This window comes from Streptomyces sp. NPDC059010 (genome assembly GCF_042740355.1).
In the GTDB taxonomy this organism is placed as follows: domain Bacteria; phylum Actinomycetota; class Actinomycetes; order Streptomycetales; family Streptomycetaceae; genus Streptomyces.
Genome location: NZ_JBHYJA010000054.1, coordinates 1 through 56,550, shown reverse-complemented (window position 1 = coordinate 56,550; position 56,550 = coordinate 1). Strand labels below are relative to the sequence as shown.

The window sequence follows — 56,550 nt, the reverse complement described above, 5'->3', positions numbered from 1 at the left end:
CACCGCGCAGGTGCACGTTCATGACCATGTCCCAGTCGGCGACGCTCATCTTGAACAGCAGGTTGTCGCGGAGCACACCCGCGTTGTTGACCAGGATCGTCGGGGCGCCGAGCTCGCCCGCGATCCGTGCGACGGCCGCCTCGACCTGGGCCTCGTCGGAGACGTCGCAGCCGACCGCGAGGGCCTTCCCGCCGGCCGTGGTGATCTTCTCCACGGTGTCCTTGCAGGCGGCCTCGTCGAGGTCGATCACGGCGACCGCGTGACCCTCGGCGGCCAGCCGTACGGCGGTGGCGGCGCCGATGCCGCGCGCTCCGCCGGTGACCACGGCAACCCGCTGCTCAGTGGTGGACATCAGTGACTCTCCTCAGGTGAGCGACCGCTTAGTACCTTCGATGGACGTGACGCTAGAAGTCCTGGCACGCGGTGTCAACGGCCACCGCGCTCATGTGATCCATTACCTGATCCGATACCTGTGTGTTCCTTCGGTCCGCTACTTCACCAACCGGTCGAGCAGCCGCTCCGTCTCGGCCGCCGGATCGGTCGTGAGCCCGGTGTGCACGGGCCCGGGCTGGACGATCGTGGAGCGGGGCGCGATCAGCCAGCGGAAGCGCCGTCCGGCGTCGTCCCCGGCGGCCTGTCCCGCCGCCTCGCTGCCGCCGCAGACGCGCTCCACGGCGCCGAGGGCGGCCCGGACCCCGGCCACGTCCGCGTCCGGGTCGAGGGCGAGCAGCCGCGCCTCGTCGAGGTGGGTGCGGGCACCGACGTAGCCCTGGGCCCGGCAGTACACCAGCACGCCCGCGTTGATGCACTCACCGCGTTCGACGCGGGGCACGACGCGCAGGACGGCGTACTCGAAGACGTCCCGGTCGTTCGACTCGCCGCCCCGGATGATGTGGCGTTCGACCACATGGCCGGCCATGTGGATATGGCGCTCGCTCACTTGCCCTCCTCGATTCCGGTGACGCGCTCATGGACGTCGGCGGCCCGTGACAGCAGCGGTCCCGCATAGGCCCGCCGGAGGTCGTCCGGGTCGTCGAAGCCGGGCTCGTCGGCCAGCCAGGCGTCCGGGATCTCGGCGGTCACCTCGGCGAGCAGGTCCTCGGTGATCTGCGGTGCCAACTCGGCGGCGGCGCCCCGTACATCGGGCGCGAAGGGGGCGAGGGCGTGGTCGGAGGCGTCGTAGGGGCGGGCCGCCGAGGCCTGTGCGCCGGGCCAGTTGTGGTGCCAGATCATGGTCGCGCCGTGGTCGATGAGCCACGGCTCGCCCTGCCACATCAGCAGGTTGGGGTTGCGCCAGGACCGGTCGACGTTGTTCACCAGCGCGTCGAACCAGACGATCCGGCCGGCCTCCTCGGCGCTCACCCGGAAGGCGAGGGGGTCGAAACCGAGGGCGCCGGAGAGGAAGTCCATGCCGAGGTTGGTACCGCCGCTGGACCTGAGCAGCTCCTGCACCTGCTGGTCGGGTTCGCCGAGGCCCAGCACGGGGTCGAGTTCCACGGTCACCAGCCGGGGCACCCTGAGGCCCAGCCTGCGGGCGAGTTCACCGCAGACGACCTCGGCGACGAGCGTCTTGCGGCCCTGTCCCGCGCCGGTGAACTTCAGGACGTACGTCCCGAAGTCGTCGGCCTCGACGAGCCCCGGCAGCGAGCCGCCCTCACGCAGGGGCGTGATGTAGCGGGTCGCGATGACTTCCTTGAGCATCGCCCCAGGTTACTGGCGCGGGGGCGGCGGCCCGGGTCGGCCGGGGCGGGCGGCGGCCGGTTTGCGCCGACAGCGGACCGACAGCCGCGGACAGTGAACCGACAGCTCCGCTTTACCCATCCGCGCGCCGGACGGGGCCAGGATTCCCCCATCGTCTGAACAGCCGGTCCGCACGGACCGTATCCCTCGGCAGATCACGAATGACCGGAAGGAACGTCAGCATGACCAGCGAATCAGTGCAGCCGGCGTCGAAACCCAGCCGCCGTTCCGTCGTGGCGGCGGTCGGCGCGGCGGGGCTCGCCGTCGCGCTGACGGCGTGCGGGTCGGAGGAGGACGCGTCCGGCTCGTCCACCGAACAGGGCGCTGCCGGCGGCGGTGCGACCAGTGCGTCGGGTGGCGGCGCGGGGGGCGCGGCGCTCGCGAAGACCGCCGACATCCCGGAGGGCTCGGGCAAGGTCTTCAGCGACCAGAAGGTGGTGGTCTCGCAGCCGGCGGCGGGCGACTTCAAGGCCTTCTCGACCATCTGCACCCACCGGGACTGCCCGATGATCGACCTCAAGGAGGACACCCTGTCCTGTTCCTGCCACGGCAGCCAGTTCTCCGTGCTGGACGGCAGCGTGAAGAAGGGGCCCGCGACCGAGCCGCTGGCGGCCAAGCAGATCACCGTGTCCGGCGACTCGATCACGCTGGCCTAGGCGGACCTAAGCCCGGCCCGGACGCTTGAAGCAGCCGAGCACCTCGTCCGTGGTCGCGACCGTGGCGACCAATGCGAGGGTGTTGCGGATCATCGCGGGGGTGTAGTCGGAGGGCACCCCCGCGATGGCGTCCGTGGGCACGACGGCCGTGTAGCCGCGGTTGACGGCGTCGAACACGGCGTTGGGGACGGCCACATTGGCCGAGACACCGGTGATCACCAGCGTGCGGCAGCCCAGGTTGCGAAGCAGCGCGTCGACATCGGTGCCCTGGACGGGCGACAGCCCGTGCAGCCGTCGTACGACCAGGTCCTCCTCGGCGACCTCGATCGGCGCCGCCACGCGGACCGCCTCGGTACCGGACAGCTGCTGGACGGGGAGCCGTTCCGCGGCGCGGAAGAGGCGGGCGTTGCGGCTCGCGCCGCGGCCGTCGGGACGGCGTTCGGCGATCGCGTGGATCACCTGGACGCCGCTCTCGTGGGCCGCGTCCACCAGCCGGGCCACGTTGGCCAGGGCTCCCGACACCCTTGCCGCCTCGGCGAGTTGGGGCAGTGCGCTGTCCGGTCCGACGACGCCCTGCTGGCACTCGACGGTGAGCAGGACGGTGGTCGCGGGGTCGAGGAGTTCGCTCAGTTCGGCGTACGACGGCATGGATCCCCCCTGGGACGGCGGCGTGGGCCGGTGAGCGTAGCCAGCATCGTGTGTGGACGGAACCACCATTGCGTGTGGACGGAAGACGACCCATCCTTTTCTGACGTGATGTCAGAGGATCTCTCCTCTGGCACGACGTGAGAGAAGAGGGGGCCGCATGACTGTCACTCAGCGCCGGGGCCGCAAGATCATGATGACGCCCGGCGAGCTGGACGAGTTCCTCACCGAGCAGCGCACCTGTCGGGTCGCCACTGTGTCCGCCGACGGCTTCCCGCATGTCAGCGCCCTGTGGTTCGCCTGGGACGGCAACTCGCTGTGGCTGTACTCGGTCGTCCGCAGCAAGCGGTGGACCGATCTGCGCCGCGATCGACGGGTCGCGATCGTGATCGACACGGGCGAGGAGTACGAGAAGCTGCGCGGCGTCGAGCTGTCCGGCACCGTCGAGTTCGTGGGCGAGATCCCGCGCGTGGGCGAGCTGCGGGCCGAACTCGACGTGGCCGAGACGCTGTTCGCCCGCAAGAACTTCGCCATCGACGAGATGCCGCACGACGGGCGGCACGCGTGGATACGGCTCACGCCCGAGAAGATCGTCTCCTGGGACTTCCGGAAGCTGGGATAGGTGACCGGCCGCCGGAGCGCGCCGTAGGGACGGCCGCCCTTCAGTCGATCTTCCCGGCCGCCGTCTGCAGGGCCTCCACCGCCGCCCGGATCGACGGGCGGCGGTCGGCGTCCGCACGCCACACCGCGTAGATGTACCGGTGCACCCGGTGCCGCACGGGCACGGCCCGCACGCCGGGCGGCATCGGGTCGCGGCCCAGCCGGGGCGCGACACAGACCCCCAACCCGGCGGCCACCAGCGCGAGTTGGGTGTGATGCTCCTCCGCGCGGTGGGCGATCAGGGGCTCGATGCCCTTGGTGCGCAGGGTGTAGAGGAGCCACTCGTGGCAGAACTCGCCCTCGGGCCAGGCGACCCACTCGTCACCCGCGAAGTCCTCCAGATCGACCTCGCTCCGGTCGGCGAGCGGATGCCCCTCGGGCATGGCGATCTCCACGCGGTCGTCGAGGATCTGCGCCTTGGCGAGCCCTTCCGGCATGGGCAGGGGCTTGTTGTACCAGTCGAGGACGACGGCCACGTCGGCGTCCCCGCGGATCACCGCGTCGACTCCGCGCTCGGGTTCCAGCTCGCGCGACCGCAGGCGCAGCGCCGGGTGGTCGGCCCGCAGCGCGGCGAGCGCGGCCGGGAACAGTCCGCGCAGGGCCGTGGGGAACGCGACCAGCCGTAGCTCGCCGACCACCTGCCCGCGCTGTGCCTCCAGATCGGACTGGGCGAGCTCGACCTGCGACAGGATGCGGGCCGCGTGCTCGGCGAGCAGCCGCCCGGCGTCGGTGAGCCGCACGCCCCGGCCGTTCTTGGCGAGGAGCTGCTGGCCGATCTCGCGCTCCAGCTTGGACATCTGCTGCGACACGGCGGAGGTCGTGATGTGCAGGCCCTCGGCGGCGCCGCTGACCGAGCCGTGGCGGGCGAGGGCGTCGAGGGTGCGCAGGCGCTCCAGATTCAACATGTAAGCAATGCTACGAGATACCGGGTGAAAAATCTCGGTTGTGCTACGAGGTAGTGTGTATCAGGCTTGCTGCCATGACCACCGCGTCCACGGACTCCACGGCCTCCGCGGCTTCCACCGCCACCACCTCCTCACGCTCCTCGCACTCCGCACGCTCCTCACTCGACGCGGCCGCGACCGCAGCCGTCGCCCGCTCGCGTCCCCGAGGCCGCCTCGACTGGCGGTTGCGTTTCGCCGCGCTCTCCCTGATCTGGGGTTTCAGCTTCCTGCTCATCAAGGTGGGCACCGACGGATACGCCCCGTTCCAGATCACCCTGGGGCGGCTGGTGTTCGGTACGGCGGTGCTGGCGGCCGCGATGCTGGTGAAGCGTGAGCGGCTGCCGCGCGGGCTGCGGACATGGGGGCATCTGGCGGTCGCCGCGTTTCTGCTGAACGCGCTGCCGTTCTCGCTGTTCGCGTACTCCGAGCTGACGATTCCGTCCACGCTCGCGGGGATCTGCAACGCGACCTCGCCGCTCTGGGGCATGGCCCTGTCGCTGGTCGCACTGGCGGAGGACCGGCCCACACGGGTGCGGGTGGCCGGGCTCGGCATCGGGTTCCTCGGGGTGCTGACGGTGCTCGGGGCGTGGCAGGGCTTCCACGGGCTGGATGTGACGGGTACGGCGATGGCGTTGCTGGCGTCGCTGAGCTACCCGATCGGCTGGATATACGTCCGCCGGACGCTCGCCGGGTCCAGTGCGTCGCATCTGTCGCTGACCGGGGCGCAGTTGTTGTTGGCGACGGTTCAACTGGCCGTTGTCACCCCGCTGTTCACCTCACTGCCGACTCGGCTGCCGGTCGTGCCGCTGCTGGCGATCGTGGCGCTGGGAGCGCTCGGGACGGGGCTCGCGGTGTTGCTTCAGTACGGGTTGGTCGCCGAGGTGGGGCCGACCACGGCTCAGATGGTCACCTACTTCATTCCTGTCATCGCCACGGCTGCGGGGGTGGCCGTGCTCGGGGAGTCCCTTGCCTGGTCGACGCCCGTGGGGGCCGTGATCGTGCTGGCGGGCGCGGCGCTCACCCAGGTGAAACGGCGCGCCTAGACATAGCTCCTCGTCGGCCCCGGGCCCACCGCCGTTGCCACGGCCTCCGCCAGTGGGGCCGCCTCCTCCTCCGTGAGGGTCGAGGTGGTGATCCTGATTCCGGGCCGTGAGCCCGTGCGGAAGCGGGCGCCCGGCGCGACCGCCCAGCCCGCGTGGAGCAGGCGGGACACGGCGCCGGTCTCGTCGGGGACCGGGATCCAGACGTTGAGGCCGCTGCGCCCATGGGCCTCGACGCCACGGTCGGTCAGGGCGTCGATCAGCAGGGCCCGGCGTCTGCCGTACGTCGCCGCCACCTCCGCCGGGTCGACGACACCGTCGGTCCAGAGCCGCACCACGGCTCGCTGGACCAGGCGGCTCACCCAGCCCGCGCCGAGCCGCTGACGGCCGCGCACCCGGTCCACCGTGGTCTCGTCGCCGGTGAGTACGGCGAGCCGCAGGTCGGGGCCGTAGGCCTTGGCGACCGAGCGGACGAAGGCCCAGTGCCGGGTGATGCCGGCGAGGGGGTGTACGGGGAGGTCGACGATGCCGTGGCCGTGGTCGTCCTCGATCAGCAGGATGTCGGGGTGGTCCCGGAGCACGGTGCGCAGGGCACGCGCGCGTGCGGCGCCGACCACGGCGCCGGTGGGGTTCTGGACGCGGTCGGTCACGATCAGGGCGCGTGCCCCGGAGTCGAGGGCTCGCCGCACGTCCTCGGGCAGTGGGCCCTCGTCGTCGACTCCGACCGGGGCCATGCGCAGGCCGAGCGCCGGGACCAGGTCGAGGAGGCTGCCCCAGCCGGGGTCCTCGACGGCGACGGTGTCGCCGGGCTTGAGGTGGGCCACGAGGACGCGCTCGATGGCGTCCAGCGATCCGGAGGCGACCGCCAGCGGTCCTTCCGGCACTCCGTCGGCACACAGTTGGGCTCGCGCGATGCGCGCCAGGTCCGGCTCCACGGGGTCGTCGCCGTAGAGCACCGGATCCCGGTCGGACTGCTCGGCCGCGGCCGCGAAGGCGTTCGCCAGCGACGGCAGCAGCGCCGGGTCGGGGTTGCCGCTCGCCACGTCGCGCACACCGTCGGGCACATCCACCCGGACGTACTCGCGCCCGGTCGTGGCGGGCCTGGGCCGCACCCGGCTCCCCCGGCGGCCCGCGGTCTCGATCACCCCGCGCTCCCGCAGGACGCGATAGGCGGCGGCGACGGTGTTGGGATTCACTCCCAGCTCCGTCGCCAACTCCCGCATGGGCGGCAGCAGTTGACCCGGCTCCAGCTCTCCGGAACCCACCGCACGCTCGACGCTCGCCGCAATCTCGGCTGCGCGTCGCCCTTCGATCCGATATTCTTCTAGCACAAAGACGATTATGCACTAGTGCAATGGAGAGCGCAATGCAGGGGACCCCGCAGCCGATGTCGCCGCCCGCCGCCTACACGCCGACCGACCGCACCGTCCCCACCCGCTCGGCGGACCGGGCGGCGTACGACAAGGAACTGGTGCACGCGATACTCGACGAGGCCTACGTCTGCCATCTCGGCTTCGTGCGCGACGGGGCGCCGGTCGTGCTGCCCACACTGTTCGGGCGGGTCGGCGAGACGCTCTATGTGCACGGCTCGACGGGCTCACGCCCGCTGCGGATGACCGGCCAGGCGGACCCGGGGATGCCGGTGTGTCTGACGGTCACGCATGTCGACGCGCTGATCCTGGCCCGCTCGGCCTTCCACCACTCGATCAACTACCGGTCCGTGGTGGTGCACGGCACGGCGTACGACGTGACGGACCCGGAGGAGAAGCGGGTCGCCCTCGATGCCCTGGTCGACCATGTGGTGCCCGGCCGGGCGGCCGACTCCCGCCCCGCCAACAAGAAGGAGCTGGCCGCCACCGCCGTGATCCGCCTCGACCTCGCCGAGGTCTCCGCCAAGCTCCGCACCGGCGGTGTGAACGACGAGCCCGAGGACCTCGCCCTCCCCCACTGGGCCGGCGTGGTCCCGCTGCGCAAGGGCTACGAGGCGCCGGTCGGCGACCCGGACCTGGCCCCCGGCACCCTGCTCCCCGGCTACCTCGGAGACCTGTGATGCTGGTCCACCCCTGGGACGCGCCCCGTGACGACGCGGAGTGGCAGCAGTGGCTGGCCGTCCACGACTTCGGGCAGCTCGTCGTCAACGGCCTCGACGGCGAGCCGCCGTATGTCCAGCCGCTGCACTTCGTGTACGACGCCGAGCACGGTGAGGTCGTGACGCACCTGGCCCGGCCCAACCCGATGTGGCCGGCGCTGCTGGCCGACCCCGAGGTGGTCCTGAGCGTGGTCGACGACTACGTGTACGTGCCCGGCCCCTGGCAGGCGGCACCGGAGGACCCGCCCGAGCACGGCACCCCGACCAGCTTCTACGCCGCGGTCCAGCTCCGGTGCCGGGCCCATGTCGTGGACGACCCCGCCGAGAAGGCCGAGCTGCTCAATCGCCAGGTCGGCCACTTCCAGCCGGAGGGCGGTTCGGCAGTCGTCGCGGTGGGTGAGGTGCCGTACGGCCGCATGCTGTCCGGGCTGCGCGGAGTGCGGCTCGAAGGACCGGCGTACGGGCCAAGTTCAAGTACGCCAATCACCGGACCGAGGAGGTCAAGGACAGGATCGCGGAACGTCTGGCGCAGCGGAGCGGTCCGCGGGACGCTGCGGCCCGCGACCACCTGATCCGCCGGCGCACGGGCTGAGCGAGGGGCCCGTCACCGGCGCGGTGCGGGCCCCTCCCGGGCGTCACGCCGGCAGCGGCTCGCGCCTCGCCCCGCGTGTCTCCGCCACCGCGAGACCGGCGACCGAGCCCAGCATCAGCAGGGTTCCCGCGATGGTCGGCGCCGTCAGGTGTTCCCCGAGCAGGACGACGGCGAGCACCGCCGCGCTGACCGGCTCAAGGAGCATGATCACGGAGACGGTGGCGGACCGTACGGCGGCGGCGCCCGCGAAGTAGAGGGCGTACGCGAGGGCCGTGGGTACGGCCGCGATGTACGCCAGCAGCCAGCCGAGCCGGACCGGATCGGCGGTGTGCGGCACGAGCCCCTCGGCCCAGGCGAACGGCAGCAGGCACACACTGGTGACCGCGAAGGCCCACAGGGACGTACCGGCGGCGTCTGCCCCGCCGTCGCGGCCCCACTTGCGGGTCAGCAGCGTCATCACGCAGTACGCGGCCGCGGACACCAGAGCGATCAGCACGCCCAACGGCCGTACGGTCGTGCCCCCACCGCCGAGCGCGAGCACCGCGAGCCCGGTGAGCGCACCGGCCACGGCAGCGACGCCCCCGCGGCCGAGCCGCTCCCCCAGGGTGAGGCGGGCGCCGAGCGCGATGAACACAGGACCGGCGCCCAGGGTGACGACCGTGCCCACGGCGAGGCCGGTGATCTCCACGGCCGCGAAGTAGGCCGTCTGGAACACCGCGAGCCCGACGCCCGTGGCCCCGGCCCGCAGTGCCTTGCGGCCGAGAGGTCCGGCTGCCGCGGTCCGCGTGCGCGGACGCAGGAGGTGGACGGCGAGCAGCAGCACGAAGCCGACGGCGCAGCGCCAGAAGGAGAGGGCGATCGGCCCCATGTCACTGGTCAGACAGACCAGCGACGCGGCCGCGCCCGCGGTGCCCCAGGCGGCACCGGCGATGATCAGGTAGAGAAGGCCTCGCCCGATGGGCAGGCCGGAGACAGTGTTCGACACGAGTTGTTCTCCGCAGATGCGCGAGTGCGCGGAAGTTCTGGAGGATCCCCGGTCAGCGGGGTCCGTGGACTTCTTCTGCGGGCAGCACCGTTGCGCCCGGCGGTGCGCGGGATTCTGATCCCGTCAGGCACCGGGGCCTGGCTTCCGGAGGGCCCGCCTCAGGCGGCCGGAGGCGGAAGAACGAGTGTCGAAGGCATGATGGCGCAGCCTAGGCGACGTTTCCGCGGGCGGACAACTTGCGCTCCGGGCCACCGCTCGCCACCGGATCCGGCGAGCCCTTCGCGGGCGCCGACGACTGGGCGATGAAGGCGCCCGCCAGGACGACCGCGCCGCCGATGATCTGCGGCGCCGAGAGGTGCTCGCCGAGCAGGAACCAGGCGAGGACGGTCGCGATGACCGCTTCGAGGCAGGCCACGACGCCGGCGACCTGCGGCGAGAGCCGTCGTACCGAGACCACGCCGGTGACGTACGCGATCACCGTGGCGACCAGCACGATCCAGGCCAGCAGCAGGGCGGCCGCGACCGGGGTGCCGTCCATGTGGGCGGTGTCCGAGAGGACCGCCCAGTCCATGTTCCAGGGGCGGGCCACGACGGTCAGGACGGCGGCTCCGACGAGCAGGCCGTAGGCGATGACACCGAGCGGGTCGGGTGCCTGATCGCCCGAGTCGCTGCCCTGGTCGGACAGGACGAAGTAGCCGACCTGGCAGCAGGCCGCGCCGAGGGCGAGGAGCAGTCCGAGGGCGTCGAAGCTCAGGCCCGACCAGACCTCCACGACGCAGGCGAGGCCGCCGACCGCGAGGACCACGCCGAGCGCCGCGGCTCGTGTCACCGGCCGCCGCTGCACGAACCGCACCCAGCCGAGGACGAGGGCGGGCGCCAGGTACTCGACGAGCAGCGCGACGCCGACCGGGATGCGGGAGATCGAGGCGAAGTAGAACGCCTGCACCCCGGCCACACCGAGCAGGCCGAAGCCCGCGAGCAGGGCGGGGCGGCAGCGCAGCAGGGCACGGTGGCGCACTGCCAGCGGCAGCATCACGAGGGCGGCGCCTGCCACGCGCAGCCACACCACGTGCAACGGGTCGAGCCCCGCCTCGATCAGCGGCTTGGCCGCGACACCGGATCCCCCGAAGGCGACCGCGGAACCGATCGCCAGACCGAGCCCGACACCCTTGCCGTGGCCGGCCTGACTGCTCTCAGATATGCGCACGGGCACATGATGACAGGGGACGACAGGAGCGTCACCCCCGTTGACACCTGTCTCACCGAGTGGACGGGGCGTGGGTTGTGGGGGCGGTGCGGCTAGGCGGTGTGGGTGGGGGCTGTGCGAGTGGGGGCGGTCGCGGGGCAGGACGGGAGGCGGGGCAGGACGGGAGGCGGTGCGGGCCGGGGGGACCGGGTGACGGTCTAGCGGGTGTTGTCGCCGCCGACGTACTCGTCCCGTGGCTCGTCGATCCGTGTGCGCAGCGCGTTCGCGTCGATGCCGGCGCGGGCCAGGACCTCGACGGCGCGCGCCTCCGGGTCGGTCACGATGGCCGCGAGCAGGTCGATGCCGCGGGCCTGGGTGTCACCGCGCAGGGCGGCACGTCGGCGGGTGTGCTCCATGGCGGTCGCGGCCAGCGGGGAGAAGCCCTCGCCGTCCAGCACCACGGGGACGGCGCCGGAGTCCTCGACGGTGCCCTGCCAGCGCAGGCCGTAGCCGATGGTGCGCTGCACGAGGTAGCCGAGGAGGCGGGCGATCTGGGGTCCGTCGCCGAAGACGGCGTACACGTCGGGGTCGTGCTCCAGGAGCGAGTGCAGCAGATGGGCGGTGTCGATCTGCCGGTCCCCGTCCCTGACCGCCCGGCGGCGGGCACCGGCGATCACCGCTGCCAGCTCGTCACTGAGCCTGGCATCGGCCGCCGCGGCGTCCGGGCGCCGGCAGTGCGGCTCCTGGGCCGACTGCCGGGGAATACGGGGGTGCACATCCCCTACCCCATCAGCCACTTCGAGCCGGGTCATCCCCGACAGGAAGCATTTTGGCGTCCCACACAGAGTGGACTCGGCCGCCCGGCATCTCCTCCTTACGGATGAGATCACGCCGTACGACCCGGAGGGGCGCGCGCCTGTTTGCCGTGCGCCGTTACGCAACCATGGCGCTCCGTCGCACGTCCCACAGGGACATGGAGAGCGGGTTCAGGTGCTGGCTGGTGGCGTTACCGGCCATCGACGGCAGACAGTACGTCTACCGGGTGTACGCCCCGGAGGACGCCCTGCTCGCCGACCTGTTCTGGGACGCATGGCACTGCCATGAGGAGAGCGCGTTCCCGCGCGCGTGGGATCTGTTCGACGCGGCGGTGATACGGCTGACGGGCTGAGCGCGGTGGCCGGTCCGGCATCTCCACACTTCCTGACGGTTCATCAGTATTGAATGTTCCAGGCCCCCCGGCTACGTTCCGCGACACCGTAGCCCGAGTCGAAGGGGTGGTCGCATGGCCGAAGTCAGCGCGGAGTCACGTATCGAGGCACCGGCCGAAAAGGTCTGGGCACAGCTGACGGACTGGTCGGCGTACGGACAGTGGAACGCCACCCACACCAGCTTCCCGGACGGCGGCCCCGCGGCCCTCGAAGTGGGCGGGACCTTCCAGGAGAACATGAAGCTCATGGGGTTCCCGGCCGAGGTCGAGTGGACCATCGAGGAACTGGAACCGGCGCGGGTGCTGGCCATTCGCGGCAAGGGCCCGATGGCGGTGACGGTGGCCACGCGCTACACGCTGACGCCGGCCGGCGACGGGGCCACGGATGTGCGCATCGACGGCGAGTTCACGGGCGCGGCGGTGTCGCTGATGGCGGGCAAGCTCAAGGACTCGGCGACGGCGGCGCTGAACGAGTCGCTGCGCAAGCTGGCCGGGCTGGTGACCTGACCCGACCACAGCCACGGCGGCCTGAACGGCACCACGGCAGACGGACGCGAAGGCGCCCCGTGGAACACTTACTCCACGGGGCGCCTTCGGTTACGACGGGGAGGCCGCCGGTCCTGCTCAGCCTCCGCTCAGCCCTCGTTCCGTCCTCACTCAGTCCTCGTCGGCGAGGATCAGGTACAGCTTCTTGCGGGCGTCGTTGATGACGGTCAGCGCCTTGTCGCGCTGGTCCTTGCTGCCCGTCTTCCAGACCTGCCCGAACGCCTCCATCAGACCGAAGCCGGCCTGACGGATCTCACCGAGCGCCTCCCAGTCGACGCCACGGGTGGCCTCCTCCCAGGGCGCCTCGGGGCCGGCCTCGGCCGTCTCGCGGCCCGCCTCGGTGAGTGAGAACAGCTTCTTGCCGCCCTCGCTCTCGCTGGCGATCAGGCCCTCGTCCTCCAGCAGCTGGAGGGTGGGGTACACCGAGCCGGGGCTGGGCTTCCACGCCCCGCCACTGCGCTCGGCGATCTCCTGGATCATCTCGTAGCCGTGCATGGGGCGGTCCTTCAGCAGGGCGAGGATCGACGCGCGCACATCCCCGCGCCGCGCCCTCCCTCGGGGCCCTCCCCGTCCCCGTGGCCCCCAGGGGCCGGGCCCGAATCCGGGCCCTCCGAAGCCAGGTCCGCCACCCGGGCCGAACGGCCCGAAAGCGCCGCGACGCCCTTCGAAGTCGCCCCGGCCGTGGTGACCGTGCCCACCGTGTCCACGCTCGAATCCATGGGAACGCATCGCAATCACTCCATTCCATCGTTGATCTGTCGCGATGCCTCAACGATATATCGGAATAGTTCGCATAACAAGGGCCGGCGACAGATCGGGCTACCAACCGGGCTGCCGGCCGGGGTGGATCAGGCGCGGCCGTGCGGCCGCCCTGGAGCTACCGCCGTGACCCAGAAGAGTGCAAAGGCACTGGTCACGAGCCTGATTCGGGGAACCGTTCGGGGCGGAAGTCCGCGAGCATCTCGTCCCTCTGCCCGCTGAGGATCTCCGAAGCAAGCAGTCGGCCGATCACCGGCCCGAGCGTTATGCCGCTGTGGGAAACAGCCTCGTAGTAGCCCGGCACAGCGGGCACCGCCCCCACCGAGGGGAATCCGTCGGCCGGGATGGGCCGGTGAGCCACCCGTGTCCGTGCGATGCGGGCGTGGCCGAGTTCCGGAACGACGCGCTTCGCCGATTCATGGAGCAGCCGTGCGAGCTCACCCGGATCCTCAACCGTGTCGATGAGCGCGTCGATCTCTCGGCTGTGGAGTACCACCGACGCATCTCCGTCAGGGCGGATCTCGACGTGGGGCGCGTGCATGGCCCGGTGCACCGGGACTCGAGCACAGCCGATCCTGGTGACGACGCCGGGTTCCCGGCGCATCGGCAGGTGCCGGGCGATGAGCCCGGCGACCCGGGAAGCGCCGGGCCCCGCCGCGTTCACAACGGAGTCGGCGTCGAGGCGGCTCCCGTCCGACAGAGTCACGGACCGGACGCTCCCGTCGGTGCCGACGCCGATGTCGCAGACCGCGGTGCCGGACCTGAGTTCGGCGCCGGACTCGACGGCTCGGCCGACCAGACGGCCGACGAGGTGCCGTCCGTGCACCCATGCTTCGTCGGGGTAGAACAGGATCGGAGTCCTGTCGGGCACCCTGAGAGCAGGTTCGAGGCGACGACGCACCTCGGCCCCCGTGCACACCTCGACCCTGTAGTCCCAACCAGCCAGTAGCTCGGCTGTTTCCAGGAACCTCGCCTCCGCCGCGGGGTCGTCGGCCCAGCGCAGGTGGCCGCCGGGATACCACCATGAGTCCGGCCCGATGGCCCGGGCGAGCTCACGGTACGCCGCCATGCCCGCGACGTTCAGGTCGAAGTAGGACCTGCGCCGGGTCTTGTTGCTGGCGTTGACCCACGAGAAGGACCAGTTGGTCACCCCTTCGCCTGGCCGGCCCTCGTCGATGAAGACCACCTCGGCCCCCTGCCGCGACAGGTTCCAGCCCACGCCGGCTCCGAGAATGCCGACGCCGATGACCACAACACGTCCGGACCGCCGCACCGACCCGACGCTCACGAGCGCCCCCTTCCGAGGTCGCAGCCCAACTCCCGCTTCCAGCATGCAGTCCGTCTCGGCGAACCGAGCCCACGTGTCTCACTCATTCACTGGGGCAGGACCCGAGCACTCACCCGAAATCGGTCCAGCATCCCCGGATTGGCCTTGGCCGCCCCCTCCTCACGCCCCCTAGCGTCGGCGCCATGCGGATTCGAATCGTCGATGCCTTCACCGATCGTCCCTTCGCCGGCAACCCCGCCGGGGTCCTGTTGCTGGACGGCTTCCCGGAGGACGACTGGCTTCAGAACGTGGCGATGGAGGTCAACCACGCCGAGACGGCGTTCGCGCACCGGCTGCCCGAGGGCGGGGAGGCGGACTGGGCGCTGCGGTGGTTCACTCCCGTCGCCGAGGTGGCGATGTGCGGGCACGCCACGCTCGCCACAGCCCATGTGCTGCACAGCACCGGCGCCCACGAGGGACCCGTACGGTTCGCCACCCGCAGCGGTGTGCTCGTCGCCACGCCCCGTGAGGACGGCTCCATCACCCTCGACTTCCCGACCGCCCCGCTCACCCGGGCCGAGATCCCGGACGGGGTCGCGCAGGCCCTGGGCGCCGAGCCGCTCGTCGCCTTCGACACCGGCGCGAACGTCGGCGACCTGCTCCTCGAACTCGCCGACGAGAAGACGGTCCGTGCCCTGACCCCGGACCTGAGGTCGCTCGGCGCCTACTCGGAGCGCGGCATCATCGCCACCGCCCGCGCCGAGGACCCGGCCCGGGACTACGACTTCGTCTCCCGCTGCTTCTTCCCGAACGTCGGCATCGACGAGGACCCGGTCACCGGCAGCGCCCACACCGCCCTCGCCCCCTTCTGGTCCGAGCGCCTGGGCCGGGCCGTACTCACCGGCCTGCAGGCCTCCCGTCGCTCCGGCCGCGTCCGCACGGAACTCCGCGACGACCGCACACTGCTGAGCGGTCGTGCGGTGACTGTCATCGAGGGCGAGTTGATCGCCTAGGCGGACGGGCGCGCAGGCTGGCGGGCGGGCAGGCGAGCGGGCCGGCAGGCGAGCGGGCCGGCACGGTCGGGCGCGACGAAGGGGGCGTACGAGACAGTCGTACGCCCCCCTTGTGCGCCCCCCGTGTGCGTCCCCGTGTGCGCCGCCCCTTTCGGCACGGCTCACGCCGTCGGTAGCCAGTCCACCCTCCCGGCCAGCAGCGCGTAGCCCACGAATGCTCCGATGTCGAGCAGGGAATGCGCCACGACCAGCGGGCCCACCCGGCCCCAGCGCCGGTACAGGTAGACGAACACCACGCCCATCGCCATGTTGCCCAGGAAGCCGCCGATGCCCTGGTAGAGGTGGTAGGAGCCGCGCAGTACGGAGCTGGCCACCAGTGCGTTGCCGGGTGTCCAGCCCAACTGGCCCAGGCGGCGCAGCAGATAGCCGACGACGATGACCTCTTCGAGGATCGCGTTCTGCAGGGCGGACAGGATCAGCACCGGGTACTTCCACCACACGGCGGGCAGTGCCTCGGGCACGACGGTGAGGTTGAAGCCGAGCCCGCGAACGGCCAGGTAGAAGGCGATTCCGGTGCTGCCGATCACCGCTGCGATCGCCGCTCCGCGACCGAGGTCCGGCCAGGGGCGGGTGCGGTCGAAGCCGAGGGTGCGCAGGCTCTGGCCCTCGCGCATCAGGAAGTGCGCGACGAGGGCGACGGGGATCAGGGCGGTGGTGATCCCGAAGAGCTGCCAGAGGAGATCCAGCCAGGGGCGGCCCGGTGCGGCCGAGGCGTTGAGCGTGGCCGCCTGGTCCTTGAGGCCGCCGGGTTTGGTGACCGAACCGACAAAGCTGATCAGGGCGGACACACCGCTCGCACCGAGCGAAAGCCCCAGAACGAGCAGCGTCTCATCACGGTAGATCCGTCGCGAGGGCCGCTCACGCGGAAAAGATTCGGCCACGGGGCCTGCCTCGCCCTGCACACCTGCCTCCAGTTGAGTAATCCCGTCTCATCCCCCTCGCTGCCCCGCTAGGGTCTCGAAAGCAGTTACGAAGACCGTGCGCGACAGGCCGTTGGGGGGACGGGCGCCGTACGGGGCGTACCGCCCCTTTGCCTGCCATACGGCCGGATCCCGGCACGGGGTTCAGCAGGGCAACAGGGAGGGGCACCACCGTCATGGGACGTCACAGCTTGCCCGATCAGTATGGGGCGGGCGGCAGCGGCCCCCGTCGAAACGACTCCCGTCGAAGCGGCCCCCGCAGCAGCACCCGCCGCCGTACGGTGGCCATCGCGACGGCCCTCGTCCTGGCGGTCGCCGGCGGTACGGCCGCCGCGGTGCAGGGCGGACTGCTCTCCTTCGGCTCCTCCTGCGAGGACGATCCGGTACGGCTGACGCTGGCCGCCTCGCCCGATCTGGCCCCCGTCCTCGAAACCGCGGCGCGGCGGGCCCGGGACGCGGATCTCCGCTCCGACGGGCGGTGCGTCGCGGTGTCGGTGAGCGCCCGGGAGTCGTACCGGGTCGCGGACACACTGCTGGCCGGCAAGGATCCCGACGCCCAGGTGTGGGTGCCCGACTCCGACCTGTGGGTCCAGCGGCTCGCGGAGGACGGCGGCACGGCCGAGGTCTCCACGCTGGGGCATGTCGCCTCCTCACCGGTCGGGGTGGCGATGGTGCCCGTGGCCGCGAAGTCGCTGGGGTGGCCGAAGAAGACGTACGGCTGGCTGGAGCTGGCCGGTGCCGGGCTGCGTGACGACTCCCTGCGGCTCGGCGCGGCCGACCCGGCGCGCAGCGCGACGGGGCTGCTCGCGCTGGCCCGGGTGAGCGGGGCCGCCGCCGCGGCCGAGGGCGGGCGGACCGAGGCCGCGGCGATGATGAAGGCGCTGTCGCAGCGCGTCTCCGACAGTGACGGCCAGGTCCTGAACACGCTGCCTCGCGACGCCTCCGGCACCGAGCAGGGCAACCCGAAGCGCAACCGGGCGCTGATCGTCAGCGAGCAGACGGCGTACACGTACAACACCGCACACACGGACAGCTCCGGGGCTGACGGCGGCGGCCTGGACTTCTTCTACCCGAAGGACGGCTCGCCCCGGCTGGACTACCCGTACGCCCTGCTCGACCAGACCGGCCTGAGCACGGACGAGAGCCGGGCGGCGATCCGGTTCATGAGCTATCTCGGTGACCCCCGGCAGCAGGCGCTGCTGGAGCGGCACGGCTTCCGGACCTCCGACGAGGACGCGCCGGACGCGCTGGTCAGCCGGGCCGGCGGCAGCAGTCCGCAGCCGTACGCGGAACCGGCGGACCGGCCGGCCTCGGCGACCGCGCTCCAGGAGACGCTCGGCGTGTGGACGATCACCGTGCAGAACGCGCGGATCACCACCGTGGTGGACGCCTCCGCGTCCATGGCGGATCCGGTGCCGGGGGCCGGCCGATCGCGGATGGACGTCACCAAGGCGTCCCTGCTGCAGGCCCTCGCCACGTTCACTCCCGAGGACGAGATCGGTCTGTGGGACTTTTCCACCAAGCTGGACGGCGACAGGGACTACCGCGTCCTGGTGCCGACCGAGCGGCTCGACGCGCGGGCGGGCAAGGGCACGCAGCGCGACCGGCTGTCGGCGGCCTTCAACGACCTGGCGCCGGTGCCGGAGGGGGCGACCGGCCTGTACGACACCACGCTCGCCGCGTACCGGTCGGCGACCGGCTCCTACGCCGAGGGCAGGTTCAACGCCCTGGTCGTCCTCACCGACGGCGTCAACGAGGACCCGGACAGCATCTCCCGCGCCGACCTCGTCGCCCGCCTCCAGCGCCTCACCGACCCCGCCCGCCCGGTTCCCCTCATCATGATCGCCGTCGGCCCGGACGCCGACCGCGAGGAGGCCGACCGGATCGCCAGGGCGACGGGAGGATCGGGCCACGAGGTGACCGACCCGTCGCAGATCCAGTCGGTGATCCTCAAGGCGATCGTGTCGGCGGCATCACCGGACGGGCAGGGCTGACGGGGCCCCCCGGGCGGTCGCCCTGCCCTCACCCGCGGCCGACGACCGTCCTGCTCCCACCCCGGCCGTCACCCCAGCGGCACCGGCTCCAGCAGCCCCACCGGCCAGGTGTGCACCGGCTCCCCGCCGTGCATCAGCTCGCGGTAGCGCCGGGTCGTCGCCGCCAGGGCCGTGTCCCGGGACATGCCCGACTCCAGTGCCCGGTGGAAGGTCGCCGCCTGCCAGGACGCGCCGTTCATGCGGCGACGGCAGCGCTCCTCGATGACGCCCAGGTAGAGGTCCCGGTCGGCCGGTTCCACTCCCCACGCGTCCAGGCCGACCTCGGCCAGCGGCAGCAGTTCGTCGCGTACGAGGCTCACCGCGTCGACCTCGGTGGTGCCGCCGTACCGCCCGCGCCGGGGCCAGCGCAGCCGGGCGTCGATGCCGTGCCTGCACGCCTCGTCGAAGTTGGCGGCCGCCGCTTCGAAGGGCAGCCGGGTCCACACCGGGCGGGACTCCTCGGCGAGGGCGCGGACGACGCCGTAGTAGAAGGCCGCGTTGGCGATGACGTCGATGACGGTCGGTCCGGCGGGCAGCACACGGTTCTCCACGCGCAGGTGCGGGACGCCGTCGGCGATGCCGTAGACCGGGCGGTTCCAGCGGTACACGGTGCCGTTGTGCAGGACGAGTTCGGCGAGTGTGGGGGTGCCCCCGGCGTCGATGACCTCCAGCGGGTCCTCGTCGTCGCAGATCGGCAGCAGGGCCGGGTAGTAGCGCAGGTTCTCCTCGAAGAGGTCGTACGCCGAGGTGACCCAGCGCTCCCCGAACCAGGTGCGCGGCCGCACGCCCTGGGCCTGGAGCTCGGGCGGGCGGGTGTCGGTGGACTGCTGGAACAGCGGTGGGCGGGACTCGCACCACAGCTCGCGGCCGAAGAGGAACGGCGAGTTGGCGCCCACGGCGACCTGGGCCGCGGCGATCGCCTGGGCCGCGTTCCAGACGTCGGCGAAGCGGCCAGGGGTGACCTGGAGGTGCAGCTGCACGGAGGTGCAGGCGGCCTCGGGGGCGATGGACTTCGACGTGCAGGTCAGGCGCTCCACGCCGTCGATGTCCAGGGTGAAGTCCTCGCCGCGGGCCGCCACGATCTGGTCGTTGAGGAGGGTGTAGCGGTCGACGGCGGAAAGGTTCGAGGAGACCAGGTCGTCCCGGTCGAGGGTCGGCAGAATGCCGATCATCACGATGCCCGCATCGACCTCCCCCGCTTTCCGGTCGGCATATGCCAGGGAGGTACGGAGTTCCTCGGAGAGGCGGTCGAATACCCGCCCCTGCAGTCGGTGTGGAGCTATGTTGACTTCCAGATTGAACATGGCGAGTTCTGTTTGGAAATCCCGGCTCGCGATCCGTTCCAGCACCTGTGCATTCAACATTTTCGGCATGCCGTCGGCGCCGGTGAGGTTCAGTTCGATCTCCAGCCCCATGAGGTTCTTGGGGCGGTCGAACCGCTTCTCCTCCAGCAGCCGCTCCAGGCCCGTCAGGCACTGCCGCAGCTTGTCGCGGTAGTGCTGGCGATCGGACAGATCGAACCGACCCGCCACGACCTTCTCCCCCATCGAAGCGTCCCTCCTCGGATGGGCGGACCACAGGACCCGCCCGGGATCCGTCCGCCGGGTCTCCCGGGCCAGGTGGGATGATGCCCAGCCGAAGCGATCGATAACGTCCCGCGCGACTCCGGCGGCCGTTAGAGTGTCGGACGTGACCGGAGGCACATTCACCAGGCATGCGGCACAGTGCAGTTTCGGACGGCTGACGAACTCGTGAAAAATGCCGACGACAATTGGCCGACCGCACTCGGGGCATTTTTCGAGGTCATCGCCGTAGGGGCGACCGGGAACCGGGATGATTCCCGCATATCAGCGGCCGAATGAACCCTTGCCGGGTGCACCGAAAGCGGTTAGATGAAACACCGCCTGAACACTCCTCGTATAAACTCCGCAATCAAGGAAGAGAGTTGGCGCCCGCGGTCCCAGGACCTGCCGTCCACATGACGTACGACAGGCTCCACCCACCCCCTCGCGCCCTTGACCCGGCCCCCGTCTCTCTGTCCTCCGTGAGCAGACAGCGCCGTCCGCCCCCGCCCCGCCCTCGCGCCACCGTGCCTGTCGAATGAGAGGCGACCCACCATGCCGCTGCATGTGCCCCCGGCTCCCGCGCCCGCCCTTCGCTCCGTCCTCACCGCGCTGGGCTCACCCACCGCGGTCCTGGAGGCCCGAACACCCTCCCTGCGCGCCGCCCAGGGACCCGCCACCCCCGAACTCCCGCTGCCCGTCCATGTCGTGGACGAGATCACCCCGGCGGGCGTGTCCGCGACCCGGCTGGCCGGCTGGCGGTTTCTGATCCGATGCGGCGAGCGCGCGGTGGCCGCGGCCGAGACCCGGCTGACCCCCGACGGCTGGGCGTTCTCACACTTCTTCGAGGGCCCGTACATCGCCTCCACGGAGCGTGCGCTGCGCCAGGCCGAAGCGCTGAAACAGCCCTACCAGCCGCGCCTGCTGTCGTTCCCCGGCCTGTACATGCTGACTCTCTGGCTGCACGGCGACTGCACGGCGGACGGCGCCGGCGGCCACCCCGACGCCGCCGATCTCCTGATCCCGCTGGCCCCGGCACCACCCGGCATCGCCTCCCACCTGCCGCACCGGGTCGCCGACCTGCTCCCGGTGCTCACCCATCGGGCGACCCCGGCTCCGCTGCCCCCACTGCCGCCCCTTCCGCCTCTGCTCGGCTCACCCGCCTGACAGCGCACCGCGCGAACGCCTCTGCACCCCTCCGCCCTCCGCCGGGCGGCGGGGTGCGCGATTGTCCGGCGGCGGGACTACGCTCGTATCGGACAACCGGAAACGCGCACGCACGAACCGTAAAGCGAGCCATTCGCGGTACTCGTACGAGCAGGAATGCACTCGCCTGAGCGTGAAAAAAAACGTTCACGAGGAAGGTATCGCTCGCGCGAGCGAGAATGCGCTCGAACGAGCTGCTCAAGGCCGCCGGCCCGCCCGGACTAGCCCCATCCGACCACGTCGAACCACCCGAAATGACAGTGGAGTTGGGATGAACCGTCCGCGCTCGGGATGCGTCATCAACCTGTAAGAAAGCGGTGCTGCGAAATCCCTGCGGATTGACGCCCGTAGGGCAACACTGGGTTCCGACCGACCAATCCAACGGGGGGCGGCCATGAACGAGGCTTCACGCCGCGAAACAGGCACCACAGCCATCTCACACATCACGACAGAGCGAAAGATCCCATCCATGTGCCAGCACCAGCCACCGTGTCCGACAGCCGACTCCGCCGACCGGGAATCCGCCCGCCTTGCGGCGCACCACCCGGAACAGGGTTGGAGCCTGCTGTGCAACGGTGTCCTGCTCTTCGAGGACACCGGTGAGCTCCTGCCGGACGGCCAGATCATCGCCCCGCATCGTCCGCTGGGCTCCGCCAAGGTGGTGACCGCCGCATAACGCCTGCCGGCGGACTCCGCCGGAGAGGCCCTGCACCACCGGGCGGATGACCCACGCCCGGCGTACTTCCAGGGGCCGGTCGCAGACCCTGACTGCGAGCCGGCCCCCACGTGCATCCGGGGACAATCACTCAGCGTAGCCGCCTGGTTTCTGTTTCTACTTCAGCGCCTCCCGTAGCGCGAAGTACGCGGGCTTCGGCCGCAGTTCCTCGTCCCACGGCAGTGCCGCACCCTCGCCCGGGAAGAACGCCGGGATCCAGGAGTACTTGTCCGTGTAGTCCCACACCGTGATCCCCACACACCGGCGCACCGCCAGACACGCCTCGGTCAGGTCCCGGTACCAGTCGGCCTGCTGGGCCAGCTTCTCCTCGGTCGCGGGCAGCAGCATCCGTATGTCGACCTCGGTGAGCGCCGTGTCGAGGCCGAGCCGGGAGAACCGGCGGAGGTTGTCCTCCAACGTGGCCGGATAGCCGTACTGGAGCGCCAGATGGGCCTGGAGACCGAAGCCGTGCAGCGGAACGCCCTGGGCCTTCAGCTCCTTGGCCAGCCGGTAGTAGGCGTCGCTCTTCGGGCCGATCTCCTCGACGTTGTAGTCGTTGAGGTAGAGCCTGGCCTTCGGGTCGGCCTGGTGGGCCCAGCGCAGCGCGTCGGCGATGTAGCCGGGGCCGAGCGTCTTGTAGAAGACCGTCTCGCGGTAGGTGCCGTCCTCGTTGAACGCCTCGTTGACGACGTCCCAGGCGTAGATCTTGCCCCGGTAGTGCCGCACCTCGGTCTGGATGTGCTTCTTCAGTACGGCCCGCAGCTCGTCCGCCGTCCACTCGCGGCTCGTGAGCCAGTCGGGCAGCTGGCTGTGCCAGACCAGGGTGTGGCCGCGCACCTTCTGGTGGCCCGCGCGGGCGAGGTTCACGATCTCGTCACCCTTGGCGAAGTCGAAGACGCCCTGCCGGGGTTCGGTGGCGTACCACTTCATGCCGTTGCCGGGGGTGATCTGGTCGAACTCGCTGCCGAGGAGCGCCTTGTAGGGCTCGTCGACGAGCTCGGGGTTGTCGGTCGCGCTGCCGAAGTAGCGGCCGTGGCGCTGGGCGAGGTCGGCGAGGGTGGGCTGCTTGTCGTGGGCCTGGGCGATCGGGACCGCTGCCGCGACCAGGACGGCCGCGAGGGCGCCGACGAGTCTGAGACGGTTCCTGCGCATGGTGCGACTCCTCACGTGACGGGATGGGGGTCCCCCCGCTCGACCGAAGCCGAGAGTGGGAGAGGGTGAGCCGTACGTCCGCCTGTGCGCGTCACCCCTTGGTGGCGCCGGCGGTGAGGCCGCCGACGAGCTGGCGCTCGGCGACCGAGTAGAAGGCGAGGGCGGGGACCATGGCCAGCACCAGGTAGGCGAAGACGCGGGCGTAGTCCGCGGAGTACTGGCCCTGGAACTGCTGGACGCCGATGGGGATGGTCCACCAGGTGGAGTCGGTGAACACCAGCAGCGGCAGGAAGAAGTTGTTCCAGCTGGTGACGACGGCGAGGACGGAGACGGTGCCCAGCGCGGGCCGCGCCATCGGCAGCAGCACCCGCCAGAAGAACCCGAAGGAGCCGCACCCGTCGAGCGTGGCCGCCTCCTCCAACTCGCCGGGGATCTCCCGGAAGAAGCCGCGCAGGATGATGATGGTCATCGGCAGCCCGAAGGCGGCCTGCGGGAGGATCACACCGAGCGGGTTGTCCAGCAGGTCCATCGAGCGCAGCAGCAGGAACAAGGGCAGGGCCGCCACCGCGAAGGGGAACATCAGCCCCATCGTGAACAGGGTGAACAGCGTCTCGCGGCCCCGGAAGGCGAAGCGCGCGAAGGAGAACGCCGAGAGCGCGGAGACCGCCACGACCAGGACGGTCGTACCGATCGCGATCAGGGTGCTGTTGCCGATCAGCCGCCAGAAGTCCCCTGAGCCGAGGATGTCCGTGTAGTTGCCGGCCACCCAGGACTCCGGCAGTCCGACCGGGTTGCGGGAGAGCTCGTCGGTGGACTTGAAGCCGGACAGCACGGCGTACAGCAGCGGCACCACCATCACGGCGCCGACCACGACGAGGATCACATGCAGTGGCAGGTTCCTCCTGCCGGACCTGGCCGTCACTTGACGCCTCCCCGCATCGTCGTGGTGGCTCCTTCGAGGTCGCGGCGGAGCACGAACCGCTGGTAGGCGAGGGCGAAGACGAGGCTGATGCCGAACATGGCCACGCTGATCGCGCTGGCGTAGCCGACCTGGTAGCGCTTGAAGCCGTACTGGAACAGGGTCACGGCCATGGTCTCGGAGTGATGGTCGGGGCCGCCCGCCGTGGTCACCCAGACCAGGTCGAACAGCTGGATCGCCCCGATGACGGACAGGAACACGCTGATCCTGAGGGTGGGCGCGAGCAGCGGCAGGGTGACGCTGCGGAAGCGCTGCCAGGCGTTCGCGCCGTCGATCAGCGCGGCCTCGGTCAACTCGCGGGGGATGGACTGGAGTCCGGCCAGGTAGAGCATCATGTGGAAGCCGAAGTACTTCCAGGTCATGACCAGGAAGAGGGTGGCCATCACGGTGGACGGATCGGCGAACCACTCCCCGCCCAGCCCGTCGAGGCCGATCCCGCCCAGGATCTGGTCGGCGAGGCCGTCGTCGGGGGCGAAGATCATGCCGAACAGCACACCGGTGATGGCCTCGGACAGCACGTACGGCGCGAAGAACAGCATCCGGTACACCGCCCGGCCACGCAGCCGCTGGTTGAGCAGTACGGCCATGGCGAGCGCGAACGGCAGCTGGACCGCGAGCGACAGCACGACCAGGAGCAGACAGCGCCACAGGTCGCCGAGGAAGACGGGGTCCTCGAAGAGGCGGGTGAAGTTGTCGGCGCCGATGTAGTCGGACGGCATCCCGAAGCCGCCCCAGCGGAAGAAGGCCGCGTACAGGGCGAACAGCATCGGGAGCAGGACCAGGACGAGGAAGAGCACCAGTGCGGGTACCTGGAAGCCGACCGCGGTGAGCCAGTGCAGTACCCGGCGCCGGGCCCGCCCGCGGCCCGCGTCGGCGGACGGGGCCGGGCGGTCGACGCCGGGGCCGGGCTGCTTGTCGGCGGACGGCAGGAACGTGGAGGTCATCGCCGGCTACTGCTCTTCCTTCGCGGTCTTCGTGATCGACTCGGCGACCTGCCGCGGGGACTTGGACCCGGCGATGAGCGCGCCGACGCTGTCGTTGACCTCCTGGCCGACGGCGGGCGCGTACGCCTGGTCGAGATAGAGCTGGAAGCCGGTGGCGGCCTTCAACTGGGCCTGTACGGCCTTGATGTTGGGGTCCGTGATGGCGCTCTCGGCGCCCGGGACGACCGGGAGGACGCCGGTCTTCCTGACCAGCTCCAGGTCGGTGGCCTCGGAGGCGAAGAACTTCAGGAAGTCGACGGCCTCCTGCGGAGCCCCACTGCGCAGGGCGTGCCCGCCGCCCCCGCCGAACACCTCGGTGATCGCGCCCTTGCCGCCGTCGACGGCGGGGAACGGGAAGAAGCCGAGGCCGTCACCGAGGCCCTTGCCGGCGTCGGCCTGGACGACCGGGGCCCACTGGCCCATGAGTTCCATCGCGGCCTTGCCGTTGCCGACGGCCGCGGCCTGGCCGGTGGGGGTGGAGTAGGCGGCGCCGAGGAAGCCCTTCTGGAACGGCTGGAGGTCGACGAGCTCCTGGAGGTGCTGTCCGGCCTGGACGAAGGCGTCGCCGGTGAAGTCCTTGTCGTCGTACGCCTTCTGGAGGGCGGAGGCGCCGGCGGTGCGCATCGAGAGGTAGGCCCAGTAGTACATGCCGGGCCACTTCTCCTTGCCCGCGAGGGCCAGCGGGGTGGTGCCCTTGGCCTTCAACTTCTGTACGGCGTCGAGGAAACCGCTCCAGGTGGTGGGCGGCTCGGTGATGCCGGCGGCCTTGAAGAGCGCCTTGTTGTACCAGAAGCCGATCATGCCCATGTCGAACGGGATGCCGTACACCTTCTCGTCCAGGAGATACGGCTCCTTCGCGACCGACAGCAAGCCGTCGGCGAAATCTTTCGTACGGTCTGTGAGGTCCTCGACGAGACCGGCGTCGACCTGCTGTTTGAGGACGCCGCCGCCCCAGGTGTGGAAGATGTCGGGCAGCTTCCCGGAGGCGGTCAGCGCCGTCATCTTCGACTTGTAGGCGTCGTTCTCCAGCTGAACGATCTTTATCTTCACCTTGGGGTTCTGGGCCTCGAACTTCTTGGCCAGCGCCGCCCAGACGCTCTTGGCCGGCTCGGTGGTGGAGATGTTCCACCACTCGATGGTGGTCGTGCCGTCCGACGACCCTCCGTCCGAGTCCCCGCCGCAACCGCTCAGTGCCGTCATGCCCACACCGGCTGCGGCGGAGGCCGCCAGGAAGCCTCTGCGGGACAGTCCAGGGTCGCCCATCATGCACTCCTCGGTGGTTCGAAAGTTTCGGAGCTGTTCCAGAAAGCTGCGTTGCTGCCGCACCCTAGAGACAGCTGCCGAACGGTGGCAACCCCTCGTACTCGAACCAGTCGAACCCCGCGCCGCCCCCGGTGACGTACATGCCGACGATCCGCCCGGTGAAGCCGCCCGCGACCTGCGTGGACAGACAGCGGGCCGTCGAGTTCGGCGCGGCGCACGCCGTCGGCCAAGAGGGCGATCGTGTCGGGCACTTCCGGCACCGACTCCCGCGCGAGACACTGCCGTGCCGGACCGATACGGGCGATCACGCTCGGTCAGCGACCACGAGCCGACCGGCCGACGGCGCGTGAGATCCAGTACGGCGCCGGGCTCGCGGCGTCGAAGTCGTCCCGTGGGGAGGGGAGTTCGACGGGGTGCAGCACCATCCACCAGATGCCGTCGGGCGCCTGGACCAGGTCGGCGTGGCCAGTGCACTGGATCGGGCGGCGCCTCGGGGTGCTGTCTGCTGGACCCGGACCACACCGGTAGGGGCCCTTCGAGCACCTTCCCGGTGGCCGGACGGGTTGTCGTACGTCCGCATGCGTGTCGGCCCCTCCCTCGGGCCGATCGAAACATTCGGCACGGTTGGCGAACATTACGGAGCGGACTGTAAGGGGGCGCGTGCGGCGCGGCAAGGGGGCGACAACCGGGGTGAGGGGGCGCGGACGAGGGGTGAGGGGTCGCGGATGAGGCACCTCCGGACGAGTGCCGGGCCGTGGCTCGTCCGGAGGCGGATCGGGGATGCTGCGTCGGCGAGGGCCTGTTGACGAAGGTCTGTCGGACAGGCCCTGGAGGCCGACGTCATGTCTCCCTAGAGGCCGACGTCGCGGCTGCGGATGTCGTCCAGGGATTCGCGGCGGATCAGCAGCCGGGCCTGGCCGTCGTCCACGGCGACCACCGGTGGGCGGCCGACCAGGTTGTAGCCGGAGGCCATGGACAGGTGGTAGGCGCCGGCGACCGGGACGGCGAGCAGGTCTCCGGGGCGGATGTCCTCGGGGAGTTCGACGTCGGCGGCGACGATGTCACCGGCCTCGCAGTGGCGGCCCACCACGGTCACCGGGACCGGGGCGGCGGTGCTGTGCCGGCCGACGAGACGCGGTGCGTACCGGACGCCGTACAGGGCGGGCCGGGGGTTGTCGCTCATGCCGCCGTCGACGGCGACGTACGTATGGGTGCCGGTGCGTTTGACGGCGAGGACGTGGTAAAGCGCGATCCCCGCCGGGCCGGCGATCGCGCGCCCCGGCTCGATGAGGAGGCGGGGTACGGCGATCCCGGCCGCCGCGCAGGCCTCGGCCAGTTCCGCGCGCACCTTGCGGGCCAGCGTGGTGAGGTCCAGGGCGGGTTCGCCCGGGCGGTAGGCGATGCCGTGGCCGCCGCCGAGGTCGAGTTCGGGCAGGGCCAGGCCGTGCTGTTCGTGGAGCCGGGCCATCAGGCCGACCATGCGGCGTACGGCGGCCAGGTACGGCTTGATGCCGGTGATCTGGGAGCCCAAGTGGCAGTGCAGGCCGGTGAGTTCGAGCTGCGGCTGGTCCAGTATCCGGGCGATGGCGTACTGGGCGTAGCCGTCGGAGATGGACAGGCCGAACTTCTGGTCCTCGGTGCCGGTGCGGATCTTCTCGTGGCCGCCGGCGCTGATGCCGGGCACGACGCGGACCATCACCTTCTGGTGGCCGTCGGGCCCGACGGCCGCGGCCAGCCGCGCGATCTCCGACGGGCTGTCGATGACGACACGGCCGACGCCGAGGCGAAGTGCGGTCTCCAGGTCGCGCGGGGACTTGGCGTTGCCGTGCAGCACGATCCTCTCCGGCGGGAAGCCGGTGGTGACCGCGAGCTCCAGCTCACCGGCCGAGCAGACGTCCAGGCCCAGGCCCTCCTCGGCCACCCAGTGGACCATCGCCCGGCACAGGAACGCCTTGGCCGCATAGAGGACTTCGGCGTCGGGGAAGACGTGGCGGTAGGTGCGGCAGCGCTCGCGCACCTCGTCCTCGTCGATGACGTAGACGGGGGTGCCGAAGCGGTCGGCGACCTCGGCGAGCGGCACTCCGCCGACGGTGAGTTCGCCCTCGCGGGACTCGACGGCCGAGGCGGGCCACACCGAGAGCGCGTCGGCCCGCGCGGTCACGGCGGGTTCGTGAATGGTGGTCATCGTGCGATCCCCCTCAACCGATCCACATCTCAAGTGCGCGCTCACGGAATGGGGGACCGGACCGGGGCCGGGGATGTTCCGCGGCGGACGGCGCGGTCGGGGCCGGTGCGCAGAACTGGGGGTTCACCGTGACGGTGGTGACGCCGAGCGGTGCCGTCAGGGTGCGCAGGGCGGGCTCGGCGAGGCGGATCCAGGGCTGGTCGGGGCCCAGGGTCGCGGTCAGTTTCCGCTGCGAGGTGAACCCCACGGCCGTACGGTCGCCGAGGGGCGTACGGAAGAGGCGGGCCGCGCAGGCGGCCTGTCCCGGCCGGACCGGAACGTACAGGGGGCCGGCCGGGGTCCGATCAGAGGGCTCCGGGTCTTCGTCGTACAGGATGTCTGCCATGGGTGCCTCCAGGGGGATCCGAGAGGGATCCGAGATGGATCAGGGCGGGATCGAACGAGTGTTGGCCTGATGGCCCCGGACGCGGGGAGGCGGACCGGGGCCTGCCATCGACGCTATGCCCGGTGAACCGGGGATTCGTACGGGTCATGACGCGACGCTGACGGCTGTCGGCCGGTCCCTGACGACTTGCTGACACGAGGTCCGGCCGGCCCGGGAAGGCGCCGTCAGAGGTACGCCAAGAAGCGCCGCCGGCGATCAGCTGCCGTTGATCAGTTCCTTGAGCGCGACATTGAGCTGAAGGACGTTCACCCGCGGCTCGCCCATGAAGCCGAGGGTGCGGCCCTCGGTGTGGTCGTCCACCAGCCTCTGCACCTGGGCGACGGGCAGGTCGTTGCGCTCGGCGACGCGGTGGACCTGGAGGTCGGCGTACCGCGGCGAGATGTCCGGGTCCAGGCCGGAGCCGGAGGAGGTGACCGCGTCGGCGGGGACCTCAGAGGGCTTGACCTCGTAGTCGGCGGTGGAGTTGTCCTTGACGACCTTCGCCTTCGCCGCCTCCACCCACTTGATCAGTTCCGGGTTGTCGCCGGAGCGGTTGGTGGCGCCGGACAGGATCAGCTTGTACTGGGTGTTGACCGAGTTCTCACCCAGTCCGTCGGCCGGCCGGGGCTGGAAGTAGTCCAGGCTGTAGCCCTGTTGGCCGATCAGCGAGGAGCCGACGACCTTGCCTTCCGCCTTGATCTCGGAGCCGTTCGCCTTGTCGTGGAACAGCCCCTGCGCGATGCCGGTGATCACCAGCGGGTAGATGACACCGGTCACCAGGGTCAAAACGAGGAGGGCGCGCAGGCCCGCCCCGAGCAACCGGGCCGTGTTCGAAACGGAGTTGTTCATGGTGATCAGTACGCCTCTGGATAGTTACAGCCCCGGGATGAGGGAGATGAGCAGGTCGATGAGCTTGATACCGATGAAGGGCGCGACCAGACCGCCCAGGCCGTAGATCGTGAGGTTCCGCCGCAGCATGCGATCCGCGCTCATCGGCCGGTACCGCACACCCTTCAGGGACAGCGGCACCAGCGCGATGATGATCAGCGCGTTGAAGACGACCGCCGACAGGATCGCGGAGTCCGGCGAGGACAGGCCCATGATGTTGAGCTTGTCCAGGCCCGGGTAGACGGCCGCGAACAGCGCCGGGATGATCGCGAAGTACTTCGCGACGTCGTTGGCGATGGAGAACGTCGTCAGCGCGCCCCGGGTGATGAGGAGTTGCTTGCCGATCTCGACGATCTCGATCAGCTTGGTCGGGTTGGAGTCGAGGTCGACCATGTTGCCGGCCTCCTTGGCGGCCGACGTACCGGTGTTCATCGCCACGCCGACGTCCGCCTGCGCCAGGGCCGGGGCGTCGTTGGTGCCGTCACCGGTCATCGCGACCAGCTTGCCGCCCGCCTGCTCCCGCTTGATCAGCGCCATCTTGTCCTCGGGAGTGGCCTCGGCGAGGAAGTCGTCGACGCCCGCCTCCTCGGCGATCGCCTTGGCCGTCAGCGGGTTGTCACCCGTGATCATGACGGTCTTGATGCCCATGCGGCGCAGTTCCTCGAACCGCTCGCGCATGCCCTCCTTGACGACGTCCTTGAGGTGGATGACACCCAGGACACGGGCGCCCCGGTCGTCCTCGACGGCGACCAGCAGCGGGGTGCCGCCGGCCTCGGAGATGCGGTTGGCGACGGTGTCCGCGTCGTCGGCGACGCTGCCGCCGCGCTCCTGTACCCAGGCCATGACCGAACCCGCGGCGCCCTTGCGGACCTTGCGGGACACGCCGTCCTCGGTGAGGTCGACGCCGGACATCCGGGTCTGCGCGGTGAACGTGATCCACTCGGCGCCGACCAGCTCGCCCTGGTGGCGTTCGCGCAGGCCGTACTTCTCCTTCGCCAGGACGACGATCGAGCGGCCCTCGGGCGTCTCGTCTGCCAGCGAGGAGAGCTGTGCCGCGTCGGCCACTTCGGCCTCGGTGGTACCGCTCACCGGTACGAACTCCGACGCCCGGCGGTTGCCGAGCGTGATGGTGCCGGTCTTGTCGAGCAGCAGCGTGGAGACATCGCCGGCGGCCTCGACCGCCCGGCCGGACATGGCGAGCACATTGCGCTGCACCAGCCGGTCCATGCCCGCGATACCGATCGCGGAGAGCAGGGCGCCGATGGTCGTCGGAATCAGACAGACCAGCAGGGCGACCAGCACGACCATCGCCAGATGCGTGCCGGCGTAGTCCGCGAACGGCGGCAGCGTGGCGCAGGCCAGCAGGAAGACGATCGTCAGCGAGGCCAGCAGGATGTTCAGCGCGATCTCGTTCGGCGTCTTCTGCCGGGCCGCGCCCTCGACCAGGTTGATCATCCGGTCGATGAAGGTCTCACCGGGCCTCGTCGTGATCTTGATGACGATGCAGTCGGAGAGGACCTTCGTCCCGCCGGTGACGGCCGAACGGTCGCCGCCGGACTCACGGATGACCGGGGCCGACTCACCGGTGATCGCCGACTCGTCGACGGATGCGACACCCTCGATGACGTCACCGTCGCCCGGGATGATGTCGCCGGCCTCGCACACGACCAGGTCACCGATCTTCAGCTCGGTGCCGGCCACCTGCTCCTCACGGTCGCCCGCGAGCCGCCGGGCCACCGTGTCGGTCTTGGCCTTGCGCAGCGTGTCGGCCTGGGCCTTGCCGCGGCCCTCGGCGACGGCCTCCGCCAGGTTGGCGAAGAGCACCGTGAGCCACAGCCAGGCGCTGATGGTCCAGCCGAACCAGTCGCCGGGGTCCTTGAAGGAGAAGACCGTGGTCAGCACGGACCCGATCAACACCACGAACATCACGGGGGACTTGACCATCACCCGCGGGTCCAGCTTGCGGAAGGCGTCCGGCAGCGACTTGAGAAGCTGCTTCGGGTCGAAGAGGCCCGCGCCGACACGGCCCTCGGGGGACTTGTGCCCGGTGAGTACGTCGCTGTGCGGCGCCCGGGTCGGGGTGGCTGTGGACATCGAGTCCTCTTGGTTCGTCACGTCGGTGCTCATGACGCCAGCCCCTCGGCCAGCGGTCCCAGCGCCAGCGCCGGGAAGTACGTCAGACCCGTGATGATCAGGATGGCGCCCACCAGCAGGCCGGTGAACAGCGGCTTCTCGGTGCGCAGGGTGCCCGCGGTGGCCGGCACCGGCTGCTGCTCGGCGAGCGAGCCGGCCAGCGCCAGCACGAACACCATCGGCACGAAGCGGCCGAGCAGCATGCACAGGCCCAGCGTGGTGTTGAACCACTGCGTGTCCGCGTTCAGACCGGCGAACGCCGAGCCGTTGTTGTTGGAGGCGGACGTGTAGGCGTAGAGGATCTCGGAGAACCCGTGCGCCCCGCTGTTGGTCATCGAGTCGGCCGGGGTCGGCAGCGCCATCGCGAACGCGGTGAAGACGAGCACCAGGGCCGGGGTGACCAGGATGTAGCAGGCCGCCAGTTTGATCTCACGGGTGCCGATCTTCCTGCCCAGGTACTCGGGCGTACGGCCGACCATGAGACCGGCGATGAACACCGCGATGATCGCCATGACCAGCATGCCGTAGAGGCCGGAGCCGGTGCCGCCGGGCGCGATCTCGCCCAGCATCATGCCGAGCATGGTGATGCCGCCGCCTAGGCCGGTGTAGGAGGAGTGGAAGGAGTTCACCGCACCGGTCGAGGTGAGCGTGGTCGACGTCGCGAAGATCGACGAGCCGCCGACGCCGAAGCGGACCTCCTTGCCCTCGTACGCCCCGCCCGCGATGTCGAACGCCGGGCCGTGGTGGGCGAACTCGGTCCACATCATCAGCGCGGTGAAGCCCAGCCAGATGGTGCCCATCGTGGCGAGGATCGCGTAGCCCTGCCGCACGCTGCCGACCATGAGGCCGAAGGTGCGGGTGAGCGCGAACGGGATGACGAGGATCAGGAAGATCTCGAAGAGGTTGGAGAACGGGGTGGGGTTCTCGAAGGGGTGGGCGCTGTTGGCGTTGAAGTAGCCGCCGCCGTTGGTGCCCAGCTCCTTGATGGCCTCCTGTGAGGCGACCGCGCCGCCGTTCCACTGCTGGTGACCACCGGCGAACTGCCCGACCTCATGGATGCCGGAGAAGTTCTGGATGGCACCGCAGGCGACGAGCACGACCGCGGCGACGGCGGCCAGCGGCACCAGGATGCGTACGACACCGCGCACCAGGTCGGCCCAGAAGTTGCCCAGCTCTCCGGTGCGCGAGCGGGAGAACCCGCGGACGAGGGCCACCGCGACGGCGATGCCGACGGCCGCGGAGACGAAGTTCTGCACGGCGAGACCGGCGGTCTGCACGACGTGGCCCATGGCCTGCTCGCCGTAGTACGACTGCCAGTTGGTGTTGGTCACGAAGGACACGGCGGTGTTGAACGCCTGGTCCGGGTCGATCGAGGCAAAGCCCGACGAGCCCGGCAGGACACCCTGGAGCCGCTGGAGGGCAAAGAGGAAGAGGACGCCGATCACGGAGAAGGCGAGGACGCCGCGCAGGTACGCGGGCCAGCGCATCTCGGTGTCGGGGTTGGCACCGATGCCCTTGTAGATCCACTTCTCGACGCGCCAGTGCCGGTCGGAGGAGTAGACCCTGGCCATGTAGGTGCCGAGGGGGAGGTAGGCGAGCGCCAGTGCGGCTATGAGAGCGAGCAGTTGGAGCACGCCCGCGAGTACGGGACCCATATCGCTGCTCAGAACCTCTCCGGGAAGATCAGGGCGAGGACGAGATAGCCCAGCAGGGCGACGGCCACGACGAGGCCGACGATGTTCTCGGCGGTCACAGCTTCGTCACCCCCTTGGCGACAAGAGCCACCAGCGCGAAGCACGCGATCGTGGTGACGACGAAGGCCAGATCGGCCACCGCAGACTCCTGGAGTGAGGTTCGGACGGACAGAGACGGTTAGAGCAAACAGCCTTCGTGGCCGGAATCGAGCGCCGTTGACGGCTCCCTTACGGCCCACCACGCGCCCTTGACGGAACTCATACGGCGCCCCGATCGCCGCAGGTGACGGGCGCGCCGGGGTCAGAACAAGCGGAACCGCAACCGGCAGATCACGGCGTCGGTCTCCGTGCGGACGGCATGCGCGACGACCGCGCCCCGCTGGTCCTGCAGCAGCCGTTGCCACAGCCGCTCCGGTTCGGTCTCCGGGATCAGCACGGTCACCCGGGTGGCCGGCTCCGAGGCCATGACGTCACGGACGTACCCGGCGATGGGGCGGCCCAGAGAGCGGCGCTCGCCGGTCAGCCGGACCAGGGGGACGCCGGGGTCCCATTCGGTCCAGGAGCGCTCCAGGGCGTGCAGCGCGGAACGGTCGCCCCGGGCGCGGTGGTCAGGACGGACATGGGATGCGGGCTCCTACGTACGGACGAGCAGCCGCGCGCGAGGAGCGCACGCGGCTGACCAAGGCTGTGTCCGGCTCCCGCCGTTGCCGACGGCTCCTTGCGCGTTCTTCGCGCGCGGGCGGCCGTCCTTGACGACACCTTGACACGCACGCCACGGTCACGCCCTCAGGGTCGCGGCGCTGGGTCCCACCAGCGGCAACGAAACCACCATGGTCAGCCCACCCCCCGGCGTGTCCTCCGGCGTCACCGTCCCGCTCATCGCCTCGGTCAACCCCCGAGCCAGTGCGAGCCCCAGCCCGAGCCCCGTGGTGTTGTCGGTGTCCCCCAGCCGCTGAAACGGCTCGAAGAGCCGGTCCCGCCCCGCAGCCGGAAGCCCCGGCCCCCGGTCGACGACCCGCAGCTCGGCCCGGTCACCCAGGGCACTGGCGGTCACCAGAACCTTGGCCCCGGGCGGGCTGTACCGCGCCGCGTTGGTGACCAGGTTGGCGATCACCCGCTCCAGCAGCGGCGGATCGGCCAGCACCGCGGGAATCTCCTCGACGTCCCCCACCTCGACACCGGGCGTGTCCACCAGCGCGGCCGGCAGCACCTCCTCCAGTGCGGTGGGCCGCAGCTTCAGCCTCAGCACCCCCGCCTCCAGCCGACTGAGGTCGAGCAGGTTCTCCACCAGCCGGTTCAGCCTGGCCATGGACTCGTCGGCGGTGGCGAGGAGTTCGTCCCGGTCCTCGGCGGAGAACTCGACATCCCGGCTGCGCAGGGACGCCACGGCAGCCCACCCCGCGGCCAGCGGAGTGCGCAGGTCGTGCCCGACGGCCCGCAGCAGCGCCGTACGCAGCCGGTCGGCGGCCTTCACCGGCTCCACCTCCGCCGCCGCTTCGGCGAGCCGCGCCCGCTCCACCGCGGCCCCGACATGCGCGGCGAAGGCGGCCAGCACCCGCCGTTCCGACGACGGCATGTCGCGCCCGTGCAGCACCAGACAGGCACCGGATCCGGCCGGTACGGCGGTGACGCCGACCGCGTCGGGCGGCTCGTCGAGCAGCTCCACCGAGTCCATGCCGAAGGTCTCCCGGGTGCGTTCGAGCAGCGCCGGGATCGTCTGGCCGCCGCGCACGATGCTGCCCGCGAGGGAGGACATGGTCTCGGCCTCGGCGGTGGCCCGGGCGGCCCGGCGTGACAGCCGCAGCGAGCGGTCGACCACGGCGGCCACCGTGGCGGCCACCACCGCGAACACCGCGAGCGCGAGCAGGGCGTTGGGGTCGTCGAGCGTGAAGGCGCCTATGGGCGGGATGAACCAGTAGTTGAGCAGCAGGGACGCGGTGACGGAGGCGATCACCGCCGAGGCCACCCCGCCTATGCAGGCCACGCCCACCACCGCGAGCAGGAACAGCAGAGCCTCGCTGGTCAGGTTCAGGGTGCCGCGCAGCTGCGCGAGGACGGAGGTGAGCAGCACGGGCAGCACGAGTCCGGCGACCGGCCCCGCGATCAGCCGGGCGTTGGAGAGCGTACGGCGGCGGGACGGCAGCAGTGTGCCGCGGCCGGCCCGCTCGTGGGTGACCCGGTGGACGTCGATGTCGCCGGAGAGCGCGACGACGCTCTCCCCCGTGCCGAGCCCCGTCAGGAACCGCTCCAGGCGCCCGCGTCGGCTCGCGCCGAGGACGAGCTGGGTGGCGTTCTCGGCGCGCGCGAACTCCACGAGCGCGGTCGCGACATCGTCACCGACGACCTGGTGGTAGCTGCCGCCGAGGTCCTCCACCAGCCGCCGCTGCCGGACGAGCGAGGCGTGCGAGGCCCCGGCGGCCAGGCCGTCGCTGCGGGTCACGTGCACGGCGAGCAGGTCCCCGCCGGCCGACCGGGCGGCGATCCGGGCCGCCCGCCGGACGATCGTGTCGCCCTCCGGCCCACCGGTCAGCGCGACCACGACCCGCTCCCGCGTCTCCCACACCCCGCCGATCGCATGCTCGGCGCGATAGCTGTTGAGTGCCTCGTCGACCCGGTCGGCCACCCACAGCAGCGCCAGTTGCCGCAGCGCGGTCAGATTGCCCGGCCGGAAGTAGCTGGCGAGGGCCGCGTCGATCTTCTCGGGCGGGTAGATGTTGCCGTGCGCCATACGGCGGCGAAGCCCCTCGGGCGGGATGTCGACGAGTTCGACCTGCTGGGCCCGGCGTACGACCTCGTCGGGCACCGTCTCGTGCTGCGGCACCCCGGTGATCTTCTCGACCACGTCCTTGAGGGACTCCAGATGCTGGACATTGACGGCGGTGATGACATCGATGCCCGCGGCGAGCAGATCCTCGATGTCCTGCCAGCGCTTGGTGTTGCGCCCGCCGCCTGGGACGTTGCGGTGCGCGAACTCGTCGACGACGGCGACCTGCGGGCGGCGGTCGAGCACCGCGGCGACGTCCATCTCCTCGAACTGCCCGCCTCGGAAGCGGCACTTGGCCCGGGGCACGACCTCCAGACCGTCGAGCATCGCCTCGGTCCGGGGACGTCCGTGGCACTCGGCGAACGCCACCACCACATCGGCCCCTCGGCCGGCCCGGCGCCGCCCCTCATCGAGCATGCGGTACGTCTTGCCCACCCCCGGGGCCGCCCCGATGTAGACCTTCAGCCGTCCGCGCGGTACTTCGTTCATCAGGTCTCAGCGAACCGCGCCCACACCCCTGCGAGCAGGAATCTTGACGCATCCCTGGCGCGTCTCACGTGGACGTTGACACGGTCTTGACTGGAACAGGCACGGCACCGATATTCGCTTGCGCACCGTCATCAATTCGCGCCAACGTCACCTGACCCCAGACGAAGGCAGAGAAGATGACCACGCACCCCCACCCCGTCGACCACGAACTCATCGAGGCCGCGGCCCAGGTCGCGCGCACCCGATGCCGCGGCGACAACCACACCATGGCTGCCGCGGCCCGCGCCCGGGACGGCCGGATCGTGACCGCGGTGAACGCCTACCACTTCACCGGAGGCCCGTGCGCCGAGTTGGTCCTCATCGGCACGGCGGCTGCCCAGGGCGCCTACGAGCTGGACACGATCGTCGCCGTCGGCGACCGTGACCGCGGGGTCGTCCCCCCGTGCGGCCGCTGCCGCCAGGTCCTCCTCGACTACTTCCCGGCCCTGAAGGTCGTCGTCGGTGCGGGCGACCGCCTCCGCACCGTCTCCATCACCGACCTGCTCCCCGAAAGCTACGTCTGGGCCGACCACCAACTCGACGCCGAGCAGACCACGCCACGCGGCACGAGCTGACGCCCCCCGATGTCGCATCCTCGCCCCGCCTCCCCTCGTTGACGGGCTCCTGACGCCCACCCGGCTGCCCTTGACGCGCCCCACACGCGACACGCGACCCGGCCGTATGAGACCCGCAAATTCCTTGCTGAACAGGGCCGTTCGGGCGCGCAGCGCGGCTAGATTCCCTGTCGGCCGCCAAGGAGGCCGGCAACATGATCAACCTCGACTCCAACCCGACCAAGCTCCTCGACACCGTCGAGATCGCCCGACCTCGGCGATCGCCTCCGCGATCATCTTCAACGCCCTGATCATCGTGACCCTGATCCCGCTCGCCCCGCGCGGCGTCCGCTACACCCCCTCGTCGGCACACGACCAGCTGCGCCGCAACCCCCTCCTGTACGGCCTCGGAGGCCTGGTGCTGCCGTTCCCCGGGATCAAGCTCATCGACCTGCTGATCTCCGGGGTACCCGGCCTCGGCTGACCGCGCGTGATGTGCCCGAAAGCCGCCGTGAGGTTGCCCGGTGCCATGCGAGAAGCACTCACACCGTCACGCTGGGTATCTGCCTTCGCCACCCTCGCTCGTGTCCCCCTTTTGCAGTCCAACGGCCGCCCATACACCCCCGGAGCTCGATGATTGACGTGCGACCAGCGCTCACGCGCCCAGTCTTAACGGAAGCTTGACGCCCACGGCCCCTCCATCCGTGGGCCCAGACGTAACGCTCCGCTTACGCTGGTGCCGCCGTCCGCGTGATGGCCGGAATTCCCCGCCGTCCCGCACCTCAGGAGCACGTCGATGGCCACAACCGAACATCCTCCGCCCAGTCGCCTGCGCGCCTGGATGCTGGAGGGCCTGTCCGACATGGGCAAGGGCCAGGCCCGACGGCCGGCGCAGGCCGAGCCGAAGCCGGAGGTCAAGGGCCAGCCCTGGTACCGGGTCATGTGCCTGACCGGCGTCGACTACTTCTCGACCCTCGGCTACCAGCCGGGCATCGCGGCCCTCGCGGCCGGCCTGCTGTCGCCCATCGCCACCATCGTGCTCGTGATCGTCACCCTGGCGGGCGCCCTTCCGGTGTACCGGCGGGTGGCCGAGGAGAGTCCCCACGGCCAGGGCTCGATCGCGATGCTGGAGCGGCTGCTGACCTTCTGGAAGGGCAAGCTCTTCGTCCTGACGCTGCTGGGCTTCGCGGCGACGGACTTCCTGATCACCATCACCCTGTCCGCGGCGGACGCCTCGACCCACCTGGTCGAGAACCCGCACCTGGAAAGCGCCCTGCACGACAAGCAGATGGTGATCACCCTGATCCTGGTGGCGCTGCTCGGCGCGGTGTTCCTCAAGGGCTTCCTGGAGGCGATCGGCGTCGCCGTCGCGCTGGTCGCGAGCTATCTCGCGCTGAACGCCGTCGTGGTGGTCGTCGGCCTGTATCACGTCGTCACCGAGGGCCACGTGGTCGCCGACTGGTCCAACGCCCTCACCGCCGAGCACGGCAACGTCTTCGTGATGATCGGCGTCGCCCTGATCGTCTTCCCCAAGCTCGCCCTCGGCCTCTCCGGCTTCGAGACCGGCGTAGCGGTGATGCCGCACGTCAAGGGCGACCCGGGCGAGACCGAGGAGAACCCCGAGGGCCGTATCCGGGACACCAAGAAGCTGCTCACCGTCGCCGCCCTGATCATGAGCTGCTTCCTGATCACGACGAGCTTCATCACCACGCTGCTGATCCCGGAGAAGGAGTTCGAGCCGGGCGGCGAGGCCAACGGCCGCGCACTCGCCTACCTCTCGCACGAGTACCTCGGCAACGCCTTCGGCACGGTCTACGACGTCTCGACCATCGCCATCCTGTGGTTCGCCGGCGCCTCCGCCATGGCCGGCCTGCTCAACCTGATGCCGCGTTATCTGCCCCGCTACGGCATGGCCCCGCACTGGGCGCGCGCGGTGCGCCCGATGGTCATCGTCTTCACGCTGGTGGGCTTCCTGGTCACCTGGATCTTCGACGCCGACGTCGACGCCCAGGGCGGCGCCTACGCCACCGGCGTGCTGGTGCTGATCAGCTCGGCGGCGATCGCGGTGACCATCGCCGCCCGCAAGGCGGGGCAGCGGAACTGGACCATCGCTTTCGCGGTCATCTCGGTGGTGTTCCTCTACACGACGGTCGTCAATGTCATCGAGCGCCCCGACGGCGTGAAGATCGGCGCCTGCTTCATCGCCGGCATCATCCTCATCTCACTGCTGTCCCGCCTGCTGCGCGCCTTCGAACTGCGCGTGACCGACGTGACCATGGATGACATGGCGGAACGTTTCGTCCGGGACATCGCCAGCCGCAAGATCCGGCTCATCGCCAACGAGCCGGACAGCCGTGACAAGGCCGAGTACCGCGAGAAGATCGAGCAGATCCGCAACGACAACGACCTGCCCGAGCAGGAGGACTTCGTCTTCGTCGAGGTGACGGTCACCGACCCGTCCGAGTTCGAGGCCGGCCTGACGGTACGCGGCGAGGTCATGCACAACCGCTACCGCGTCCTGACCCTGGAGTCCTCCTCCGTCCCCAACGCCCTGGCCGCGCTGCTCCTGCACGTCCGCGACAGCACCGGCTGCATCCCGCACATGTACTTCGAGTGGACCGAGGGCAGCCCCTTCGCCAACTTCCTGCGCTTCTTCCTCTTCGGCCAGGGCGAAGTCGCCCCGGTCACCCGCGAGGTGCTGCGCGAGGCGGAACCGGAGCGCGAGCGCAGGCCACGGGTGCACACCGGCTGAGCACGGTTGCGCAGGGGCTGAACACCGGTGCGCAGGGCGTGAAACGGCCTCGGGCATCAGGATCGCGTCAAGGTTGAACGGTAAGGCGTCAGAGCGCCGTCACGGGCGGTCACTCCGGCGCCGGAGCCCCTTACCGTCTGCACTGTGCAGGGAAGCAGACGGCATGCGACCCCGACCGGCGACCGTCACTGGCGTGGCAGCGCCCGGTTCGCCGCGGGCTGTGCCCTGACCTTCTTCGGTATGACCCTGCTGGTCGACTGGGATGCCCACACCCTGACCCCGCCCCGCGCCCTGCTCTGGCTGGCGATGACCGCCTTGCTGTTCACGATCCTGCTCCCCCGGCGCGTCACCGCGGGCCCGGGCTGGCTCGCGGTGGATGGCCTCGTACGACATCAGGCGGTGCGTACGGACGCACTGGTGGCCGTACGGCAGCACGGCGACGTCTCCGCCTATCTGACCCTGCGCGACGTGGACGGCCGCCGCCTGGATCTGGACCCGCGGATCCTCGTCACCAACCCCCTGCTGTGGCACGAGCTCGACACCGGGGTACGCCGCTCACGCGCCGGCGGAACGCTCCTCGAAGGCATCGACGTACTGGAGCGGCTGCGGCACCAGATCGACGACGCGACGGCGCGGGCGGTGCTCCGGGCGTCGGGCATCTACTGAACGCCGCGCGCCGGGCAGGACGTACCACGCCCAACGGCCAACCCCCCACCGGCAGTTTCCCGACCCCTGCCCCTATCGTGACGGCCATGCACTCCTACACGATCGGCCAGGCGGCGCGGCTGCTCGGCGTGAGCCCCGACACCGCCCGCCGCTGGGCGGACGCGGGCCGGGTGGCGACCCACCGCGACGAGACCGGACGGCGTCTCATCGACGGCAAGGACCTCGCCGCGTTCTCGGTCGAACTCGCCAGGTCCGGCAGCGGCGAGGAGGAGACCTCGTACACCTCGGTCCGCAACGCCTTCCCCGGCATCGTCACCGCCATCAAACTCGGCGACGTCGCCGCCCAGGTCGAGATCCAGGCCGGCCCGCACCGCCTGGTCTCCCTCCTGACCCGGGAGGCGGTCGAGGAACTGAACCTGGAGGTGGGCATGGAGGCCACCGCCCGTGTGAAGTCGACGAACGTCCACATCGACCGCGCGTGACCGGCACAGCACACCCGGCGCACTACGGTAGGGACCAGCAGCCGCAAACCCCCTCAAACCCCCACCGTCTGCGAGGCGCCCCATGAGCCTGAGCATCCGCAACCAGCTCCCCGGCACGATCACCGCCATCACCTCCGGCGAGGTCATGGCGACCGTCAAGGTCCGCCTCGCCGGCGGCCAGGAACTCACCGCGGCCATCACCCTGGAGGCCGTCGAGCACCTCGGCCTGACCACGGGAACCCCCGTGTACGCGCTGGTGAAGGCGACGGAGATCTCCCTCGCCACCGCCCCGGTCAAGGGTCTGTCCATCCGCAACCAGCTCCCGGGCACGGTCACCGGCATCACCACGGGCGGCGCGATGGCGTCGGTGAAGATCGCCGTGGAGGGCGCCGACCTGACGGCGGCCATCACCAGGGACGCCACCGACGACCTGGCCCTCTCCCCCGGGGCTCCCGTGGTCGCGCTGGTCAAGGCGACAGAGGTGGCACTGACGACCGCGTGACGGGTGTGACGCCATGACAAGGGGCTCCGCCCGGCCGCACATGGCTGGGCGGAGCCCCTTCAATCAGCTGTCCCGTGACCGTCAGCCCTCGTAGGCGTCCATCGGCGGGCAGGAGCACACCAGGTTCCGGTCGCCGAAGGCCTGGTCGATCCGGCGCACCGGCGGCCAGTACTTGTCGGCGGCCGACACTCCGGCCGGGAACACGGCGTCCTCACGGCTGTACGCGTGCTCCCACTCCCCGCCCAGCGCGTCGGCGGTGTGCGGGGCGTTCCGCAGCGGGTTGTCGTCGGCCGGCCACTGACCCGCCGCGACCTTCTCGATCTCCGCACGGATGGCGATCATCGCGTCGCAGAACCGGTCGAGTTCGGCCAGGTCCTCGGACTCGGTCGGCTCGATCATCAGCGTCCCGGCCACCGGGAACGACATCGTCGGCGCGTGGAAGCCGTAGTCGATGAGCCGCTTGGCCACGTCGTCGACGCTCACTCCGGTCGCCTTGGTCAGCGGCCGCAGATCGATGATGGACTCGTGCGCGACGAGGCCGCCCGGGCCGTTGTAGAGCACCGGGTAGTGCGGCTCCAGCCGCTTGGCGACGTAGTTGGCGGACAGCACGGCCACCTGCGTGGCCCGCTTGAGCCCCTCGCCGCCCATGAGCCGGACATACGCCCACGAGATCGGCAGGATCCCGGCGGAACCCCAGGGCGCGGCCGAGATCGGGCCGACGCCCGTCTCCGGCCCGGCGGCGGGCTGCAGCGGGTGGTTCGGCAGATACGGCGCCAGGTGCGCCCGCACACCCACCGGGCCCACTCCCGGACCGCCACCGCCGTGCGGGATGCAGAAGGTCTTGTGCAGGTTCAGATGCGAGACGTCACCGCCGAAGTGCCCCGGCTTGGCAAGCCCCACCAGGGCATTGAGGTTGGCGCCGTCGACGTACACCTGGCCACCGGCCTCGTGGACCTGCGCGCAGATGTCGGCGACATGCTCCTCGAACACTCCGTGCGTCGACGGGTACGTGATCATCAGCACCGACAGCTCGTCGCGGTACTGCTCGATCTTGGCCCGCAGATCGTCGACGTCGATCTCGCCGTCCCCGGCGGTCTTCACGACGACGACCTTCATGCCGGCCATCACGGCGCTGGCGGCGTTGGTGCCGTGCGCGGAGGACGGGATGAGGCACACGGTCCGCTGCTCATCGCCGTTGGCCCGGTGGTACCCGCGTACCGCGAGCAGCCCGGCCAGCTCACCCTGCGACCCGGCGTTCGGCTGCAACGACACCTTGTCGTAGCCGGTGACCTCGGCGAGACGTTCCTCCAGCTCACGGATGAGCGTCAGATAGCCCTGCGCCTGCTCGGCGGGCGCGAAGGGGTGCAGCTGCCCGAACTCCGGCCAGGTGACCGGCTCCATCTCGGTGGTCGCGTTGAGCTTCATCGTGCAGGACCCCAGCGGGATCATGCCGCGGTCGAGCGCGTAGTCCCGGTCGGCCAGCCTGCGCAGGTAACGCAGCATCGCCGTCTCGGAACGGTACTGGTGGAAGACGGGGTGCGTGAGGTACTCGTCGCCGCGCAGCAGCGCACCCGGCAGCGTGTCCTCGGCCTCCGCGTCCAGCGCGTCGATGTCCCCCTCGACCCCGAACGCCGTCCATACGGCGCCCAGGCAGGCCCGCGTGGTGGTCTCGTCGCAGGCGATGGACACGTGGTCGGCGTCGACTAGACGCAGGTTCACGCCGTTCTGCCGGGCAGCGGCCACGATGTCGGCGGCCTTCGAGGGCACCCGCACGGTGAGCGTGTCGAAGTAGGAACCGTGCACGACCTCGACGCCGCCGGCCGCGAGCCCCGCGGCGAGGATCGAGGCGTACCGGTGGGTCCGCCGGGCGATGCCCTTGAGCCCCTCGGGCCCGTGGTACACGGCGTACATCCCGGCCATCACGGCGAGCAGCACCTGAGCGGTACAGATGTTGCTGGTCGCCTTCTCACGCCGGATGTGCTGCTCACGCGTCTGCAGGGCCAGCCGGTACGCCTTGTTCCCGTCGGCGTCCACCGACACGCCCACGAGCCGCCCGGGCAGGCTGCGCGCGAACTTCTCCTGTACGGCCATGTAGCCGGCGTGCGGCCCACCGAAGCCCATCGGCACACCGAACCGCTGCGTCGTCCCCACGGCGATGTCCGCCCCGAGCTCACCGGGCGACTTCAGCAGCGTGAGCGCGAGCAGATCGGCGGCCACGGTCACGAGGGCGCCGAGCTCATGGGCCTGGTCGATGACGGCCTTGATGTCCCGTACGACACCGGAGGCGCCCGGGTACTGCAGGAGCACGCCGTTGATCTCACGCGAGGCGACCTCGGCCGGGATGCCCTCGCTGAGGTCGGCGACGACGACCTCCACGCCGGTCGGCTCGGCGCGGGTCTCGATCACGGCGATGGTCTGCGGAAGCACATCCTGGTCGACCAGGAACAGCCCCTTCTTGTTCTTGCCCATACGCCGGGACAGGGCCATGGCCTCGGCGGCGGCGGTTCCCTCGTCGAGCAGGGAGGCCCCGGAGGTCGGCAGCCCGGTGAGGTCGGCGACCACGGTCTGGAAGTTCAGCAGGGCCTCAAGCCGCCCCTGCGAGATCTCGGGCTGGTACGGCGTGTAGGCGGTGTACCAGGCCGGGTTCTCCATGACATTGCGCAGGATGACCGGCGGCGTGAAGGTCCCGTAGTACCCGAGCCCGATCATCGAGTCCAGCACCTGGTTGCGATCGGCGAGCGACCGCAGCTCGGCCAGCACCTCGGCCTCGGTACGCGCCCCCGGCAGGGCAAGGGAATCGGCGTTCTTGATCACATCCGGCACCGCGGCGGCCGTGAGCTCGTCCAGCGAGCCGTATCCGACGTGGGCGAGCATCTTGGCCCGAGCCTCGTGATCAGGACCAATATGACGCTGCTCGAAGGGGATCCCCTGTTCGAGCTCGGAAAGCGGAATGCGATGGGCGGTCATTACGGAGGCCTCCTGGTCTGACACGACCTTCGAGGGGCACCACGGTGCGGGTACCCGTACGGCCTCCCCCTCTGTCATCTCAACCTGAGAGCTTCACCGGGTCTGCCCGAGGGCGCCCGGCTTTCACCGTCGGTGAGAGCGGAAGCCGTCGACACCCGCCCTGCTTTCCAGAGTGACCTCGTCCGTGCGGTACGTGAGCCTGAGAGATTCCGGGGAGGATTTGCTCCTTCGGCGCCTCCGATGATGTCCGGAGGACTCTCCCGCACGGGGTCAGCAGCCGCTAGAAAGCCTACCAGCGAGGTCAACGCACGGACCTTCGAGTGGCCGCTCTCACCAATCTGCCCTTTCGTTGTGCTTACGGATGAGTTGCGACCAAGTGGAGGGCCCGTGCAGACCGACATCGATCCGCGCAATCTGATCGGCCGCAAGGCCTTCGACCGCAACGGCACCAAGATCGGCACCATCGACGAGGTCTATCTCGACGACGCGACGGGAGTACCGGAGTGGGCGGCCATACGCACCGGCCTGTTCTCCCGGGACGCCTTCGTCCCCCTGGAGCCCAGCGAGCTGGTGGAGGGCACCCTCCACGTCCCCTTCGAACGCGCCCTGATCAAGGACGCCCCCGACTTCGGCGTAGGCCGCCACCTCTCCCCCGAGCAGGAACTCCAGCTCTACCACCACTACGGCCTGGACGTAGTGGCCCCGCCCCCACCCCCCGACCGAGACTTCGGCAACCTGGCAGGCCCCGAATCCCCGGACAACAACAACCCCACGACCCCCCACCGCTGAGGCTCCACGGTGCTAGGCCCCACACCGCTAAGCCCTCACAGTGCTGGGGCCCCACACCGCTGAGGCCCCACACCGAGGGCTCCCGTTCACCGGCCCCACCCCCAGCCGGCAATGCCGCCAACAGCCATACCCTCAAGCCGACCTCACCCACATCCGCCCCACCCACCAGGCCACGCCGCTGAGCCACAACCGAAGCCGACCCCGCCTCATAGCGGGCACCCACCTACCAGGCGTGGCCACCCCTACTCCACATCGACGACCAGCCCGGGTACCAAGGCGACCAGCCCGGCTGCCCAGCAGAGACCCACCCACCACACGACACCAGCAGCCGCCGAGGCAGCCGCGCCCCAACACACACCGCAGAGCCGACACACCCACCCAACCCAGCTGCGGGCAGTCGTGCCGCTGGGGCGGCACGGGTGGGCGCAGCGGCACCCCGCAAGCGCGGGCGAGCGTCCCACCCCCTCAGCAACCCCAACGCCGGGCGAGCCACAACCAACCCCACGCCCACCAAGCCCCCACAACCACGCGCCTACCCAGACACCGCAGGCGCCTCCCCCACGCCCCCACCATCCGCTCCCGCACTCACAACCCCACCAGCCCCAGATCCCCCAGAGCTCCCAGATCTCCCAGATCCCACCACCGTTCCAGGCCCCCCAGATCCCGCCTCCACCAACGGCAACGGATCCGCCGCCTCCAACCCCGGATCATCAACCCGAAACGTCCGCACCCGCCCCGGCTCAGACCCAGGCGTCTCAAACCGCACAGTCACCCGCCCCAGCCCACTCCCCTGCACCCACCCATGCCCGTACTCGGCATGCCGCACATCGTGCCCCGCGACCCACCGCCGCTCGACAGGCACAACCTCCCGCTCCTCCGCAGGCTCCTCGTGCTCCCCCTCCCGCTCCCCCTCGCCCTCCCTCGCATGCTGCTCCCGCTCCCCAGCCGCCTGCGCGAACAGATCCTCCTGTGTGTAGTCGGCGAGCCCGCTCACCCCGACCCCCAGCAGCCGCACGCCCCCCGTCGTGTCCACGGAATCCAGCAGCCGGGCAGCAGCCTCCCGCACGACAGCCGGATCATCCGTGGGCCCCCGCAACGTCTCGGACCGAGTCAACGTCGAGAAGTCGTACCGCCGCACCTTCAGCACAATGGTCCGCCCGGACAATCCCGCCCCCCGCAACCGCCGCACACAACGGTCGGCGAGCCGCTGCACCTCCATCCCCACCCGAACCCGATCGTGAATGTCCACGTCATACGTGTCCTCGACCGACACCGACTTGGCCTCCCGCTCGGCCACCACGGGCCGATCGTCATGGGCCAGCGCCATCGCGTGCAGCGCATGCCCATGCGCCTTCCCCAGCAGCCGTACGAGCTCGTCCTCCCCCGCCTCGGCGATCTCCTCAACCGTGTGGATCCCGGCCCGCCGCAGATGGTCCCCCGTCGCAGGCCCCACTCCCGGCAGAATCCGCACGGACATAGGCCCGAGCAACGCCCGCTCGGTCCCCGGCTCGATCAGCACCAGCCCATCCGGCTTGGCCTCCTCAGAGGCGATCTTCGCGAGCATCTTGGACGCGGCCAGCCCCACCGACCCGGCAAGCCCGGTAGCCGCACGTATGTCGGCACGCAGCTTCGCCCCCACCAGCCGCGCAGACCGCTCGTCCCAGGCCGCTTCCCCGGCCTCCAGATCCACGAACGCCTCGTCCAGGCTCAGCGGCTCCACCAGCGGCGACAACTCCCGTAGCAGCCCCATGACCTGATCGCTGATGTCACGGTAGATCCCGAAGCGCGGCACGAGATACGCGGCATTCGGCGCCAGCCGACGCGCCTGTCCCATGGGCATCGCCGAGTGGACCCCGAAGACCCGAGCCTCGTAGGACGCGGTGGCGACCACTCCACGCGGCCCGAGCCCGCCCACGATCACGGCCTTCCCGCGCAGGCTCGGCTTGGATGCCTGCTCCACCGAGGCGTAGAAGGCATCCATGTCGAGATGCAGGATCGTGGGCGCGTTTCTCACATCTCCGATGCTGCCTCACGCCACTGACAATGCCCTGCTACGACTGCCTGGGCCTGTGACCGACTGCCCGCCGTCCGCCGAGATCTCGCCGGCACACTCACCCGCCCGCCGGCCGCGAGGCACCTCGGCGAAGCCCGCTCAGCCCGCCCGATTACGCCGCCGAGCCAGCTCGTCCGCCGGATTGTTCCCGACCAGCGTCTCCCCGGTGTCGATCCGCTCCCCGTGGAGCTGCGACAACGCACTCTCGACGTCCCGCCACACCACACCCACGGCGATCCCGAAGATCCCCTGCCCACCCTGGAGAAGCGCGTGCACCTCATCCGGCGAAGTGCACTCGTACACCGTCGCGCCGTCGCTCATCAGCGTCATGCGCTCCAGATCCCGAAAGCCCCGCTCCCGCAGATGCTGCACGGCGGTACGGATGTTCTGCAGCGACACACCGGTGTCGAGGAAGCGCTTGACGATCTTCAGGACGACGACGTCCCGGAAGCTGTACAGCCGCTGTGTCCCCGACCCGTACGCGGGCCGCACGCTCGGCTCGACTAGGCCGGTGCGCGCCCAGTAGTCCAGTTGCCGATAGGTGATGCCGGCGGCCGCACAAGCCGTCGGACCGCGATAACCGATCTCCTCGGTCGCCATGGACGCCGCCCCTCCGCCGCTGCTAGGCACGGCCGTCGGTCGCTGCGGGGCGTGATCGGCCGCGCTGCCCGGCTGGGGGTATCCCCTGCTCGAACGCAGTTGAGAGCTCGGGGGAGGGTACGGACCGCCATCCCCGAGACTGCGCCCGGGGGCACCCCCACCCGTACCGTCGCCGCTGCTTCTCACGCCGACCTCCGTCCTTGACCTGCCTTCTCGACGGTAGGCAGTCACCAGGGGTGCGTCAACGATCGCCACACTCGGCACGCCGAGTGATAATCACCCTGAGAGTGGTTTCCCGTACCCCACCGCGGGGAAAGGCTAGCCGAATGTGCTCGGAGCAGGCTTCAGGACGCTCTCACTCGCCGCTGGCAAATGCCGGCATTTGAGTCGCAACCGGCTGTTGACCGCCCCGTCACGCATCGCGAGTCCCGCGGGCCGCCCACGCCGCCTCACTGACTGCTGGTGCCGAAGTCCTCGGGCGAGATCTGGTCGAGGAACTCGCGGAACTTCTCCACCTCGTCCTCCTGCTCGTCCGGGATCGCGATACCCGCGTCGTCGAGCACCCCGTCGCTGCCGTAGATCGGCGTTCCGGTGCGCAGGGCCAGCGCTATGGCATCGGACGGACGCGCGCTCACCTCGACGCCGCTGGCGAAGACCAGCTCGGCGTAGAAGACGCCCTCACGCAGGTCCGTGATGCGTACTTCGGTGAGCTCCTGGCCGACGGCCTCCAGCACGTCCTTGAACAGGTCGTGGGTCAGCGGTCGCGCGGGGGCCATGCCCTGCTGGGCGAAGGCGATCGCCGTCGCCTCCCCCGGCCCGATCCAGATGGGGAGGTAACGGTCGCCTCCCACTTCGCGCAGGAGCACGATCGGTTGGTTGGAGGGCATTTCGACCCGGACACCTACGACATCGAGCTCGTTCACACAGCAACCCTAGGCCGTGCTCGGGATGTTTGGGTAGTCGGGCCGAGAACGGGTGGCCGATCCGGTCTCCCCGCACCTGCCCGGCTCAGGGCAGCCGCACCCCGAGCGCGGTCTGCACGAGCGCGGCGTGCAGCTTCACGGTCAGCCCCGCCAGCTCCTTCGCCCGGGCCTCGGCATGGGCCCTGGTCTGCGGATTGCGATGCCGCTTCAGCGGTGCCACGACCTGGTCCACGAGCCCGGCCTCCCGGTCGGCGGCGGCCTTCATCACCCGAAGATGCCTTGGCTCGATCCCGAACCGCCCCAGCTCGGCGACGATCGAGGCCACGGTGACCGCCTCCGCGTCGTACACCCCCTCCGGCAGCGCCGTGATCAGGCCGTACGACTCCCATTCCGTCAGCTCCTGCTCGCCGATCCCGGCGGCGACGAGCAGCTCGGCCCGCCGTATCCGGGCCGGCGTGGGCTCCTCGACGGGCTCCAGGCCGGTTTCGCCGTCGCGCTGACGGCACACGGTGGGCAGTGGGGCGGCCTCGCCGCGCTCCATGGCGTCCATGTGCTCGCGGATGACCTTGAGCGGCAGATAGTGGTCCCGCTGCATCCGCAGTACATGCCCGAGCCGCTCGATGTCCTGCGCACTGAACTTGCGGTACCCCGAGGGGGTCCGCTGCGGCTCGACCAGGCCCTCGGACTCCAGAAAGCGGATCTTGGAGATGGTGATGTCAGGGAACTCGTCGCGCAGCACGTTCAGGACCGTGCCGATGCTCATCAGCCGACTGTCCGTGGCGGCGGCGCCGTGCCCGGCACCGCCGCTCGGTGTTTTCAGCATGGACCTTCCCTGGGTCTCCCCGGACGGGCTCCGGGGGAGGGTCAGTAGCCCCGCTGGCTTGCGTAGAAGACCAGCCGGTACTTGCCGATCTGCACCTCGTCACCGTTGTTCAGAGCGACCTGGTCGATCCGCTCGCGGTTGACGTACGTGCCGTTCAGACTGCCGACGTCGGCCACCGTGAACGAGCCGTCCTGAGCGCGACGGAACTCCACGTGCCGACGCGAGACCGTCACGTCGTCCAGGAAGATGTCGCTCTGCGGGTGGCGACCGGCGGTGGTCAGGTCGCCGTCCAGGAGGAAGCGGCTGCCCGAGTTCGGCCCGCGGCGCACCACGAGCAGCGCGGAGCCCAGCGGCAGCGCGTCGACGGCCGCCTGGGCCTCGGGAGACAGCGCCGGGATCGGCGTCTGACCGGTGGCCTCGGCGTCGTAGGCCTCAAGACCGGAGATGGAGATCGTGGAGGTCGTCTCGGACGGACGCTCGGGCACGCCACCGGCCCGCAGCGGCGCTCCGCAGTTGGAGCAGAAGCGGCTGTTCTCCGCGTTGCGGTTACCGCACCTCGTACACACCAGGGCCGACATCGGGGAAAACCCTCCACCCGTACTTGAGGTTGACGGTTGCCCGAAACCTATGCCGCCGGACTGGCCAGGGTCAACCGACGGCGCGCCCTGACCTCCGGAAATGTCGCCGCCCGGACCAGCGACCTGGTCCCTGAACAGCGGGCGCTGACCCTCGTCGTCACCCTGTGCGCGATGACGAGCGGTCGCGTTGTCGCTGCCCTCTCGCGCGCTCTTGCCGAACAACTTCGCAAACAACTTCACGGGCGATTCCCCTTGACCGAAACAGACCCGCCCGTGGGGCAGGACGAACCCTGACTGCACTCTCTGACCGACCCGGACATCTTCACAACGTCCGTCTCCACCAGACAGTTTCCACCACGCACCACCCATTCGGTGCGCCGACCCCCCGCAACCTCATGCCCTGGCCGGACGTCCCCCATGCACCGCCGGTTCACTGGGAGGACGACCGAGCGTAGTCAGGCCGCTTCGCTGCTCGCAAGGCGTCCACAACGATCTTGTCCGACCGCTCGATGGTCACGGTGGCCTGCTCCTTCTCAAGAGTCTGCACCACGCCTCCAGGGATGTTGAGCGCCGGTTCGAGGTCCTGCGGCTTGCCGATGACCTTGAAACGATAGGGGGCGTTGATCTTGTTCCCGTCGACACTCACGCCGTTGCCGGCATCCGTCAGATAGGTGCCGGCGACGACGCGTACGTCGTTCACCTGGATCGCCTCCGCGCCGGCCGCGCGCAGCTCCTGGATCGCGTCGAGCAGCATGTCCGCCTCGACCGTCCCCTTCGTGTCGTCGATGGTCATCGTGACGCCAGGTCCCTGCGCAGCCACGGTGCCCGCCAGAATGCCGAGTTGCCTCTCCTTCTCGACCGTCTGCTTGCGGGCCTCCTCGGCCTGGTTCGAGCTGTTCTCCAGCTCGTCGCGCTGTTTCTCAAGACCTTGCTTCTCGTCCTCAAGACGCTGAGTACGGTCATCCAGTTCATCGAGGATGCGAACCAGATCTTCCTGACGTGCGCCACGCAGCGCGCTGTCACCGTCGCTGTTCGACGCCACCTGGACGGCCAGGCCGAAACCGAGGCCGAACAGCAGCAGGGCGACGATGAGTTGGGCCCGCGTGACCCTCGGCGGCCACAGCCCCTGCGCGAGCCGCTGCCGCCCGGTCAGCCCGGTCCCCTCCTCCTCGGGAGCCTTCGCGGGCTCGGCAGCGGCGGCGGGCACCTCCTCGGGCAGCTCCTTGCGCAGCCTGTTCTCGCGTGTCTCGTCCTGGGGCGTCTCGTCCTGGTTGCTCATCGGCCTCACGCCCGGAACACGTGCCGGCGGATCGCCGCGGCGTTGGAGAAGATCCGGATGCCGAGCACCACGACCACACCGGTGGACAGCTGGGCGCCCACGCCCAACTTGTCGCCCAGGAAAACGATCAGCGCGGCCACGACCACGTTGGACAGAAACGACACGACGAAGACCTTGTCGTCGAAGATGCCGTCGAGCATGGCCCGCAGACCTCCGAAGACGGCGTCGAGAGCCGCCACGACGGCGATCGGCAGGTAAGGCTCGACGACCGCCGGAACCTCAGGCCGGACCAAAAGTCCGGCCACGACTCCCACGACGAGGCCCAGTACGGCGATCACGATGTGCCCTTCTCGGTTTTCTCGGTGTTCGGCTGTGCTGTACGTACGATCACGCTCGGGGCGGCGGGCAGCCGGAGGTCGTCCTGCGCGGAAATGCTGGTCCTGATCCCGAAGTTCTCCTGCAGGGCGTGCAGATACAGCCCGTCGGCGCTGTCCTGGAACCTGGTGCTCAGCCGCTCACCGTCCCCCACCGCGAGCACCGTGTACGGCGGAACCAGCGGCTTGTTGTCGACCAGTATCGCGTCACCCGCGGCCCTGATCGCCGACAGGGCGGTCAGCCGCTGCCCGTTGATCGAGATCGCCTCGGCGCCCGACTCCCACAGCCCGTTGACCACCCGCTGCATGTCACGGTCACGGACCCGCCCGGTGTCGGAGAACCCGGATGAACCGCGGGGCTCGCCGTCGCTGCCCGTGGAGGCTTCCTTGGCGTCGTTCACGACCAGCTTCACTCCGGGCCCGTGCACCTCGACAGCACCCGACAGGATGCCCACCAGCTCCGCCTGATCACTGTGTCCGGTCGTCTTCAGCGCCTCACGCTGCCGCGCGCTCACATCGTCGCGCAGCTTGTCCACGGTCTCCTCCAGCTGGTCCGCCGCCGTGGTCTCACGGTCGATGCGGTCGACCAGCTCCTCGCGCTCCTTGGCCATGGCCGGCGCCGCGACCCTCGCCTGCGCCGCTCCCACGGTCACCACCAGCGCCGCGAGCACCAGACCGGCCGCGAGCCCGAGCTTCGCCCTCAGGGTCTTCGGCAGTCCCCCGTCACCTGCGGCTTTCTTCCGCTCTGCCGCCTCGGCGTACCCGTCGTCGAGGCTGTGGTCCATGACGTTGGTGAGCAGCGACATGGACGCGTCCGGACGCGAGGGGGGCGTAGGTGTGCTCCGAACGGGGGGCTGCGGCATGCCGCACATCGTCGCACGTTGCGACCACTACCTCCGAATGGCCCCACCGGCGTGCCGAACAGGCCCCCTTACGGGACACCTGTCCGGCACGCGCGCGCGTACTTGCTCCCTCAGCGCCCGGCGCTGTCCACGACCGCCGACCACTCGTCGAGCAGGGCCTGCGCGGACGCGTCGTCGGGCCCCTCGGCCCACAGATGGGTGACCGCCTCGGCAGGGTCGGGCAGCACCATCACCCAGCGCCCGTCGGTCTCCACGACCCGTACACCATCAGTGGTGTCGACAAAGCGATCTCCGGCCGCCTCGACGACCCGTCGCATCACCAGGCCCTTGACGGCCCAGGGAGTCGCGAGATCCCGCTTGATGACATGCGCCCGCGGAATCCGCGCGTCGATCTGGCTGAGCGTGAGCTGAGTACGCGCCACCAGCCCGATCAACCGCACGAAGGCCGCCGTACCGTCGAAGACACTGCTGAACTCCGGGACGATGAACCCGCCCTTGCCGTCACCACCGAAGATCGTCGTGTCATCGCGACCGACCCTGGTCAGATCGTCGGGCGAGGTCGTCGTCCACTCCACCTGCGTCCCGTGATACGCCGCCACCTGCTCGGCGATCCTCGTGGTGGTCACCGGCAACGCCACCCGCCCGCTACGCCGCTCCGCGGCCACCAGGTCGAGCATGACCAGCAGGGCCCTGTCGTCCTCGACGATCCGCCCCTTCTCGTCCACCAGGGACAACCGCTCACCGACGGGATCGAATCGCACCCCGAACGCCGCCCGCGCCGACGCCACGATCTCGCCGAGCCGCACCAACCCCGAGCGCCGCGTATCCGCCGACTCCGTGGGCCTGGACTCGTCCAGACCCGGATTGATGGTCAGCGAATCCACCCCGAGCTTGCCGAGCAGACTGGGCAGCACGAGCCCGGCGCTGCCGTTCGACGCATCGACGACGACCTTCAGGCCCGAATCCGAAATCCCGGTCGTATCGACATTCCGCAGCAACGACCCGGTGTACGAGTCGAAGACACTCGCCGGAAAATGCAGATCCCCGATCTCCCCGGGGAACGCCCGCCGGTACTCCTGCCGCGCGAACACCCGATCCAGCTTCCGCTGACTGGCCTGCGACAGGTCAGCACCCTGCCCGTCGAAGAACATGATGTCCACGGAATCCGGCACCCCGGGCGTGGTCCGGATCATGATCCCGCCGGCACTACCCCGCGCGGTCTGCTGCCGCGCCACGGGCAGCGGTACGTTCTCCAAGTCGCGTACGTCGATGGCGCTCGCCTGCAGCGCGGAGATGACCGCCCGCTTCAGCGCCCGAGCACCACGGGAGTGGTCGCGGGCCGTGGTGACCGTCGAGCCCTTCTTCAGGGTCGTCGCATAGGCGCCGGCGAGGCGTACGGCGAGCTCCGGCGTGATCTCCACGTTCAGGATTCCGGACACGCCACGGGCGCCGAAGAGATGCGCCTGGCCCCTCGACTCCCAGATCACCGAGGTGTTGACGAAGGCGCCGGCCTCGATGGTCTTGAACGGGTAGACCCGCACATTGCCCTGAACGATCGATTCTTCACCGATCAGGCACTCATCCCCGATGACCGCGCCGTCCTCGATCCGGGCCGCACGCATGATGTCGGTGTTCTTCCCGACGACACAGCCACGCAGATTGCTGTGCTGCCCGACATACACGTTGTCGTGCACGACAGACTTGTGCAGAAAGGCTCCGCTCTTCACGACGACGTTCGAGCCGACGATGGTGTGCTCCCGGATTTCCGCTCCGGACTCAACCTTCGCGTAGTCCCCGATGTAGAGAGGCCCTCGGAGAACGGCATCGGGATGCACCTCCGCGCCCTCCGCCACCCACACCCCCGGGGAGATCTCGAAGCCGTCGATCTCGACGTCGACCTTGCCCTCCAGGACGTCGGCCTGCGCCTTCACATAGCTCTCGTGAGTACCGACATCCTCCCAATAGCCCTCGGCGACAAACCCAAAGACCGGCTTGCCCTCCTTCATGAGCTGCGGGAAGACATCGCCGGACCAGTCCACGGGCACATCGGGCTCGACATAGTCGAAGACCTCGGGCTCCATGACATAGATGCCGGTGTTCACGGTGTCCGAGAAGACCTGCCCCCAGGTCGGCTTCTCCAGGAAGCGCTCGACCTTGCCTTCCTCATCGACGATGGTGATGCCGAATTCCAGCGGATTGGGCACACGCGTCAGACAGACCGTGACCAGCGCACCCTTTTCCTTGTGGAAATTGATCAGCTCGGTGAGGTCGAAGTCGGTCAGCGCATCACCGGAGATGACGAGGAAAGCATCGTCCTTCAACGCCTCCTCGGCGTTCTTGACACTTCCAGCGGTTCCGAGTGGCTTCTCCTCGTTGGCATAGCTGAGCTCCATTCCGAGCTCTTCACCGTCACCGAAGTAGTTCTTGACCAGTGAGGCCAGGAACTGGACGGTAACGACGGTTTCACTGAGGCCATGCCTTTTGAGCAGCCGCAGAACGTGCTCCATGATCGGCCGGTTGGCCACCGGCAGGAGCGGCTTGGGCATGCTTGAGGTCATGGGGCGCAGGCGTGTGCCTTCGCCCCCGGCCATCACGACGGCCTTCATGTCGGAAGCGTCCTCCTCGAAGAGACGACGGTCTAGCCGACTTCACCCGTCCAGATTGTCCCGCACTTTTCCGTCGCGGGCCATCGAGCGCTACGCCCGCTTCAATCCGCGAGTTCAATCGGCCATGGCGTCCGCACGGACTAGGCGGCGGACCTGTACCACGTAGAGGACTCCTGCCCACCAGTACAGCGTCGTACCCCATCCGGCGAACGCCCATCCGAAAATAGCAGCGAGTGACGGGATCCAACCACTTCCGTCACTGAGCAGCAACAACGGGAAGGCGTACATCAGGTTGAAGGTGGCCGCCTTCCCGAGGAAGTTCACCTGCGGCGGCGGATAGCCATGGCGCCTGAGGATGCCCACCATCACCAGCAGAACCAGCTCTCGCGCCAGAAGTACAGCGGTCAACCAGACAGGCAGAATCTCGCGCCAGGTGAGACCGACCAAAGTCGAGAGAATGTAGAGCCGGTCGGCCGCGGGATCGAGCAGCCGGCCAAGGCTGCTGACCTGGTTCCAACGCCGGGCGAGCTTGCCGTCCAGGTAGTCACTGACGCCGCTCAGAGCCAGCACCAGAAGCGCCCAGCCGTCGCTATCCGGCCCGCCGAACTCGGGCCTGAGAATCAGCCACAGGAACAGCGGCACGCCAAGCAGCCGCGCCATGCTGAGGATGTTGGGGATGGTGAGGACCCGGTCCGTCTGGACACGGGTCTCCTGGACCTCCACCCGGGGGCCTCCTGTGGGAAACGTACCTACGATGCTCCCTGACCCTACCTCAACGCAAAAAAGCTCTGGCGCGTTGGGGGTTTTGCCAATAGCCCGAGCTCGAAAATGTGTTAGGGGGTGTGCTACACCTGTGTCGTATTAACAAAAGACGCAGCCGCCGACAAAGCCAGAGTATATCACGGGGGGCGCCCTAGCAAT

The 56,550-nt window shown here is 69.9% G+C and carries 52 protein-coding genes, 3 pseudogenes and 1 riboswitch (1 of these 56 only partly in view); of the genes and pseudogenes, 18 read left to right on the top strand and 37 right to left on the bottom strand.

Annotated features, from left to right (window positions below):
- The 3 genes from fabG to ACFWYS_RS39770 form a co-directional block, all read right to left on the bottom strand.
- A protein-coding gene (gene fabG, locus ACFWYS_RS39780) for a 3-oxoacyl-ACP reductase FabG (protein WP_384780347.1) crosses the window boundary here: on the bottom strand, positions 1–352 show its start. It extends 410 nt beyond the left edge of the window; only the first 352 of its 762 coding nucleotides appear in the window; the start codon lies at positions 350–352; the stop codon falls past the left edge of the window.
- 138 nt (positions 353–490) lie between these two features.
- Positions 491–940, bottom strand: a complete 450-nt coding sequence (locus tag ACFWYS_RS39775) for a DUF3037 domain-containing protein (protein WP_384780344.1) — start codon at positions 938–940, stop codon at positions 491–493.
- Positions 937–1,701, bottom strand: a complete 765-nt coding sequence (locus tag ACFWYS_RS39770; RefSeq protein WP_384780342.1) for a HipA family kinase — start codon at positions 1,699–1,701, stop codon at positions 937–939. The genes ACFWYS_RS39775 and ACFWYS_RS39770 overlap by 4 nt, the downstream gene beginning before the upstream one ends.
- Before the next feature lie 221 nt (positions 1,702–1,922).
- Here ACFWYS_RS39770 and ACFWYS_RS39765 point away from each other — a divergent pair, with 221 nt between their 5' ends.
- Positions 1,923–2,396 (top strand): Rieske (2Fe-2S) protein, encoded by a 474-nt coding sequence (locus ACFWYS_RS39765; protein WP_384780339.1) that lies wholly within the window; start codon positions 1,923–1,925, stop codon positions 2,394–2,396.
- A 6-nt stretch (positions 2,397–2,402) separates the two neighbouring features.
- Here the strand turns inward: ACFWYS_RS39765 and ACFWYS_RS39760 are convergent, their stop codons facing one another.
- A complete protein-coding gene (locus ACFWYS_RS39760) occupies positions 2,403–3,044 on the bottom strand; it encodes a cysteine hydrolase (RefSeq protein WP_384780336.1) in 642 nt (213 codons plus the stop codon).
- A gap of 157 nt (positions 3,045–3,201) precedes the next feature.
- Here ACFWYS_RS39760 and ACFWYS_RS39755 point away from each other — a divergent pair, with 157 nt between their 5' ends.
- The gene (locus ACFWYS_RS39755) at positions 3,202–3,663 is read left to right on the top strand and encodes a pyridoxamine 5'-phosphate oxidase family protein (RefSeq protein ID WP_384780333.1); all 462 of its coding nucleotides are present in this window, start codon (positions 3,202–3,204) and stop codon (positions 3,661–3,663) included.
- A 40-nt stretch (positions 3,664–3,703) separates the two neighbouring features.
- Here the strand turns inward: ACFWYS_RS39755 and ACFWYS_RS39750 are convergent, their stop codons facing one another.
- A complete protein-coding gene (locus ACFWYS_RS39750) occupies positions 3,704–4,606 on the bottom strand; it encodes a LysR substrate-binding domain-containing protein (protein WP_384780330.1) in 903 nt (300 codons plus the stop codon).
- A 38-nt stretch (positions 4,607–4,644) separates the two neighbouring features.
- On the opposite strand from ACFWYS_RS39750, the gene ACFWYS_RS39745 reads away from it, so the two are divergent.
- Positions 4,645–5,688 (top strand): DMT family transporter, encoded by a 1,044-nt coding sequence (locus tag ACFWYS_RS39745; RefSeq protein ID WP_384780327.1) that lies wholly within the window; start codon positions 4,645–4,647, stop codon positions 5,686–5,688.
- Here the strand turns inward: ACFWYS_RS39745 and ACFWYS_RS39740 are convergent.
- The gene (locus ACFWYS_RS39740; protein ID WP_384780324.1) at positions 5,685–7,016 is read right to left on the bottom strand and encodes an aminotransferase class I/II-fold pyridoxal phosphate-dependent enzyme; all 1,332 of its coding nucleotides are present in this window, start codon (positions 7,014–7,016) and stop codon (positions 5,685–5,687) included. The genes ACFWYS_RS39745 and ACFWYS_RS39740 overlap by 4 nt on opposite strands.
- Before the next feature lie 35 nt (positions 7,017–7,051).
- Between ACFWYS_RS39740 and ACFWYS_RS39735 the strand changes: the two genes are divergently transcribed.
- Positions 7,052–7,735 (top strand): pyridoxamine 5'-phosphate oxidase family protein, encoded by a 684-nt coding sequence (locus ACFWYS_RS39735; RefSeq protein WP_384780321.1) that lies wholly within the window; start codon positions 7,052–7,054, stop codon positions 7,733–7,735.
- Positions 7,735–8,366: pseudogene (locus tag ACFWYS_RS39730) on the top strand (FMN-binding negative transcriptional regulator). Before ACFWYS_RS39735 ends, ACFWYS_RS39730 begins: the two are co-directional and overlap by 1 nt.
- Before the next feature lie 43 nt (positions 8,367–8,409).
- On the opposite strand, the gene ACFWYS_RS39725 reads toward ACFWYS_RS39730, so the two are convergent.
- From ACFWYS_RS39725 to ACFWYS_RS39715, 3 genes are all read right to left on the bottom strand, one after another.
- The gene (locus tag ACFWYS_RS39725; protein ID WP_384780318.1) at positions 8,410–9,351 is read right to left on the bottom strand and encodes a DMT family transporter; all 942 of its coding nucleotides are present in this window, start codon (positions 9,349–9,351) and stop codon (positions 8,410–8,412) included.
- Positions 9,352–9,559: 208 nt separating this feature from the next.
- Positions 9,560–10,564: a DMT family transporter gene (locus tag ACFWYS_RS39720; RefSeq protein WP_384780315.1), complete on the bottom strand. Its 1,005-nt coding sequence runs from the start codon at positions 10,562–10,564 to the stop codon at positions 9,560–9,562.
- Between the two features lie 191 nt (positions 10,565–10,755).
- A complete protein-coding gene (locus tag ACFWYS_RS39715) occupies positions 10,756–11,313 on the bottom strand; it encodes a Clp protease N-terminal domain-containing protein (protein ID WP_384780312.1) in 558 nt (185 codons plus the stop codon).
- Between the two features lie 224 nt (positions 11,314–11,537).
- Here ACFWYS_RS39715 and ACFWYS_RS39710 point away from each other — a divergent pair, with 224 nt between their 5' ends.
- Positions 11,538–11,705 carry a hypothetical protein gene (locus ACFWYS_RS39710; RefSeq protein WP_384780309.1) on the top strand — a complete coding sequence of 56 codons (168 nt, stop codon included), beginning with the start codon at positions 11,538–11,540 and terminating at the stop codon, positions 11,703–11,705.
- A 114-nt stretch (positions 11,706–11,819) separates the two neighbouring features.
- Entirely contained in the window at positions 11,820–12,251 is a 432-nt protein-coding gene (locus ACFWYS_RS39705; RefSeq protein ID WP_384780307.1) for an SRPBCC family protein, read from the top strand.
- Positions 12,252–12,401: 150 nt separating this feature from the next.
- Here ACFWYS_RS39705 and ACFWYS_RS39700 read toward each other — a convergent pair whose 3' ends face one another.
- Positions 12,402–13,019: a PadR family transcriptional regulator gene (locus ACFWYS_RS39700; RefSeq protein ID WP_384780305.1), complete on the bottom strand. Its 618-nt coding sequence runs from the start codon at positions 13,017–13,019 to the stop codon at positions 12,402–12,404.
- Between the two features lie 184 nt (positions 13,020–13,203).
- Positions 13,204–14,337 (bottom strand): NAD(P)/FAD-dependent oxidoreductase, encoded by a 1,134-nt coding sequence (locus ACFWYS_RS39695; protein WP_384780302.1) that lies wholly within the window; start codon positions 14,335–14,337, stop codon positions 13,204–13,206.
- Positions 14,338–14,519: 182 nt separating this feature from the next.
- Between ACFWYS_RS39695 and ACFWYS_RS39690 the strand changes: the two genes are divergently transcribed.
- On the top strand, positions 14,520–15,329 hold the full coding sequence (locus ACFWYS_RS39690; protein ID WP_384780299.1) for a PhzF family phenazine biosynthesis protein: 810 nt from the start codon (positions 14,520–14,522) through the stop codon (positions 15,327–15,329).
- A 161-nt stretch (positions 15,330–15,490) separates the two neighbouring features.
- On the opposite strand, the gene ACFWYS_RS39685 is transcribed toward ACFWYS_RS39690, so the two are convergent.
- Positions 15,491–16,291: a CPBP family intramembrane glutamic endopeptidase gene (locus ACFWYS_RS39685; RefSeq protein WP_384780297.1), complete on the bottom strand. Its 801-nt coding sequence runs from the start codon at positions 16,289–16,291 to the stop codon at positions 15,491–15,493.
- Between the two features lie 194 nt (positions 16,292–16,485).
- Here ACFWYS_RS39685 and ACFWYS_RS39680 point away from each other — a divergent pair, with 194 nt between their 5' ends.
- Complete coding sequence (locus tag ACFWYS_RS39680; RefSeq protein WP_384780294.1) at positions 16,486–18,303, top strand: substrate-binding and VWA domain-containing protein; 1,818 nt, start codon at positions 16,486–16,488, stop codon at positions 18,301–18,303.
- Positions 18,304–18,371: 68 nt separating this feature from the next.
- Here the strand turns inward: ACFWYS_RS39680 and ACFWYS_RS39675 are convergent, their stop codons facing one another.
- Positions 18,372–19,889, bottom strand: a complete 1,518-nt coding sequence (locus ACFWYS_RS39675) for a glutamate--cysteine ligase (protein WP_384780291.1) — start codon at positions 19,887–19,889, stop codon at positions 18,372–18,374.
- 570 nt (positions 19,890–20,459) lie between these two features.
- Between ACFWYS_RS39675 and ACFWYS_RS39670 the strand changes: the two genes are divergently transcribed.
- Positions 20,460–21,071, top strand: a complete 612-nt coding sequence (locus ACFWYS_RS39670; protein ID WP_384780288.1) for a hypothetical protein — start codon at positions 20,460–20,462, stop codon at positions 21,069–21,071.
- 508 nt (positions 21,072–21,579) lie between these two features.
- Positions 21,580–21,786 (top strand): DUF5999 family protein, encoded by a 207-nt coding sequence (locus ACFWYS_RS39665; RefSeq protein WP_384780285.1) that lies wholly within the window; start codon positions 21,580–21,582, stop codon positions 21,784–21,786.
- A gap of 156 nt (positions 21,787–21,942) precedes the next feature.
- Here the strand turns inward: ACFWYS_RS39665 and ACFWYS_RS39660 are convergent, their stop codons facing one another.
- The 13 genes and pseudogenes from ACFWYS_RS39660 to ACFWYS_RS39600 all read right to left on the bottom strand — a co-directional run bounded on the left by ACFWYS_RS39660 (position 21,943) and on the right by ACFWYS_RS39600 (position 36,779).
- Positions 21,943–22,977: an endo-1,4-beta-xylanase gene (locus ACFWYS_RS39660; RefSeq protein WP_384780282.1), complete on the bottom strand. Its 1,035-nt coding sequence runs from the start codon at positions 22,975–22,977 to the stop codon at positions 21,943–21,945.
- Positions 22,978–23,068: 91 nt separating this feature from the next.
- Positions 23,069–23,899 carry a carbohydrate ABC transporter permease gene (locus tag ACFWYS_RS39655; RefSeq protein ID WP_384780279.1) on the bottom strand — a complete coding sequence of 277 codons (831 nt, stop codon included), beginning with the start codon at positions 23,897–23,899 and terminating at the stop codon, positions 23,069–23,071.
- Complete coding sequence (locus ACFWYS_RS39650; protein ID WP_384780276.1) at positions 23,896–24,900, bottom strand: carbohydrate ABC transporter permease; 1,005 nt, start codon at positions 24,898–24,900, stop codon at positions 23,896–23,898. Before ACFWYS_RS39650 ends, ACFWYS_RS39655 begins: the two co-directional genes overlap by 4 nt.
- 6 nt (positions 24,901–24,906) lie before the next feature.
- Complete coding sequence (locus ACFWYS_RS39645) at positions 24,907–26,202, bottom strand: extracellular solute-binding protein (protein ID WP_384780409.1); 1,296 nt, start codon at positions 26,200–26,202, stop codon at positions 24,907–24,909.
- A gap of 64 nt (positions 26,203–26,266) precedes the next feature.
- The gene (locus tag ACFWYS_RS39640; protein WP_384780406.1) at positions 26,267–26,389 is read right to left on the bottom strand and encodes a hypothetical protein; all 123 of its coding nucleotides are present in this window, start codon (positions 26,387–26,389) and stop codon (positions 26,267–26,269) included.
- Positions 26,390–27,052: 663 nt separating this feature from the next.
- Positions 27,053–28,387, bottom strand: a complete 1,335-nt coding sequence (lysA, locus tag ACFWYS_RS39635) for a diaminopimelate decarboxylase (RefSeq protein WP_384780273.1) — start codon at positions 28,385–28,387, stop codon at positions 27,053–27,055.
- A gap of 13 nt (positions 28,388–28,400) precedes the next feature.
- Positions 28,401–28,772: an SAV_915 family protein gene (locus tag ACFWYS_RS39630; protein WP_384780270.1), complete on the bottom strand. Its 372-nt coding sequence runs from the start codon at positions 28,770–28,772 to the stop codon at positions 28,401–28,403.
- Positions 28,773–29,027: 255 nt separating this feature from the next.
- Complete coding sequence (locus ACFWYS_RS39625) at positions 29,028–29,660, bottom strand: potassium-transporting ATPase subunit C (RefSeq protein ID WP_384780267.1); 633 nt, start codon at positions 29,658–29,660, stop codon at positions 29,028–29,030.
- Between the two features lie 24 nt (positions 29,661–29,684).
- Positions 29,685–31,826, bottom strand: coding sequence for a potassium-transporting ATPase subunit KdpB (kdpB, locus tag ACFWYS_RS39620; RefSeq protein ID WP_384780264.1), 2,142 nt, complete (start codon positions 31,824–31,826; stop codon positions 29,685–29,687).
- Positions 31,823–33,487: a potassium-transporting ATPase subunit KdpA gene (gene kdpA, locus ACFWYS_RS39615; RefSeq protein WP_384780261.1), complete on the bottom strand. Its 1,665-nt coding sequence runs from the start codon at positions 33,485–33,487 to the stop codon at positions 31,823–31,825. The genes kdpB and kdpA overlap by 4 nt, the downstream gene beginning before the upstream one ends.
- Positions 33,488–33,495: 8 nt before the next feature.
- Positions 33,496–33,585 (bottom strand): K(+)-transporting ATPase subunit F, encoded by a 90-nt coding sequence (gene kdpF / locus ACFWYS_RS39610; protein ID WP_016434100.1) that lies wholly within the window; start codon positions 33,583–33,585, stop codon positions 33,496–33,498.
- Between the two features lie 242 nt (positions 33,586–33,827).
- A pseudogene (locus tag ACFWYS_RS39605) lies at positions 33,828–34,118 on the bottom strand (amino acid permease); the annotation flags it as partial.
- Between the two features lie 186 nt (positions 34,119–34,304).
- Entirely contained in the window at positions 34,305–36,779 is a 2,475-nt protein-coding gene (locus ACFWYS_RS39600; RefSeq protein ID WP_384780258.1) for an ATP-binding protein, read from the bottom strand.
- 176 nt (positions 36,780–36,955) lie between these two features.
- Between ACFWYS_RS39600 and ACFWYS_RS39595 the strand changes: the two genes are divergently transcribed.
- From ACFWYS_RS39595 to ACFWYS_RS39570, 6 genes and pseudogenes are all read left to right on the top strand, one after another.
- Positions 36,956–37,393: a cytidine deaminase gene (locus ACFWYS_RS39595; RefSeq protein ID WP_384780255.1), complete on the top strand. Its 438-nt coding sequence runs from the start codon at positions 36,956–36,958 to the stop codon at positions 37,391–37,393.
- A 170-nt stretch (positions 37,394–37,563) separates the two neighbouring features.
- A pseudogene (locus tag ACFWYS_RS39590) lies at positions 37,564–37,856 on the top strand (potassium-transporting ATPase subunit B); the annotation flags it as partial.
- Between the two features lie 312 nt (positions 37,857–38,168).
- Entirely contained in the window at positions 38,169–40,124 is a 1,956-nt protein-coding gene (locus tag ACFWYS_RS39585) for an amino acid transporter (RefSeq protein ID WP_384780252.1), read from the top strand.
- A 144-nt stretch (positions 40,125–40,268) separates the two neighbouring features.
- Complete coding sequence (locus ACFWYS_RS39580) at positions 40,269–40,790, top strand: hypothetical protein (RefSeq protein ID WP_384780249.1); 522 nt, start codon at positions 40,269–40,271, stop codon at positions 40,788–40,790.
- Between the two features lie 86 nt (positions 40,791–40,876).
- Positions 40,877–41,272, top strand: a complete 396-nt coding sequence (locus ACFWYS_RS39575; RefSeq protein WP_384780246.1) for a molybdopterin-binding protein — start codon at positions 40,877–40,879, stop codon at positions 41,270–41,272.
- Between the two features lie 82 nt (positions 41,273–41,354).
- Positions 41,355–41,774, top strand: a complete 420-nt coding sequence (locus tag ACFWYS_RS39570; protein WP_384780243.1) for a molybdopterin-binding protein — start codon at positions 41,355–41,357, stop codon at positions 41,772–41,774.
- An 81-nt stretch (positions 41,775–41,855) separates the two neighbouring features.
- On the opposite strand, the gene gcvP is transcribed toward ACFWYS_RS39570, so the two are convergent.
- Positions 41,856–44,741 (bottom strand): aminomethyl-transferring glycine dehydrogenase, encoded by a 2,886-nt coding sequence (gene gcvP, locus ACFWYS_RS39565; RefSeq protein WP_384780240.1) that lies wholly within the window; start codon positions 44,739–44,741, stop codon positions 41,856–41,858.
- A 177-nt stretch (positions 44,742–44,918) separates the two neighbouring features.
- Positions 44,919–45,014, bottom strand: a riboswitch (glycine riboswitch).
- 114 nt (positions 45,015–45,128) lie between these two features.
- Between gcvP and ACFWYS_RS39560 the strand changes: the two genes are divergently transcribed.
- On the top strand, positions 45,129–45,530 hold the full coding sequence (locus ACFWYS_RS39560) for a PRC-barrel domain-containing protein (protein WP_384780237.1): 402 nt from the start codon (positions 45,129–45,131) through the stop codon (positions 45,528–45,530).
- Positions 45,531–46,062: 532 nt separating this feature from the next.
- On the opposite strand, the gene ACFWYS_RS39555 is transcribed toward ACFWYS_RS39560, so the two are convergent.
- The 10 genes from ACFWYS_RS39555 to ACFWYS_RS39510 form a co-directional block, all read right to left on the bottom strand.
- On the bottom strand, positions 46,063–47,544 hold the full coding sequence (locus tag ACFWYS_RS39555; RefSeq protein WP_384780234.1) for a DNA polymerase IV: 1,482 nt from the start codon (positions 47,542–47,544) through the stop codon (positions 46,063–46,065).
- A gap of 138 nt (positions 47,545–47,682) precedes the next feature.
- The gene (locus ACFWYS_RS39550; RefSeq protein WP_384780231.1) at positions 47,683–48,369 is read right to left on the bottom strand and encodes a MerR family transcriptional regulator; all 687 of its coding nucleotides are present in this window, start codon (positions 48,367–48,369) and stop codon (positions 47,683–47,685) included.
- Positions 48,370–48,632: 263 nt separating this feature from the next.
- Positions 48,633–49,106, bottom strand: coding sequence for a bifunctional nuclease family protein (locus tag ACFWYS_RS39545; protein ID WP_004002801.1), 474 nt, complete (start codon positions 49,104–49,106; stop codon positions 48,633–48,635).
- An 85-nt stretch (positions 49,107–49,191) separates the two neighbouring features.
- Positions 49,192–49,929 (bottom strand): MerR family transcriptional regulator, encoded by a 738-nt coding sequence (locus tag ACFWYS_RS39540; RefSeq protein WP_384780228.1) that lies wholly within the window; start codon positions 49,927–49,929, stop codon positions 49,192–49,194.
- Positions 49,930–49,970: 41 nt separating this feature from the next.
- The gene (locus tag ACFWYS_RS39535; protein ID WP_384780224.1) at positions 49,971–50,876 is read right to left on the bottom strand and encodes an FHA domain-containing protein; all 906 of its coding nucleotides are present in this window, start codon (positions 50,874–50,876) and stop codon (positions 49,971–49,973) included.
- Between the two features lie 61 nt (positions 50,877–50,937).
- The gene (locus tag ACFWYS_RS39530; protein WP_384780221.1) at positions 50,938–51,786 is read right to left on the bottom strand and encodes a DUF881 domain-containing protein; all 849 of its coding nucleotides are present in this window, start codon (positions 51,784–51,786) and stop codon (positions 50,938–50,940) included.
- Positions 51,787–51,791: 5 nt separating this feature from the next.
- Positions 51,792–52,124 (bottom strand): small basic family protein, encoded by a 333-nt coding sequence (locus ACFWYS_RS39525; RefSeq protein ID WP_003988855.1) that lies wholly within the window; start codon positions 52,122–52,124, stop codon positions 51,792–51,794.
- The gene (locus ACFWYS_RS39520) at positions 52,121–53,032 is read right to left on the bottom strand and encodes a DUF881 domain-containing protein (protein ID WP_384780218.1); all 912 of its coding nucleotides are present in this window, start codon (positions 53,030–53,032) and stop codon (positions 52,121–52,123) included. The genes ACFWYS_RS39525 and ACFWYS_RS39520 overlap by 4 nt, the downstream gene beginning before the upstream one ends.
- Before the next feature lie 101 nt (positions 53,033–53,133).
- Positions 53,134–55,629: a sugar phosphate nucleotidyltransferase gene (locus ACFWYS_RS39515; RefSeq protein ID WP_384780214.1), complete on the bottom strand. Its 2,496-nt coding sequence runs from the start codon at positions 55,627–55,629 to the stop codon at positions 53,134–53,136.
- 114 nt (positions 55,630–55,743) lie between these two features.
- A complete protein-coding gene (locus ACFWYS_RS39510; RefSeq protein WP_384780211.1) occupies positions 55,744–56,352 on the bottom strand; it encodes a CDP-alcohol phosphatidyltransferase family protein in 609 nt (202 codons plus the stop codon).
- Between the last annotated feature and the right edge of the window lie 198 nt (positions 56,353–56,550).

What these genes read in the sequence shown, in the direction of transcription:
- ACFWYS_RS39770 (WP_384780342.1), bottom strand. Translation starts at nt 1,701, where the DNA reads ATGCTCAAGGAAGTCATCGCGACCCGCTACATCACGCCCCTGCGTGAG.
- ACFWYS_RS39765 (WP_384780339.1), top strand. Translation starts at nt 1,923, where the DNA reads ATGACCAGCGAATCAGTGCAGCCGGCGTCGAAACCCAGCCGCCGTTCC.
- ACFWYS_RS39760 (WP_384780336.1), bottom strand. Translation starts at nt 3,044, where the DNA reads ATGCCGTCGTACGCCGAACTGAGCGAACTCCTCGACCCCGCGACCACC.
- ACFWYS_RS39755 (WP_384780333.1), top strand. Translation starts at nt 3,202, where the DNA reads ATGACTGTCACTCAGCGCCGGGGCCGCAAGATCATGATGACGCCCGGC.
- ACFWYS_RS39750 (WP_384780330.1), bottom strand. Translation starts at nt 4,606, where the DNA reads ATGTTGAATCTGGAGCGCCTGCGCACCCTCGACGCCCTCGCCCGCCAC.
- ACFWYS_RS39735 (WP_384780321.1), top strand. Translation starts at nt 7,052, where the DNA reads ATGCAGGGGACCCCGCAGCCGATGTCGCCGCCCGCCGCCTACACGCCG.
- ACFWYS_RS39705 (WP_384780307.1), top strand. Translation starts at nt 11,820, where the DNA reads ATGGCCGAAGTCAGCGCGGAGTCACGTATCGAGGCACCGGCCGAAAAG.
- ACFWYS_RS39700 (WP_384780305.1), bottom strand. Translation starts at nt 13,019, where the DNA reads ATGCGTTCCCATGGATTCGAGCGTGGACACGGTGGGCACGGTCACCAC.
- ACFWYS_RS39690 (WP_384780299.1), top strand. Translation starts at nt 14,520, where the DNA reads ATGCGGATTCGAATCGTCGATGCCTTCACCGATCGTCCCTTCGCCGGC.
- ACFWYS_RS39680 (WP_384780294.1), top strand. Translation starts at nt 16,486, where the DNA reads ATGGGACGTCACAGCTTGCCCGATCAGTATGGGGCGGGCGGCAGCGGC.
- ACFWYS_RS39675 (WP_384780291.1), bottom strand. Translation starts at nt 19,889, where the DNA reads ATGGGGGAGAAGGTCGTGGCGGGTCGGTTCGATCTGTCCGATCGCCAG.
- ACFWYS_RS39670 (WP_384780288.1), top strand. Translation starts at nt 20,460, where the DNA reads ATGCCGCTGCATGTGCCCCCGGCTCCCGCGCCCGCCCTTCGCTCCGTC.
- ACFWYS_RS39665 (WP_384780285.1), top strand. Translation starts at nt 21,580, where the DNA reads ATGTGCCAGCACCAGCCACCGTGTCCGACAGCCGACTCCGCCGACCGG.
- ACFWYS_RS39660 (WP_384780282.1), bottom strand. Translation starts at nt 22,977, where the DNA reads ATGCGCAGGAACCGTCTCAGACTCGTCGGCGCCCTCGCGGCCGTCCTG.
- ACFWYS_RS39650 (WP_384780276.1), bottom strand. Translation starts at nt 24,900, where the DNA reads ATGACCTCCACGTTCCTGCCGTCCGCCGACAAGCAGCCCGGCCCCGGC.
- ACFWYS_RS39645 (WP_384780409.1), bottom strand. Translation starts at nt 26,202, where the DNA reads ATGGGCGACCCTGGACTGTCCCGCAGAGGCTTCCTGGCGGCCTCCGCC.
- lysA (WP_384780273.1), bottom strand. Translation starts at nt 28,387, where the DNA reads ATGACCACCATTCACGAACCCGCCGTGACCGCGCGGGCCGACGCGCTC.
- ACFWYS_RS39630 (WP_384780270.1), bottom strand. Translation starts at nt 28,772, where the DNA reads ATGGCAGACATCCTGTACGACGAAGACCCGGAGCCCTCTGATCGGACC.
- ACFWYS_RS39625 (WP_384780267.1), bottom strand. Translation starts at nt 29,660, where the DNA reads ATGAACAACTCCGTTTCGAACACGGCCCGGTTGCTCGGGGCGGGCCTG.
- kdpB (WP_384780264.1), bottom strand. Translation starts at nt 31,826, where the DNA reads ATGAGCACCGACGTGACGAACCAAGAGGACTCGATGTCCACAGCCACC.
- kdpA (WP_384780261.1), bottom strand. Translation starts at nt 33,487, where the DNA reads ATGGGTCCCGTACTCGCGGGCGTGCTCCAACTGCTCGCTCTCATAGCC.
- ACFWYS_RS39600 (WP_384780258.1), bottom strand. Translation starts at nt 36,779, where the DNA reads ATGAACGAAGTACCGCGCGGACGGCTGAAGGTCTACATCGGGGCGGCC.
- ACFWYS_RS39595 (WP_384780255.1), top strand. Translation starts at nt 36,956, where the DNA reads ATGACCACGCACCCCCACCCCGTCGACCACGAACTCATCGAGGCCGCG.
- ACFWYS_RS39585 (WP_384780252.1), top strand. Translation starts at nt 38,169, where the DNA reads ATGGCCACAACCGAACATCCTCCGCCCAGTCGCCTGCGCGCCTGGATG.
- ACFWYS_RS39575 (WP_384780246.1), top strand. Translation starts at nt 40,877, where the DNA reads ATGCACTCCTACACGATCGGCCAGGCGGCGCGGCTGCTCGGCGTGAGC.
- ACFWYS_RS39570 (WP_384780243.1), top strand. Translation starts at nt 41,355, where the DNA reads ATGAGCCTGAGCATCCGCAACCAGCTCCCCGGCACGATCACCGCCATC.
- gcvP (WP_384780240.1), bottom strand. Translation starts at nt 44,741, where the DNA reads ATGACCGCCCATCGCATTCCGCTTTCCGAGCTCGAACAGGGGATCCCC.
- ACFWYS_RS39540 (WP_384780228.1), bottom strand. Translation starts at nt 49,929, where the DNA reads ATGCTGAAAACACCGAGCGGCGGTGCCGGGCACGGCGCCGCCGCCACG.
- ACFWYS_RS39535 (WP_384780224.1), bottom strand. Translation starts at nt 50,876, where the DNA reads ATGGGTGGTGCGTGGTGGAAACTGTCTGGTGGAGACGGACGTTGTGAA.
- ACFWYS_RS39530 (WP_384780221.1), bottom strand. Translation starts at nt 51,786, where the DNA reads ATGAGCAACCAGGACGAGACGCCCCAGGACGAGACACGCGAGAACAGG.
- ACFWYS_RS39520 (WP_384780218.1), bottom strand. Translation starts at nt 53,032, where the DNA reads ATGTGCGGCATGCCGCAGCCCCCCGTTCGGAGCACACCTACGCCCCCC.
- ACFWYS_RS39515 (WP_384780214.1), bottom strand. Translation starts at nt 55,629, where the DNA reads ATGAAGGCCGTCGTGATGGCCGGGGGCGAAGGCACACGCCTGCGCCCC.